Here is a 57,671-nt window from a genome sequence, read left to right on the forward strand (position 1 = left end):
TGCGGCACATGGTACTCACGACCGGCACGCCGGCCACGCCCGACCGCGGCGCAGCCATACTCTGCGAGAGCGCGCGTGCGATCAAGCGCGCGGTCAATCTGCCGATCCAGGCGCAGTGCGAGCCACCTGACGACGACGGCTGGTTCGGACGCATGCGGGAGGCGGGCATCGACACGCTCGGCATGCACCTGGAAGTGCTCGGCGAGGCGGAGCGCGCGCACATCATGCCCGGCAAGGCAACGGTGCCCGTGAGCCGCTACATGGAGGCGTTCGAAGCGGCCGTGAGCGTGTTCGGGCGCGGCCAGGTGAGCACCTACCTGCTCGCGGGCCTGGGCGACACGCCGCAACGCATTCTCGACACCGCGCAGCAACTCGTACGTATCGGCGTCTATCCGTTCGTGGTGCCGTTCGTCCCCATCGCGGGAACCCCCCTCGAAGACCTCGCGCCACCCACGCCCGAATTCATGCGCTCGATTCTCGCACCGCTGGGTGCGATGGTTCGCGAAGCCGGTTTGCGTGCCGACGACATCAAGGCGGGGTGCGGCAAGTGCGGCGCATGCTCGACGCTCTCGTCGTTCGAAAAGGTGACGCTATGAACGCAGTGAGCGACTTCGACGACGAAATCGTCGTGCGCTGGGCCGGTGAGCCGTGGGAGCGCGAAGGCGCGCTGGCGATCCGGCGTGCTGTGTTCTGCACGGAACAGGGCATTTTCGAGGGCGACGACCACGACGAGATCGACGCCGCGGCACAACTGCTCGTCGCCGTGCAAGGCATGCAGGGGGCTGCGTCCCGCGTGGTGGGTACCGTGCGCATCCATCGGGATCCCGTCGACGCTTCCACCTGGTATGGCTCGCGGCTTGCCGTGCGCGCGGACTACCGCCGGCACGGACGCATCGGTGCGACGCTTATTCGTCTTGCCGTGAGCAGTGCCCACGCGCTCGGCTGCACAAGATTCCTCGCATCCGTGCAGGCGCAGAACGCGCCGCTCTTTCGTCGCCTGCACTGGCGCACGCTTGAAGAGGTGATTGCGTTCGGACGTGCCCATCACGTTATGCAGGCCGAACTCGCACACTATCCACCGTGCGCGACGCCCTATGCCGGCTTCCCTGTCGATCAGCGGAGGGCCGCATGACGCTCGACGCAATCGTGGAGACGATCCGAACGAGTCGCGGTCTCGCGCACAAGACCGATATCGCGCCGATGCTCGCAGCGCTCGATGCGGGCCACGACGCGTCCGTGGTCATGGCCGCGGGAGACGACTGCGCCGCGATTCCCGATGGCGACGGCTATCTGCTCTTTGCCGCCGAAGGCATGGTGAGCGACCTGATCGAAGCGATGCCGTGGTTCGCGGGCTACTGCTCGGTGCTCGTGAACGTGAGCGATGTGTGCGCCATGGGCGGGCGCCCGATTGCGGTCGTCGACGTCATCTGGAGCCAGGGGATCGAGCCTGCGGCTCAGGTGCTCGAAGGCATGGCCGCAGCGTCGCGGCAGCTCGGCGTGCCCATTGTGGGCGGACACAGCAACGCGCGCAGCGAGCGCACGCAACTCGCGGTGGCGATTCTTGGCCGCGCGCAGCGCCTGCTGTCCAGTTTCGAGGCGCGCGCGGGCGACAGGCTGCTGATGGCGGTCGATTTGCGCGGTGCATTCGTCGAGCCGTATCCCTACTGGAATGCGGCCACCGAAGCGCCCGCCGAACGCCTGCGCGCCGACCTTGCGCTGCTCGCGCAGATTGCCGAGGACGGTCTGTGCGCGGCGGCGAAGGATATCAGCATGGCCGGCATCGTGGGCACCGCGATGATGCTGGCGGAGTGCTCGCGTGTGGGTGTCACGCTCGATCTGGCCCGCCTGCCGAAGCCCGAAGGCGTGCCGCTCGAGCGCTGGGTGGAGATCTTCCCCAGCTATGGCTACCTGCTGAGCGTGCGTGAGGAGCATGTTGCCGAGGTGATTGCGCGTTTCGAGGCGCGTGGCATCGCGTGCGCGGACATCGGGGAGATGCAGTCCGAGCCCTCGGTGGATGTGCGCTGGCATGGCGAGACGCGAAATGTCTGGCGGCTCGACGCACAGCCCTTCATCGTACCCGCCGACCGTCGCGCGACCCGGGCGTTCGCCCCGGCGGCGTGCGAGTCCGCTGAGTCCGCTGAATCCGCCGTATCCATTGACAAGCGCTTCTAGCACTCGACCAGGAGGTATCCATGCCAGTCACTTATTTCGTCGTGCGTTGGCCGGACGGCACCGAGGCGCGCTGCTATTCGCCATCGAGTGTCATTCGAGACTATCTGCGCCCCGGCGAGTATCCGCTCGACGCGTTTCTCGGTGCCGCGCGTGATGCGCTTGCGGCGGCATCCGAGCGCGTGCGCCAGAAGTTTGGCTACGCGTGTTCGTCCGCGCTCGACCAGTGGGACGCGATCGAGCGCACCGCTCAACCGTTCCGGTCGCAACCGGCCGCGCGCGTAACCGTCGTGAGCGTCGATTGAATCACAGCATCGCGGCAGTGTGCCCGCCGCGACCATCGCACAAGGAGATTTTCATGTCCATTCAGGCGCCCGCCGCCGAGGCCCATTTCAGCGTCGCCATCATTGGCGGCGGTCAGGCTGGTCTCTCAATGAGCTATTGCCTGAAGCAGTCCGGCATCGATCACGTCGTGCTCGAAAAGCGCACCGTCACACACACCTGGCGCGAACAGCGCTGGGACGCGTTTTGCCTCGTCACGCCGAACTGGCAGTGCGCGTTGCCGGATTATCCGTATCGCGGCGACGATCCGAACGGCTTCATGAAGAAGGACGAGATCATTGCCTGGCTCGACGGCTTCGCCCGGCACGTCGATGCGCCCGTTCGCGAAGGCGTGGCCGTCACGCGCGTTGCGCGCCGTCCGCAAGGCGGCTTTCTCGTGCAGACATCGGACGGCGTATTGAGCGCCGACCAGGTTGTCGTGGCGTCGGGCGGCTATCACACGCCGATCATGCCTCGCATGGCCGAACGGCTGCCTGCCCACATCGCCCAGATCCAGTCGTCGGAATACCGCAACCCGGCCGCGCTGCCCGAAGGTGCGGTGCTCGTGGTGGGTTCGGGACAGTCGGGCGCGCAGATCGCCGAGGACCTGCATCTGGCGGGTCGCAAGGTGGTGCTCGCGGTGGGCGAGGCCCCGCGCTGTGCGCGGTTCTATCGCGGCCGTGACGTGGTCGACTGGCTGGCGGACATGAAGTACTACGACATGCCGGTCGAGGAGCATCCCTTGCGCGAGGGCGTGCGCGACAACACCAATCACTATGTGACGGGGCGCGACGGCGGCCGTGATATCGACCTGCGCAAGTTCGCCCGCGAAGGGATGGCGCTTTACGGTGCGCTCGAAGATTACGCGGCCGGGATGCTGCGATTCGCGCCGAACCTGCGCGCAAATCTCGACAGCGCTGACGAGACCTACAACCGCATCAACGCGTCGATCGATCGTTTCATCGCGCAGGAGGGCATCCAGGCGCCGCCTGGCGAGGCGTACGAGCCGGTGTGGAAGCCGCACGCGGAGCGCGAGTTGCTCGATCTGGCGGCGAGCGGGATCGGCAGTATCGTCTGGTGCATCGGCTTCCGGCCGGACTTTGGCTGGATCGACCTCCCGGTGTTCAACGGGCGTGGATATCCGGGCCACACGCGCGGTGTCACGGCGCAGAGCGGCCTTTATTTTCTCGGGCTGCCGTGGTTGCATACCTGGGGTTCGGGGCGGTTCTCGGGCGTTGCACGCGACGCCTCGTATCTCGCGGAGCGGATCGTTGCGCAGGCGAGGCCCGATGCGCGCGCGGCGTGAGACCGCGCCCTCGCCCGGACGGACGCAGACGCCGGCCGGGTCGCGCACGCACTACGTTGCCGGCATGCCCGAGCTGGCCTTCGCGGGGCTCTCGGAGCAGTGGCTTTTGCGCACCTGCGGCCAGTTGCACTGGAACGCGCTGGCCGGCCAGGCGGGGTTCGCCACACCGGACTTCTTCGACGACGAAGGGCAGAAGTCGTATGCCGCGTTCACGGCGATCCGCGTGCGTGAGGCGCGGTTCGAAGAGGTGGGCGAGCATCAACGCTTCGCCATCGAAGCAGACGTGCAGCGCATCGCGCACGCGAGGCATTTCGGTGTCTTTCGCGTGTTCACACCCGAGAGCGCGATCGCCCGTGTCGAGATGATCTCCACTTTCGTGCGCCGTGAGCACAGTGGCGACAATCGTTCGGTATGCAGAGCGATGTTCGACAGTGCGCCACAGCGCGTGACGCCGCCCGGCGCAGGCGAACTCGCGGCCCAGGCGAAGCGCTTTCGCACGGGCGACTGGACGCGTCACGGACGGCTCGACCGGATGGAACACGCCACACAGCATGTCGTGGAGTACCTGCCATGTCCGTCACTCGATTTCAACGGCGCGCATCTGCTGTACTTTGCCAGCTTCCAGTCGATGGTCGAGCGCGCGGAATGGCACTGGCGCTCGGCGCCGCAGTCCGCGCCGCCGTGTCTCGTCGAGCGGGACATGGCTTTCTACGGCAACGCCAACGTGGGAGACCGTCTGACGCTTTCGTTTGGCGCGCGCCATGCAGGCCACGACGGTCTTTCGCACTGGTGCTCGATAGCGCGCGCGGGGGACGGCGTGCGCATTGCCGATGTCGTCACGCACAAAAGGTGGTCGCATGAATGACACGGCATCCTTGCCGCGCAAGCCGCTCTATACGCCCGCGGATCTCGAAGGCGTGCCGTGGCTCGACGCACGGCCGGGCGAGTTTCCTTATCTGCGTGGCGTGCATGCGAGCATGTACACCGGGCGGCCCTGGACGATCCGGCAATACGCGGGTTGTGCCGACGCCGCCGCGTCAAACCTCGCGTACCGGCGTGCGCTGGAGGCCGGGGCAACTGGGCTTTCCATCGCCTTTGATCTGCCGACCCATCGCGGCTACGACTCCGATCACGGTGACGTTGCCGCCGATGTGGGCCTGGCCGGAGTCGCCATCGACTCCGTCGAGGACATGGCTCGCCTGTTCGACGGCATCGCGCTCGACCGGGTTTCCGTTTCGATGACGATGAGCGGCGCTGTGCTGCCGGTGTTCGCGGCCTTCATCGTCGCGGCCGAGGAGGCGGGTATTGATGCGATGCGGTTACGCGGGACCATCCAGAACGATATTCTCAAGGAATTCATGGTGCGCAACACGTATATTTTCGCGCCTGAGCCTTCGATGCGGATCGCGACGGACGTGGTGCGCTACGTGCTCGATCACATGCCGCATTTCAATGCGATGTCGATTTCCGGCTATCACATTCACGAAGCGGGAGGGGACAGCGTGCTCGAACTCGCGCTCACGCTCGCGAATGCGCGCGAGTACGTGCGGCGGGTGGTCGAAGGCGGCGCCGAAGTGGATGGCGTATGCCGCCAGTTGAGCTTCTTCTTCGCGGCAGGGCGCGACTTCTTCGGCGAGATCGCGAAACTGCGTGCAGCCCGCGTACTGTGGGCGGAGCTGGCGCGGTCGCTGGGCGCACGCGAGCCGCGCGCGATGCAGTTGCGCATGCATTGCCAGACTGCCGGATCGACCTTGACGGCACGACGCGCGCCCAACAACATCGTGCGCACCACCGTCGAGGCCATGGCGGCAGTGTTCGGGGGCACGCAGTCCTTGCATACGAATGGTTGGGACGAGGCGCTGTCGCTGCCCGGCGAGGACGCAGCAACGCTCGCGCGCGATACACAACTGATCCTTCAGCACGAGATGGGTTTGTGCGAAGTGGTCGACCCATGGGCCGGTTCTTATCTGATGGAGGCGCTCACGGCACGCACTGCGGACGCCGTGCGCGCCCTGATTGCCGAAATCGATGCCCAGGGCGGTGTGATCGCCGCGATCGATTCGGGCTGGGTGCAAGCACGTGTGCATCGGGGCGCCGCGCGGATTCAGGCTCGGATCGACGCGGGCGAACATGTGGTGGTGGGTGTCAACCGTTTTCGCTCCAACGCAGATGAAGAGAGCGGCAGCCACGAAGTCGACGGACGAATGGTGCGCGCGCTTCAGTGCGATCGATTGCGCCGGTTGCGCGAGGGCCGCGACACGCAACGTGTGCGTGTCGCGCTGGAGCGGCTCACGCTGGTCGCGCGTACCGGTGAGGGAAATTTGCTGGCCGCGGCGATAGCGGCAATTCGTGCGCGCGCAACGGTCGGTGAATGCACGGCGGCGCTGGAACGTGTCTGGCCGCGCTGGACCGCGGCACTGAGCGGCGATGCCCGTGCGTATGGAGATAACCGCAGGGGAGACGAGGCGTGGGAGGCAGTGAAAGCTTCTGTTGCACGCTGGCGCCGCGAGAGCGGACGCGCGCCGTGCCTGGTGATGCTCAAGCTCGGCCAGGACGGTCACGACCGCGGAGCGCGCGTCGTGGCCGCGGCACTCGCGGATGCGGGCTTCGAAGTCGAAATCGGCCCGCATTTCATGACATCGGCTGTGGCTGCGGAGTGGGCCGCGCTGCGTTCGTCCGATATCGTCGGAGTTTCGACTCTCGCGGGCGGGCACTTGAGTCTTGTGCCGGCACTCATCGACGCGATGCGCGCGCGGGGCGTCGAAGCGCCTGTTGTCGTAGGCGGCATCGTTCCGCACGTGCATCGCGAAGCACTGAAAGCGCAGGGCGTAGCGGCGATATTCGGCGCGGACACGCCGCTCGATGAAATCGTTCGCGATCTGTTGTGCGTTGCGAGCCGAACGAAGACGCCTTTAGCGTGACGCGGGCCACCGCCCGGCAACCAGCAAGACGGCACTCAGGCAAACGCCAAGCGAGCCGACGCCGGACCTTGCGAGGGTGAAAATGTGCAGTGCACAGACTCGGCTACGGCTTTGATTTCATAAGGGAAATCCCCACGTTTTTTCAACAAAAAAGGTATAGAACAATACCCAAAAGATGTTGGACGCTAACGCGATCACTGTCTATTATCCGATCGAATCAAGGTGCACAAGTGTTTCTGTAGGGCCAGCACAAGGTCGACCATGCCAGGAGACAAACAGTGTTAGCAGAGGCCTACGCGGCTTCCCGCAGCGATTTCCAATGGGCTGAGGTCGGGTCTGGATGAATAAAGAAACGTTCTCCCTTCAATCAACGCGGTAGCTTGACCTCCATGCCGTCCTTCTATTTATCGCGCAAAAGCGCTGTGTTCGATGGAGCAGACCCTCGAGAAGTCTCCGATTACGTGAACCACGCGGTCGGCCGACATTCAATTCGAGTGTCGGCCAAGACGCAGCCTGGCGCACGTCTTCTGTTAAGGAAGGTATGCGAAATAGGACTGTGCAACATCAGTTACGGTGCCAGAGTCGAAATCTCGACAGAATCTCTTCGTGATTCCTATCAATTGCAGGTTCTATTGCGCGGAACCTCCATGTGGACAGGCGACCAGAATACCTACGAGTTCAACCCCGGTGAATTTCTCGTCATCAACCCCGCAGACCCTGCGCGTGTGCAATACTCAAGCGACTGCGAGAAGCTTATCGTCACGCTGCCGGTTGACGTGGTGGAGGCGATGTCTTGTGAAGCTAACGATAGCAGAGGCGATAAGCGCGTACGGTTCCTCCGCCCGGTTCAGACGCTTGCATGTGTCGACGGACTCGCCGGCTTGCTCGCCCTGATGTGCGAAGAAAGCGAAAACGCCACATGCAGCCCGGAGATCCAGCGTCAGTATTCGCAGATCCTGGTTCGCAAGTTGCTCACTCAGCTCGAAACGAACGTGCTTGAGCGACAGACACATGAACCCAGCGTGGCCTTCGAGAGGATAAAGAAGTACATACTGGATCATCTCTATGATGACCTCTCGCCTGAGACCGTGGCGTTTGCATCAAATGTCAGTTTAAGAAAAATGTATGCGTTGTTTAAATTACATGCAAAAGAGAGCCCTCGCAGTTTCATTCAACGCCTGAAGTTTGACCGCGTTCGCGCTGATCTTCTGAACGCACGCACTTCGGACAGCGTTACGGAAATTGCCACCCGCTACGGCTTCTCACACCTCAGCCGCTTCTCGGCGGCTTACCGCGCTCGCTACGGCGAATTGCCGTCCCATACCCTTAGCCGTTCCCGGTAGGATCTGCCAGTTATACATGATGACCGTTCTGGCGGTCATCGGCTATCGTGATGGCACGCTCTAGACTGCCGTGCACGATGATCGACTATTCCGTGGCAGAGCCGGAGCGTCGATGGTTTAAGTTCTCTTCTAGCCTTGCATGGATGACCGCTGCCCTGAAGCTCAGGTGACACGTCGCGCCACATCTTCCGGGGCAAGCGGCCGAGATCGATTCAGCAGGTTATCAACACGCGGTCAAACATGGTAAACGTCGATAACTTGATGAATCAAGTCGTTCTTCAATATGACTTTTTTGTTCAGAATGGAAAATCCAGATGAACCGATCTTCAATGTGTAGCAGGAGGTTCCGAAGAAGTGGTCGAGCGTTTTGTATCTGTAACTCATGGTGTGCCAGTTAAAGCGCACTTCGACGCTGTTCTCATCGCGCTGCACAATCTCGACGTTAGCGATGTTGTGGGTGGTGCGAGGCTCTGGACTACTTGCGCCGGAACGCTCAGTGTTAAGACGGAAGACCCGGTCCTCAAGACCAACACGATTTGGGTAGTAGATGAGTGAGATATGCTTGTTGGGATCGTCAACGAGCTGATCTGAGTCGTCCCAGCAGGGCATCCAGAATACCGCTTCCGGGTCGTAGCATTCCACCCACTCGTCGAATTTCCGATCGTCAAGCAAGCGTCCTTCTCGAAAGAGGAAGGCGCAGACGTCGAGATAAAGGTTCTCAAAGGCGCTCATTTCAGAACCTCGACGGGTTGTACGTTGATGATACTCTGCTCGGCGGAAAGGCTACGCAGCATCGTTTCGGACCAGTACCGGTGCTGTTGCACGAAGAGCCCCTCGTCTTCGATTCGAACTCCGCTGAGAATCGGATCATATCCGACGCGTGCAGCGTTCTCGTCGCGACCACTCACCCACCGGGTAGCACCTCGACTCAGGTCGTTCCATTGAGCTGCGGTGCCTTTAAATCCGCTTTGGCAGGCACGGAATTCCTCAAGGTCGTCCGGCGTTCCCATGCCGCTGACATTAAAAAAGTCCTCATATTGGCGAATTCGCGTGTGACGATCCTGTTCGCTCTCGTCGCGGGGGCCGAAGCAATAGATCGTGACTTCGGTCTTGTCCACCGAGATAGGCCGGACGACACGAATCTGTGTGGACACCTGGTCCATCACGTAAAGATTCGGGTAAATGCAGAGGTTGCGCGTGTGATTGACGATAGCGTCCGCTACCGCTTCGCCGAGTCGTGCCTTCAATTCCTCGCGGTGACCGTATACGGGACGGACCTCTGGATTGAGTAGTCGTGTCCACAAGAGGATATGGCCATGCTCGAAAGCGTAGAATCCGCCGACGCTTTTTGACCAGGCATTGGCGTCAACCGTACGGACATTATCGTCGGACCGGTCGCGGCGACCGACTGTAGCAACATAATTCCAGTGAACTGCGCTAACGTGATATCCGTCGGCCCCGTTCTCGATTTGCAACTTCCAGTTACCGTCGTAGACGTATGAGGAACTTCCGCGCAGGACTTCGAGTTCCCCTGGCGTCTGATTGATGATCTGGTCAAGAACGGCCTTGCTGCCTCCCAGGTGTTCTTCGATCGACCCGACGTTCGGGTTCATCGAGCCAAACAGGAAGCCCCGATAATTGGCGAAGGAGGGGACTCGCGTCAGGTCGTGCGAGCCGTCAACGTTGAAACCTTCCGGGTAGTTGTCCGCCTGCCCGTCCTTCACTTTCAGAAGCTTCCCGGTATTACTGAATGTCCAGCCGTGAAACGGGCAGGTGAAACTCCCCTTGTTCCCCTGCTTGCGCCGGCACAATTCGGCGCCACGATGCGCACACGCGTTGATCACGGCGCCCAGCTTACCGTTCTTGTCACGCGTGATGATAACGGGCTGGCGACCGATGTTGGACACGAAATAGTCGTTGGGATTTGCGATTTGGCTTTCGTGTGCCAGGAAGACCCAGTTTTGCTCGAACAGGTACTTCATTTCGTATTCGAACAGCGCGGCATCCGTGAAGATGTCGCGACGGCACCTGAAGCGACCGCTGGATGGATCGTCTTGTACCGAATCGGACACCAATTGGTGAATGGCGCCGACGCCCGCCGCTGAATTGAGTGAGGCATTCATTGGTTGCTCCTCCATGAGTTTTGATTGGAGTGATTTTCATGAAGGAGAGCGGTTGATCATATCCAGTCAGTGCAGATCTTCTATCCAATTTGTGCAAGCTTTTGAGGGCGGGAAATTCTAGCGGGTGCGATAAGGCGCCTGTGAGGGGAGTTCGCGCTACCGGGCCTCATAGCGCACAGAAAGGCGGCGTGAGTCGGCAAGCCGGTATCGGGCTGCAATCTCTGTGGTTGAGTAGTGCCTGATCTCATTCGACCCGAAACGTCTGCAATATCTCATCAATCATCGCCCGGATACGTGCGGTATGCCTCAGGTCCTGGCACGAATCGGGGAGGATTGCGCAGGCATCGATGCGTGCGCTCGCACTCGTGCGGTCGGCTTCGTGGTTGGCGGTGCAACCGGCGGCAGTTGCGAGGCAAGAATCGCATCAACATGCCGCGTGTCGACGAGCTCGGTGTCGCACACGGCGCACGCGTAGCGGATGGCCGTGCGCAACTGGCGCAGATTGCCTGGCCACGCATACATCGCGAGGCGCGCCGCGAGGGTAGCGTCGAGCGTGAGCGGTCTGTCCACGGCCTGGGCTTCGTCCGCGAATATCGTGTCGATGAGCGCGGCGATGTCGTGCCGCTCGCGCAGCGGCGGCAGCGTGAGCGCCGCGCCGCTCAGCCGATAGTAGAGATCGTCGCGAAAGGCGCCGGTGTGGGTCATATGCGCGAGGTCCCTCTGCGTCGCGCAGATCACGTTGACGTCGACATGCCTCGACGATTTGCCGTCAACCGTCACCATCACGCCATCCGCAAGCACGCGCAGCAGGCTCGCCTGCTGCGCCAGCGGCATATCGCCGATCTCGTCGAGAAAGAGCGTGCCGCCATCGGCCATCGCAATCGTGCCACGTATGTCGGCGCGGCGCGCGGCCTCGAATGGGCCAGGTCCATATTCGAACAGTTCACGCCTGATTCGCGATTCCGGTAGCGCGCAGCAACTGACAGCAATGAACGGGCGGTTGCGTCGCGCGCCGGCGTTGTGAATCGCGCGGGCAAACACCTCCTTGCCCACGCCCGTTTCGCCCTGAAGCAGGATTGGCAGCCGCTTGCCCGCCACCCGTTGCGCGATGCGTGCGTTCTCGACCACACGCGCATCCGTGCTGCGCAGGAAAGGGCCGAGCGCACTGCAATCGTGTTCTCGCGCTGGTGCGCCGCTTTCATGCGACAGCGGTATTGCTCCGTGCCTGGCGACTGGGCCGCGGCGGCCGACGTGTCCAAACGGCGCGCGAACGCGCGCGTAAAGCACTGTGCCGTTCGCACGCAGGCGCAGTTGCGCAATGGTCCCGGTGTGCCCGATGTCGCGCAGCTTCACGTGCAATGGATCGAAGATCTCGTCGATGTGATGCGGGCCGTTGGGACACGGCATCCATTCGCTCGCGCGTCGGTTCGCAGCGACCACGTTGCCGCTCTCGTCGAAGGCGATCAGCAAGTCAGGTCTAACTTCTACATGATTGCGGCTCTGATGGCCGAAGAGTATCCAGCACGACGCCATGCGTTGCAGGAAGCAGGCATTTTCTATGAGCGTGGCGCTATCGCGCACGAGCCGGTTGACGATGCGCTGGCTTTCGCGGTTGTCGGGCGACTGCACGGCCGAGGCGTCCAGCACGCCGATCAGATCGCCATCCGGCGCGAAGATCGGTGCTGCGCTACAGGTGAGGGTCGTGAACGCGGCGCGGAAGTGATCGGTCTTGTGTACCGTGACGGGTGCGAGGTCGGCGAGCACATTCGCTATGCCGCAGGTGCCTTCCTCATCTTCCGACCAGCACGATCCGATATGGAGTCCTGAGTGCCTGAATTCTTTGCGGCGATCGTGGGCGACGCGGTAGTCGATGGTCACGCCGCGTGCATCAGCAAGCATGACGCAATAGTTGTCGTCGCGCACCATATCGTGCAACCGCGTGAGGCATTCAGCCGAGGCCCGCATCAAAGCCTCTTCCCGATCGCGGATTTCGCGCACCTCAGTGGCGCTCAACACGCGTGGGCCGGTCACTGCGCCAGGGTCCAGTTGGTAAAGAGCGAACGAGCGCTGCCACGAGGCGGCGAGTTGAGGCGAACCGGACGGCGCAGGAAGACGGCCTTCCACAGCGCCACGCACGTGCTCGGCATGACGGGCAGCGGCCAGGACGTATGACATAAGCGGTTCCAGACGGTTGCAGACGGGAAGCGCCGGACCGGAGAGCGTTCGGCGGGATTCTTTGTAGCACATCCCTGGCTCGTGATCACACGGCGGCGAAGCAGGCAAGACCGCTGAGACGTTCGTCTCATCGTGCGACACTTCGCATGAAGTCGTGGGCTGGAACGTCGCTCAGGCGCGCCGTGCGGGGCCGCCGCGATTTCTGTCGTGCGAGCCCAGGGCGGTTCTTCTCGTGTCTTGCAGGGTACGAGACGGTGGCTGAGACGCTGCGAGCGATGCAAGCGTCGATGCTGCGAAGGCTGAAAAACGGCTAGGGCCCTTGCTGCGTGGTACGTTGCGCAGACGCACAGCGTTGTGAGTGTTATTGGCACGTCGCTTGCAAGGTCCACGGGAAAATGCGAAGCACGGTCTCGCACGGCGCGTCGCTATCAGGAAACACAATCTTGGGTCCGGCCTCGGACCGCGAGTCACTCTCTCTCGCGTGCATTCCAGGCGGAGGTGGTCGGTGTGACCGGCGAAGGGACGCACGACCGGTCTTGTCGTATTTGCACACGCTGTTCGGTGTGGCTCACACTAAGGCGAGACAGTCCTGGCGCGAAGATCGGAGAGGGGCAACCGGTGTGAGGTACCGGCCGCGCATGAGCCGACTCACGCACGCTTGCCTGGGCAGACGGTGATGCGTCGCCTCCAGGATCGTGCCGCGGTGATGGTACATTATCGGCCTAACTCGAAAACATCGGGTGTGCCTTGAAGCGCTGCCCGAGGCGTCCGGTTTGTGTGCCAGTACGATCGTGCCCGGCATCACACGTCGCGGACACAGGAGACGACAATGGACGTGCGGCAACGTGATCATATCGAAACCGTGGTCCTGACGACTGCCGGCCAGCCGCCGGTGGCCGCCCGGATGCACGACGCAATCATCCAGAGCTCCTGGCAACGTTGCGTGCATCAGTACGGCCTCGATCCAACGCGTATGCAGGAAGCGCGCATCCTGCCGCAGATGCGGCTGCGCGAGCATCAACAACGCATCGACGATTTTGCTCGCATTGCCCGCTATGGACTGGAAACCCTGTACAGCCAGGTGGCCGGGATGGGCTACGTCGTCTTGCTGACCGATGCGGACGGTGTCACAGTCGACTATCTTGGCGATGCCGGCACAGACGCGGGGTTGCGTCGAGCGGGTCTCTATCTGGGCGCCGAATGGAGCGAGAACGGTGCCGGCACGTGCGCTGTCGGCACCGCGCTGGCGACAGGCCAGGGCTTGACGGTGCATCAGGCCGATCATTTCGATGCCACGCACATTCCGCTGACCTGCACAGCCGTGCCGCTGTTTGATCCGCACGGCCGGCTCAATGCGATTCTGGACATTTCCGCGCTCAGTTCGCCGCTGGCCAAGGACAGCCAGACGCTCGCGCTGCACCTGGTGCGCACCTATGCCGGCCGGATCGAGGACGCTTATTTTCTGCGTCGGCATCGGCAGGACTGGATCCTGAAGCTGAGCCCGGCGTTTGAATTTCTCGATGTCAATCCGGAGTATCTGATAGCGCTCGATGCCAATGGCTGCATCGTCGGCCATAACCGTCGCGCACACCAGATGCTGACGGCCGAGCCCGGCGTCGGTGCGACGGGGACGTCTCTCCTCGGCGCACGATTCGACACACTCTTTGACGCGCGCGCGGAGGAATTGGGCCGCTTCGTCTATTCGCGGCCCAGCGAGCAACGTATCGTCCAGCTGAGCCGCAGCGCAAAGCGACTCTATCTGAGTGTCATGCCGCCGATGCTGCGTTTGCCTCCCCACACGCAAACGCCATTGCCGGCCGGTCTGGCGGCGCTGTGCGGCGGAGATGCGGCGCTGGAGCAGCAATTGCAGCGTGCCTCCAGGCTCATTGACGCGCCGATCAACCTGCTCATCAATGGCGAGACCGGCAGTGGCAAGGAATACTTTGCGCGAGCGATGCATCGGGCCAGTGCGCGTCGGGACGGTCCCTTCATCGCGGTCAATTGCGCGGCGATTCCGGAGACGTTGATCGAGAGCGAACTGTTCGGCCACCTGCCTAACAGCTTTTCGGGCGCGGGCTCGAAAGCCAAACGCGGTTTGATCCAGGAGGCCGACGGCGGCACGTTGTTTCTCGACGAGATCGGCGACATGCCGAGAGAACTCCAGTCGCGCCTGCTTCGAGTGCTCGCCGAGGGCGAAGTCCTGGCGATCGGCGCGTCACGTCCGGTACCCGTCAACGTGCGGGTGATTTCGGCGACTCACCATTCGCTTGATCAATTGGTCAGCGGGGGGCGCTTTCGCGAAGATCTGTATTACCGGCTCAACGGCGCGCGGCTTACCTTACCCCCGCTACGCGAGCGTAGCGATCTGGACTGGCTGGTCGAGAAGTTTCTCACGGTGCCGCAAGGACTGCCTGCCTACACGCTCTCTGAACCGGCCCGAGCCCAACTGCACCGCCATCGCTGGCCGGGCAATCTACGCGAACTGCGCAACGTGCTCGAATATGCACGCGCGGTGTGCAGCCACCGGCACATCGAAACGGACGACCTGCCCGAGGGCATCGGTGGGCAACACCTCGTGCCCACGCCCGAATGCCCGGCGCCTGACGCGGCAGCGCATTGCGCAGACGCGGAACCGCACACGCTATCCCCCGAAGGCATGCTGCTCATGCAGTATCTGCGCGCCTCCGGCTGGAACCTGAGTGCTGTCGCGCGCCAGATTGGCATCAGCCGCATGACGTTGTATCGCCGCATGGCCCGCCATGGCATCCAGTCGCCGAACCGCAACGATACCGCTTCTGGCCGCGCAGACGGGAGCGAGCACGCCGGGCACTGACGCGGTACGGAACGTCAAGGTGCACTGAGACACCTGTCAAACGCTAGACAACCGATGCTGTGACACCTGTCACACGCACCGCACGGAACAGCGTGTTTCACCGTCTGTTCTTCAGGGTAACCCCCTAATTTATCGCTTCTGCCAGCCAGCATTGGTGTTGGCACAACTGTTGCAATAAGTCCTGTCACTAAAACCTATCAGGAGACAGGCATGCACGAACCTTCCCCGGTTCGTCCGCCACGGGTCGGCATCATCGCCAACCCCGTATCGGCTCGCGACATCCGGCGCGTCGTCGCCAACGCCAACAGTCTGCAATTGTCCGACCGCGTGAATATCGTGCTTCGCGCGATGGCGGCGCTGGGCGCATGCGGCGTGACGCGGGTGCTGATGATGCCGGACCGTGAAGGCCTGAAGCCCATGCTGGAGCGGCACATGGCGCGCGAGCGCGCGGCAGCAGGCCATAGTCACGCATGGCCGCAACTGGATTGGCTCGCGATGCCGGCGACAGGTCGCGTGGACGATACTTTCCGCGCAGCGCACATGATGCGCGAAGCCGGAGTCGCGGCCATCATCGTGCTGGGCGGCGACGGCACACACCGCGCCGTGGTGCGCGAGTGCGGACAGATCCCGATCGCCGGATTGTCCACCGGCACCAACAACGCCTATCCCGAGCTGCGCGAGGCCACACTGGCCGGACTCGCGGTCGGGCTCCATACCGTGGGCCGCATTCCGTCCGATGCCGCGCTGGCTTTCAACAAGCGGCTGGACGTGACGCTGAACGCGGCCAATGGGGCCGTACGTCACGACATCGCGCTTGTGGATGCCGTCATCGCCCACGAGCACTACATCGGCGCCAAGGCGTTATGGCGGACCGACTCGCTTGCTGCCGTTTATCTGGCCTTTGCCGAACCTGAGGCGATCGGGCTGTCGTCCATCGGCGGCATGCTGGCGCCAGTGGGCCGGCGCGAACACGGTGGACTGTACGTGGAATTGACTCCGCCCGGGCCGGATGATCTCGCGACCGGCGCCGCTGACGAGCCGCTCTTTCATCTCCATGCCCCGATCGCACCCGGTCTGCTGCGGCCCATACCGATACACGGCTGGCGCCGGATGGTCGACGGTGAGCCGATGCGCGTGCGTCAGCGCGCCGGGGTGGTGGCCCTGGATGGCGAGCGCGAGTTCACGTTTAGCCAGAAGGACTGCTTAACGATCACGCTGCGCGAGCGGGCCTTTCGCTCGGTCGACGTGGCGCGTTGTCTGCACTATGCCGCAACGCAAGGTTTGCTTCGAGGAACGCCCGCAACAGCGCTCGCGGCTCAGGCGAACACCGCATACGAATCCACCGGGGCCGAGCCCCTCGCTTTTCCTTCGCTGCCGTAAAACACAACCTTTCAAAGGAGACACGCATGACTGCGAAACCTGCTGCCCTACCGCTGGGCCATGACGAACTACTCGAGTGCTATCGCAGGATGCGCACTATCCGCGATTTCGAGGAACGCCTGCACGTCGATTTCTCGCGCGGCGACATCCCTGGCTTCGTGCACCTCTACGCCGGCGAGGAGGCAACCGGGGTCGGGATTCTGCATCATCTCCATGACGGCGATCGCATCGCCAGCACCCACCGCGGGCACGGCCACTGTATCGCCAAGGGCGTGGACGTGATCGGCATGATGAAAGAGATCTACGGCAAGACCGGTGGCTCCTGCAATGGCAAGGGCGGTTCCATGCATATTGCCGACCTGTCCAAAGGCATGATGGGCGCCAACGGCATTCTTGGCGCCGGCGCGCCGCTGATCTGCGGTGCCGCGCTCGCCGCCAGGTTTCGCGGTAAGGGCGAAGTGGGGATCACCTTCGCGGGCGACGGCGCCTCCAATCAGGGCACCTTCCTCGAAAGCCTGAATCTGGCGGCGGTATGGAATCTGCCCGTCATTTTCGTCATCGAGAACAACGGCTATGCCGAGGCCACTTCGCGCGACTACGCCACCGCGGTCGATAGCTACGTGGACCGCGCGGCCGGATTCGGCATCCCTGGCGTCACGGTGGACGGCACCGACTTTTTCGCCGTGCACGAGGCAGCGGGCGAAGTCATTCGCCGGGCGCGTGAAGGGGGCGGTCCCTCGCTGCTGGAATGCAAGATGGTGCGCTTCTACGGCCACTTCGAAGGCGATGCACAAACCTATCGCGCACCGGGCGAACTGGACGACATCCGCGCCAATCACGACTGCCTGAAGATTTTTTCGGCCCGGGTCATCGAGTCCGAATTGATCACACGCGCCGAACTGGATGCGATCGACCGCGACGTGGCCGCCCTTATCGAGCGCGCCGTGGAGGAAGCGAAGGAAGCTCCGCAGCCCAGGCCTGCCGATCTGCTCACTGACGTCTACGTGAAGTACTGAACAGCGAACCCGACGAATCAAAGGAAATACGTATCATGGCCCGCAAACTCAGCATGAAACTGGCGATCAACGAAGCGATCGACCAGGAAATGACCCGCGACCCGAGTGTGATCATGCTCGGCGAAGATATTGTCGGCGGCGCCGGCGCGGAAGGGGAAAAAGACGCATGGGGCGGGGTGCTCGGCGTCACCAAGGGACTCTATGCGAAGCACGGCGACCGCCTGCTCGACACGCCGCTGAGCGAAAGCGCCTATGTGGGTGCTGCGATCGGCGCCGCGGCTTGCGGCATGCGGCCCATCGCGGAACTGATGTTCATCGATTTCATGGGTGTGTGCTTCGACCAGATCTTCAATCAGGCCGCCAAGTTCCGCTACATGTTCGGCGGCAAGGCCGAGACGCCCGTGGTCATCCGCTGCATGGTCGGCGCGGGCTTCCGCGCGGCCGCACAGCACTCGCAGATGCTCACGCCACTGTTCACGCATATCCCGGGGCTGAAGGTGGTATGTCCGAGCACGCCGTATGACACCAAGGGGTTGCTGATCCAGTCGATTCGCGACAACGATCCGGTGATTTTCTGCGAGCACAAGAACCTGTACGGGTTCGAAGGCGAGGTGCCGGAGAACTCGTACGCCATCCCGTTCGGCGAGGCGAACGTCGTGCGCGACGGGAAACATGTCTCGATCGTCACCTACGGGCTCATGGTGCACCGCGCGCTCGAGGCCGCCGCCCAGCTTGCGCGGGAAGGCATCGAGGCCGAAGTGATTGACTTGCGCACGTTGTCACCGCTCGACATGGACACGGTGCTCGAATCCGTGGAGAACACCGGCCACCTGGTCGTGGTGGACGAGGCCAGCCCGCGCTGCAACATCGCGACTGACATTTCGGCGCAGGTGGCGCAACAGATATTCAAGGCACTCAAGGGACCGATTGAAATGGTCGCCCCGCCGCATGTTCCGGTGCCTTTCTCGCCCACGCTTGAGGATCTCTACCTCCCTGGCAGCGCGCAGATTGCAGCGGCGGCCCGTCGTACCCTGGGCAAGGGAGGAAAGCACTGATGGCCGTCAACATCACCCCTATCGTCATGCCGAAGTGGGGCCTGGAAATGCGCGAAGGCACCGTGCAGGACTGGCTCGTGGCCGAGGGCGAGCGCATTCAGGTCGGCCAGGCACTGGTGGACGTGGACACCGACAAGATATCCAACGCCGTCGAGGCGACCGATGCCGGCCTGCTGCGCCGCATCGTCGCGCAGAGCGGCGAGACGCTGCCGGTCAAGGCGCTGCTCGGCGTGCTTGCCGAGACGGAGGTGAGCGATGCCGAGGTCGAAGCCTACATCGCCGCGTTCGAGGTGCCGGCCGCCGACAGTGACGACGCAGACACCGGTCCGGCGTTCGACTACGCAGAGGTGGACGGCATTCGGGTGCGCTATGCGCGTCGTGGTCCGGAATCGGGCACGCCGGTGCTCTTCATCCATGGCTTTGGCGGCGACCTGAACAACTGGCTGTTCAACCTCGATGCGGTGGCGGAGAAGCACCCGGTGATCGCGCTGGACCTGCCGGCGCACGGGCAATCGACTGTCAAGCTGGCCGGTACCACGCTCAAGGCGCAGGCGGCTTTCGTCGGCCAGTTCATGGATGTGATCGGCGTGCCATCGGCGCACCTGGTCGGTCACTCGATGGGGGGTGGCGTTGCCGCGCAGATCGCGGTGGACGCGCCGGACAAGGCGGCCTCGCTGGCATTGATCGACAGCGCCGGCTTCGGCGACGAGGTCAACGCCGACTACACGGACGGCTTTGTGCGTGCCGATTCGCGCCGCGAACTCAAACCCGTGGCCGAGCTGCTGTTCGCCGACACCGCGCTGGTGAGTCGCCAGCTGCTGGACGATCTGCTCAAGTACAAACGCCTGGACGGTGTGAGTGAAGCGCTCGGCGCGCTAGGCACACAACTGTTCGGTGGCGGCAGGCAGAGCGAACAACCCGGCCGTGCGCTGGGCAGCTTCGGCAAGCCGGTGCTGGTGATCTGGGGCAGCGACGATCAGGTCATTCCGGGCAGCCATGCCAAGGCCGCGCCGGCCGAAGCAAAGGTGGAACTGCTCGACGGTGCAGGCCATATGCCGCAGATGGAGAGGGCCAACGAAGTGAATGCACTGCTGCGTCAGCATTTGAACCCGTGAAGCAAGCGGGTCCGCCTTGGTGATGACCTTCTGAATACCGGGCTGACCGCCGCGCCTCACCGTGAGTCAGCCGATCTCCAGGACGCCTCGCCGCATTGCGCAGCAGGGGCGAGGGGTTCTGGATCACCTCATTCGAAACAGATCAAGGAGTTTGAACCATGAAGGCAGCACGTTTTTATGATCGTGGAGATATCCGGATCGAAGACATACCCGAGCCCGTCGTGGCGCCGGGCACCGTCGGCATCGACGTGGCGTGGTGCGGCATCTGTGGCACGGATTTGCACGAATTCATGGAGGGGCCGATTTTTATTCCGCCCTGCGGCCATCCGCATCCGATCTCCAGGGAGTCCGCTCCCATCACCATGGGCCATGAATTTTCTGGCGTGGTGTATGCCGTGGGTGAGGGCGTGAACGATATCGAAGTCGGCCAGCATGTGGTGGTGGAGCCCTACATCGTGGCCGACGACGTCCCTACCGGGCCGGGCGACAAATATCACCTGTCCAGGAACATGAATTTTATCGGCCTGGGTGGCCGTGGCGGCGGCCTGTCCGAAAAGATCGCGGTCAAACGCCGTTGGGTGCACCCGATCTCGAAGGCCATTCCACTGGATCAGGCCGCCCTCATCGAGCCCCTGTCGGTGGGTCACCATGCCTTCACCCGCAGCGGCGCCAAGGCCGGCGATGTGGCCCTGGTCGGCGGCGCCGGACCCATCGGCCTGTTGCTGTCAGCGATTCTGAAAGCCAAGGGCCTGCGCGTCATCATCACGGAGCTGAGCGCCGCGCGCAAGGAAAAAGCCCGGGAATCCGGCGTCGCCGATTACATCCTGGACCCGACCGCAGTGGATGTGGTCGCCGAAGTGATGAAAATCACCGGTGGCGAAGGGGTGGATGTGGCGTTTGAATGCTCCAGCGTGAACAAGGTGCTGGACACGCTGGTGGCCGCGACAAGATCGACCGGCGTGGTGGTGATCGTGTCCATCTGGAGCCACCCGGCCAGCGTCAATGTACACAGCGTGGTCATGAAGGAACTGGACGTGCGCGGGACGATCGCGTACTGCAATGATCATCAGGAAACCATCAAGCTGGTGGAGGAGGGGAAGATCAATCTGGAACCGTTCATCACCCAGCGCATTCAACTGGATGACCTGATTTCGCAGGGATTTGACACCCTGATTCACAACAATGAATCAGCCGTAAAAATCATCGTTCAGCCCAGAATGAAGTGAGCATGGGCTCCTCCGCAAGAGGGGCACTCTGCCTGTCCAGGCCTCCGGCTGCCGCATCGCAGCCGGATGAGGCGAAGCCAGGACACCCATACCAAGGAGACATTCATGCAGCAAGCTTCTCTTCCTCTGGCCGGCAGATCGGCCGTCGTGACCGGTGGCGCGCGCGGCATCGGCCGCGGCATCGTGATGGCGCTGGCCGAGGCGGGCGCCGATATCCTCATCGCCGACCTGCTGGAGGACGACATGCGCGCCACCCAGGAGGCCGTGCGCAGTCTGGGCCGCAAGGCGCTGGTGCGGCGTGTGGACGTGACCGACGCTGCGCAGGTGCAAGCCATGGTCGATCAGGCCGTGACCGAACTGGGCGGGCTGGACGTGCTCGTCAACTGCGCGGGCGTCATCAGCATCCACCCGGTCGCGGATCTTGCCGAGAAAGACTGGGACTTCGTCATGGACGTCAACGCCAAAGGAACCTTCCTGGGCTGCAAGGCCGCATTGGGGCCGATGCGTGCACGACAGTCGGGGCGCATCATCAACGTGGCATCGATCGCCGGCAAGGAAGGTTTTCCGAACCTTGCGCACTACAGCGCCTCGAAGTTCGCAGTGGTGGGTTTCACCAACGCGCTGGCCAAGGAAGTGGCCCAGGAAGGCATCACGGTTAACGCCATTTGTCCCGGCATCGTGCGAACCTACATGTGGGACCGCCTCGCCGATGAGTGGAAGAATGAGGGTGAATCGGTAGAGGACTCCTGGGCCCGCCACCAGCTTTCACTGATTCCGCAGGGCCGTGCGCAAACACCGCAGGACATGGGGCGCCTGGCGCTGTTCTTTGCCACGATGGACAACGTCACCGGCCAGTCGGTCAACGTTGACGGCGGCTTCACCTTTCACTAGGCACGAGTGTCGCCCCGGTCGAGCGGGGTTGGCGTCACGTTCCTCACGCACACGCAAATGCCATTCGACATTATCGATCTTGATGTTGGCACCGCCGATCCGCTCGTCGCGGAGCAAGACCTGCTGTCGCTGGCGGTGTCGGGCCGGTGTGTCGCGCATCTTTGGCAGGCACCGCAGTCGCTGGTGGTGCCGCGCAGCTACCAGCGCTTCGCCGCGCTGGAGCGTGCGCGCGCCGAGTTCGCGGCGCGAGGTTGTCCGGTCTTTCTGCGCATGTCTGGCGGTGGTCTGGTGCCGCAGGGACCGGGCATTCTCAATCTTAGTCTGGCCTACCCGCTGCGCGGCACGGTGGGCGGACTTTCCGAAGCCGTCTATCGACATCTGTGCACGATTCTGGGCGAAGCGCTCGCCGTGCTGGGGGTGCGGACGCATTGGCAGACGGTGAACGGCTCGTTTTGCGATGGCCGCTTCAATCTGGCCTGGGGGCCACCCGGCGACGCACGCAAGATCGCCGGTACCGCGCAATACTGGCGCCGCATCGAGGCGGCGTCGCAAGCGTCGTCATCGCCGTTGCACGTGGTACTGGCGCATGCCGTGTTGCTGGTCAGCGCCGATCCAGAGGAAATCAATCAACGTGCCAATGCCTTCGAGGACGCCATCGGGAGTGGGAGACGCTATCTCCCCGAGCGTGTGGTCACGGTACAGCAGGCGCTTTCCGGCACGGGCGACACGCCGGCTGACCGGCTTGACGAGCGCGTCGTGACAGCACTTCGTGCCTGTGTGGCCGCAGCAACGCCTCCCGCGGCGATAGACGGTTGAACGCAGTCAATCAGGGTAGTACCGACAAGCGACGATAGTCGGGCACGCGATCCGCGCTTGCGGGCTTCGCGTCCGGCTCCCCGTGGCAATAAGCAAATGGAGACGAGATACATGGAACCGATCCAAACCGGTGCCAATACGGCACCAAGCATCGCGACCGGAAGTGGGAGAGCCACACTCGGTCCGTTCGTATTTCCAATCGCAGTATTTCTGATCGTGCAGGTCGTCAGTCTCGGTGTGTGGCGTCTGTTCGTTGACCCCGTAAAGGCGGTCTGGCGGTACTATCCTCAACCGTTTGGTATGTACCTCTTCTGGGGCATCCTGGTTCTCGTCTTTATCGGCTTCAATTTCGGCATGGCCGGCTTCTCCACCTTGAAGCAGCCACTGCGAGGCTGTGCCGCCACTGGTTTGACGCTCCTGCTTGGATTCGCGATTCCCGCTGCCTTCGTGTATGGCTATGGACGGCTGGATCCCACATTTGCCGGGAGTGCCGGACAGGGCGCAACCGGCCTTATTGTTCTGATTGGTTTCTACGGTTTCGGAATACTTGCCACGGGAATGGCCGGATGGCCCTGGACAGACAGTGGGCTAAGCCAGGCCAAGGCAGGCTTGGCGCAATTAATGAGTGGTGTGTGCCTGACAACGCTCGGCTATTTCCTTCTTGTCTATCCCAATCTCTCGTCTACCAGCGCGTCACACAAAGCCCTGTTGAGCTTGCCCGTTACGATTGGCTGGTTTTATTCCGTTATCGTCGCATGGTTGACGACATTCCTCATTTTTGATAACTGGCCATGGAGTATGCTGAAGCGCAGAGGCCTTGTCGCGCTTGCAGCGTTTTTCGGCAACTTCTTGATGGGGACCGCAATCTATTTCGGCTTTATCGCACTGATCAAAGCGTATCTTGTTCCCGATGAAGCGCTTTCGAAAATCGGCGAGGCACTCCCGATATGGGCTGCGCAACTCGGTGTATGGATCGTCTTCTGGTTGATATTCTGGGCGAATGTCATGGGAAATTTTCCCCAGAGATTCGGTTCCTTCTGGAATCGAATGACTCGATTTCTCCTGTGCTGGGGACTCGGAATCGTCTCCTTTCAATTCTACACACGATGGTTTGCGGAGAGAATTCTGCATGAGGCACCGATTACCTCAAGCTTCAGTGGCGACCCGCTGACATGGGTGGATCTGCTGAATTTTGTCATGTTGATTTACATAGTTTATTTCGATTTTTTTGGCATTTCAAAAATAAGGAATGCGAATAATTAAGATTGGAATTTTTCCAGAATTGTATGAGGGCATCTGCACGGATCTGCCACAGCAGCGCAAGAAGTATGTCTGAAGTGCCTGCGTGCCTGGCAAGCCGGATCAGCCACCGCCTGGATCATCTTGAGTCGGTCAAGCTCTCGCCTCGTCACGGCGGAGCGGGACAGTACGTTCAACGACGTCACCGATCCGGATGATCGTCTTCTTTCAGATACCGCAGCAAGATCTGCACGGCGGGTGACGGTGTGCGCGATTTGCGCGTGACGATGCCGAGATTGGCCATTGAGAGTGGCAATGCCACGGGCAGTATCGTGACCATTCCGTATTTGGCGTAATGCTGCGCAACATCGTTTGGCACGACGGAAATCATGTCCGATGCTTCGATCATCGCGGTCGTGGCGAGGATCGAGGCCGTCTCAACAATGTCGAGATCGGCTGTCAGCCGGGCTTCCTGAAGCGCACCCTCGACCCGCCGGCGCATGGGACTGCCGAGGGGGTGGAGAATCCATGTTGCGTTGACCAAAGTCGCCAGACGAAGCTTGTCGCAGCCAGCGAGCGGGTGATCCGGTCGCGCGATCACGCGCATCTGTTCGCCCTTCTCGAACGGCTCGATATTCAGGTCTTGCTCGTTGAACTGGTCGGGCAAACGGCCGAGCACGACGTCCAGATCCCCGCGTAGCAAGGCCGGCAGCAAGGTATCGCTCGTGCCCACCTCGATGCTTAGCCGCACGCGCTGATTCGCCTGCTTGAACGCCGCCAGCGCGCGCGTCAGGAGCGTGGGTACGGGGCCCATGACGGTGCCGACGCGCACGAGGCCCGCCGCCCCTTTTGCCAACTCGGCAATTTCCGCCTCGGCATGTTCGAAATCGTGCAACACGCTTTGCGCATATCGAATCATGACTTCGCCATAAGCGGTCGGCTCCATGCCTCGTGAAAGACGCTCGAACAACTTCACGCCCAGCCGCTCTTCCAGTTGTTGAAGCAACAGGCTGGCGGCAGGCTGGGTGGTGTGCATCGCGTCCGCCGCGCGGCGCATGTTGCGAAATTCGTTGAGCGCGTAAAGCAACGCGACGTGCCGGCTCGAGATGCGCAGGCTGGTATGGGGCTTCGATGCCTTGGGCGATTCGTCCGTTGACATCGCCTGCGTCGCGGGCTTGGGACTCATATCAAATTTGAAATCGATATATACAGAAACACAATTATACGGGTATCGCGCGGATTCGTAGAATCGCTCCATCGTTTCCTCGTCCGATCCACGATTTCGATATGACCACTCGCATCACTCATCTGACCGTACGCGATATCCGCTTCCCGACCTCCCGCTCACTCGACGGCTCCGACGCCATGAACAGTGCGCCCGACTACTCGGCCGCCTATGTGGTGTTGCATACCGACTCGGCGGCCGGTCTCGAAGGGCATGGCCTGACGTTCACCATCGGCCGGGGCAACGAGCTGTGTGTCGCCGCCGTGAATTCCTTGGCGCCGATGGTGGTTGGCCTGACGCTTGAAGAGATCGTCGCCGACATGGGCGCCTTCTGGCATCGGATTACCACCGGCGACAGCCAGCTGCGCTGGCTCGGCCCCGACAAAGGTGCGATCCACCTCGCCACGGCCGCGCTCGTCAACGGCGTGTGGGACCTGTGGGCGAAGGCGCAAGGCAAGCCGGTGTGGAAGCTGCTGGCCGACATGACGCCGGAAGAACTGGTGCGATGCCTCGACTTCTCGTATGTGACGGACGCATTGACCCCGGCGGAGGCAATCACGCTGCTGCGCCGCAAGGCGCCGACCAAGGCGCTGCGCGAGGCCGAGATGCTGGAGCACGGCTTCCCCGGCTACACCACGGCCGCCGGCTGGCTCGGCTATTCGGAAGAGAAGCTGCGTCGCCTTGCACGCGAAGCCGTCGAGGCAGGCTGGACCCACTTCAAGCAGAAGGTCGGCGGCAATCTGGAAGACGATATCCGCCGCGCGACGATTCTGCGCGAAGAGATCGGTTGGGAGCGCACCCTGATGATGGATGCGAATCAGGTTTGGGGCGTCGATGAGTCGATCGAGAAGATGCGGCGCCTCGCCGAGTTCGATCCCTGGTGGATCGAGGAGCCGACGAGTCCGGACGACATCCTCGGTCACGCCGCCATTCGCCGCCGCATCGCGCCGATCGGCGTGGCCACTGGCGAGCACTGTCACAACCGCGTGATGTTCAAGCAGATGTTCCAGGCGGGCGCCCTCGACTTTTGCCAGCTGGACGCGGCGCGGCTCGGCGGCTTGAACGAAGTGCTGATCGTGCTGCTGATGGCGGCAAAGTATGGGGTTCCCGTTTGTCCGCACGGTGGCGGGGTGGGGCTCTGCGAGTACGTGCAGAACATCTGCCTGTTCGACTACATCGCGGTGTCCGGCTCGCTGGAAGGGCGCGTGCTCGAGTACGTGGACCACCTGCACGAACATTTTCTCGAACCCGTGGTGATCCGCCGCGGCCGCTACATGCCTCCCCGGCGCCCCGGCTACAGCATCGAGATGCATCCGCAGACGCTCGTCAACTACGAATATCCCAATGGCAGCGCCTGGTCGTAGTCCGGGGACGATCCGCCAGATTCGGCGTTGACAGACTCAACGTTCGAGCATGGCCGGGCGGCATCGAGCGATGCCGCCCACGCGGGGAACCGCATCATCCTAAAAAAAGAAAAGCACGGAAGAGACACATGAACCCATTTCCCGAACAGACCCTGTCCGCGCCGGTCGAGCGTGCGACTGAGCGCGCGCTGGACAAGCTGTTGTTCCGAAAGCTGATGCCGCTGCTGATCATTGTCTATGTGATCAGTTTCCTGGACCGGACCAACATCGCACTCGCCAAGGCGAGCATTGCCGTCGACCTGGGCATTTCCTCGGCGGCCTATGGTCTCGGCGCGGGCTTGTTCTTCCTGACCTACGCTGCGCTTGAGGTGCCGAGCAACCTCATCATGTACAAATGCGGCGCCAAGTTCTGGATCGCCCGCATCATGGTCACCTGGGGGCTGCTGTCGGCTGGCATGGCGTTCGTCCAGGGCGAAACGTCGTTCTACGTCATGCGCTTGCTGCTTGGCGCGGCCGAGGCCGGCCTGTTTCCCGGCGTGATGCTGTACCTGACGTACTGGTTCGACCGCAAGCAGCGGGTGCGCGCCACGGGATATTTTCTGCTCGGCGTGTGTGTCGCCAATATTCTCAGCGGACCGCTGGGTGGTGCGCTGCTGCAAATGCAGGGCGTGCTGGGCATGCATGGCTGGCAATGGCTGTTCATCTGTGAGGGCCTGCCCGCGGCCGCGTTGGCGATCGTTGTGTGGAGGCATCTGCCGAACGGCCCGGCGTCGGCTTCGTGGCTGACGAGCGACGAAGTCCGGGAAATCGAGCGTCGGCTGGCCGCCGACCAGCGCGAGGAAGAAGCCGCCGGCGTCAACAATCACCGGCAGCGTCAGATGCTTGCCGATCGCCAGATCTGGCTTGCCATCGCTGTTTATTTCTGTCACCAGATCAGCATCTACACGCTGATCTTCTTCCTGCCGAGCGTGATTGGCACCTATGGCAAGCTTTCGCCGCTCCAGGTCGGCACCCTTAATTCCGTGCCCTGGATCGCCGCGGCCATCGGCGCCGCAACCTTGCCACGGCTCGCGACGACGGCGGCGCGCTGCCGTCGGCTGCTCGTTGCCGGATTGCTCATCATGGCCGCCGGCCTCGTGATCGGCACGTCGTCCAATCCGGTCTTTGGCATGGCGGGCTTCTCGCTGACCGCACTCATGATCTTCGTGGTCCAGTCGACGCTGTTTCTGTTCCCGTCGTCACGCCTGAAGGGCCAGGCACTGGCTGGCGGCCTCGCGTTCGTCACCACCTGTGGGTTGTTCGGCGGATTCTTCGGACCGTCGCTCATGGGCATGGTCGAACAGGCGACCGGGTCGATTCAAAACGGGCTGTGGATGATTGCCGCCTTGCTCGTTGCCGCCGCCCTGGCTGGCACGGCGCTGCGCCAGGGCCAGGAGGGCCGTGGCTGAGGCAGCGCCTTTCCGTACACCGTTGACTCGAGAATGGATATGTCATCTATCGAAGTATCGGCACAGCCCCCTACGCAGGGGGTGACGCCAACGATCCGGCTCAGCGACGTCGACGACGTCGTCATCGCCAGAACCCAATTGATGTCCGGCACGGTGATCGAAGCCGAAAACTTGACCGTCGCCGGTTTGATTCCACCGGGTCACAAGGTCGCGGTACGCGATATCGCCGCGGGCAGTTCGGTGCGCCGCTACGGCCAGGTTATCGGATTCGCGTCGCAAGCGATCCGGCGCGGGCAACATGTGCATGTGCACAACCTGGCCATGGGGGACTTCCACAAGGACTATGCCTTTGCCAGTGCGCGGCGCGAACTGCCACCTTGCCAGGCAAGCTTCGATGGCATTGTCCGCGCCGACGGGCGGGTGGCCACGCGCAACTACATAGGCATCCTCACCACGGTCAATTGCTCGGCTACGGTCGCGCGGGCGGTGGCGGACCATTTTCGCCGTGACATCAATCCCGCCGCGCTGGCCGGATTCCCCCAGGTCGACGGCGTGGTGGCGCTTACCCACGGCGCGGGCTGCGCGGTTGATCCGAAGGGCGAGTCCCTGACGGTGCTGCGCAGGACGCTGGCGGGTTACGCCTTGCACGCCAACTTCGCGGCCGTGTTGGTGATCGGCCTGGGCTGTGAAACCAATCAGATCGACGAATGGATGAGCCACGAGGGCCTGGCTGCCGGCAGCGCCCTCCAGGTATTCACCATCCAGGCCCAGGGCGGCACGTTGAAGTCGATCGCCGCGGGAGTCGAACGCGTCAAGGCATTACTGCCGGCGGCCAACGCAGTGACCCGCCAGCCGGTGTCGGCACGGCACCTTGTTGTCGGCCTGCAATGCGGCGGCTCGGATGGCTATTCCGGGATCACCGCCAACCCGGCGTTGGGCAACGCGGTGGATCGCCTGGTCGCGGCCGGCGGCACGGCGATTCTCTCGGAAACCCCGGAGATCTATGGCGCCGAGCACTTGCTGACTCGCCGGGCGCTCAATCGCGAAGTCGGTGAACAACTGGTGGCCCGTGTCCGTTGGTGGGAGACGTACTGCGATCGTATGGATGCCGAACTGAACAACAATCCGTCTGCCGGCAACAAGGCCGGCGGCCTGACCACCATCCTCGAAAAGTCTCTCGGCGCCGTGGCCAAGGCGGGTTCCTCGACCCTGACGGCCGTCTACCAGTACGCGCAGCGGGTCACCGCGCAAGGGCTCGTGTTCATGGACACCCCCGGTTATGACCCGGTGTCGGCTACCGGCCAGGTGGCGGGCGGCGCCAACCTGATCGCCTTCACCACCGGCCGCGGCTCCGCCTACGGCTGCGCGCCCGCGCCGTCGCTGAAGCTGGCCACCAACCAGCGGGTGTTCGAACAGCAGGGCGACGACATGGACATCAACTGCGGCGGCATCGCCGACGGCAGCACCAGCATCGAGGAGCGCGGTGCCCATATTTTCGATCGCATGCTTGCGACTGCCTCGGGCGAGCGCAGCAAGAGCGAGTTGCACGGCTATGGGCAAAACGAATTCGTGCCCTGGCAGTTCGGCGCCGTGATGTGACGCCCACCCCAGACCCAGATGTGAACACCACCATGAATCAATCCGTTTGCAACCGCATGCGCGACGGTCTGCGCAGCTACGAGGAGATCGGTGCATGAACGCGCACGCCCAGTTCCGAATCGACGTGAAGCGCCTGCTGACGCTCGCCGGGCAGTTGTTCCTGAACGCGGGCGCCGATGCCCCGGTGGCCGAGTCGGTGGCCCGGGTGCTGGTGGAAGGCGAATTGCTGGGACACCGTACTCACGGCGTCAATCTGGTTGGCCGTTACCTCGACCAGTTGCAGCAGGGCCAGGCGCTGGGCCGTTCCAGCGAATTTGAAGTGCTGCGCGAGGGCGGCGTGGCCGGTTTGTTCGACGGCCATTACGTGCTCGGTCCGTACTGCGTCGAACGCGCCCTGGCTTTCGCCAGCGCAGCCGCCCGCCAGCACGGCGTGGGCGTTGGCACGGTGCGGCGCAGCGCGCATATCGGCTGCCTCGCGGCCTACCTCAAGCCGCTCACTGACCAGGGCCTGTTGGCGCTCGTGCTCTCGTCCGATCCGTCGGCGGCGTTGGTCAGTGCCGCGGGCGGCTGTACTCCCGTGCTCACCCCCAATCCCATCGCCGCGGGCATTCCTGGACGCGAGGCGCCGATCCTGCTGGACGTGAGCATGTCGAGCGTCACGCTGGGGCTGGTGAATCAATACCGGCTGGCGGGCAGGAAGCTGCCTCATCCGGTGCTGGTCAGCGGGACGGGGCAGGTGAGCGACGATCCGGGCGTCATGCAGGAAGACCCCCGGGGCGCGATTCTGCCTTTGGGCGGCGTGGCCTTCGGCCACAAGGGCTTTGCCCTCGGTCTGCTGGTCGAGGCCCTGACTGGCGCGCTGGCCGGCCACGGTCGCAAGGATCGTCCGGAGCAATGGGGCGCCGGGGTCACGGTGCTGGTCCTCGACCCCGATCACTTCGCGGGCATCGAGGCCTTCATCGAGGAGATGGCGGTCATCGCCGATGCGGTCCTGGCCAGCCGTCCCCTCGACCCCAAACGGCCGGTGCGGCTGCCCGGCCAGGCCGGACTGGGCCTGCGCCGCGCGGCGCTGGAAGAGGGGGTGGCGCTGGCGCCGGAGGTGCACGCGGATCTCGCGCGCCGGGCTCGCGACGCCGGTCTTGAAGCGCTATGAAGTGCAGGAGGCCGTGGTCCGCGCCGACAGGTGCTGGCGACCGAATACGAGGCGCCGGGCTGGCACGGGACGGCCACGACTTGCTCCGGCACCTTCCATAACAACGACATTGAGACAATGAGTATGAAAGCACTGAAGAAGTACCAGACCATCACCGTGGTCTTCTTGCTGCTCATCGGCATCATCAACTACCTCGACCGTAGCGCACTGTCGATCGCCAACACCTCGATCCAGAAGGGCATGCACATCAGCCCCGCGCAGATGGGCATCCTGCTCTCTGCGTTCTCTCTGGCCTATGCGTTCGCGCAGTTGCCGCTGGGCATGGTCATCGACAGGCTGGGCAGCAAGGTCGCCCTGGGCGCCTCGCTGCTGATCTGGTCCGTGGCTCAGGCGGCCACGGGTCTTGCCAACGGCTTCGCCAGCTTCATGGGCCTGCGCGTCGTCCTGGGGCTGGGCGAAGCGCCGATGTTTCCCTCCGCGGCCAAGTCGCTGTCGGAATGGTTCGATGCCAGGGAGCGCGGCACGCCCACTGGCATCGTCTGGTCTTCGACTTGCCTCGGGCCTTGTCTGGCGCCGCCTTTGCTGACCTTGTTCATGGTGCATTTCGGCTGGCGCGGGATGTTCGTCATCACCGGGGCCATGGGCCTCCTGATCGCGCTGTGCTGGTTCGCTTTCTACAAGAGCCACGCACAATACCTCGCCATGCAGCCGAAGGCCGAGGCGCGGATGGTCGAGGCGCCGCCGCCAGTGGTCCCGGTTCGCGGCGGCTTTTTCGCTGGATGGCTTGATCTGTTCCGCCACCGTAGCACCTGGGGCGCCATGCTGGGGTTCATGGGCGTGATCTATATGCTCTGGCTGCACCTGACCTGGCTGCCCGGTTACTTTGAGCGCGAGCACGGTCTGAGCCTGTACAAGACCGCGTGGGTGGTGTCGCTCGCCTATGTGTTCGGGGCGCTGGGAACCTTGCTTGCCGGGCGCATCTGCGACTGGCTGGTCAAGCGCGGCATGGGCGTGCTCGCCAGCCGCAAGTGCACGGTGATTGCCGGCCTGCTGATGGCGGCCCTGGTGACCTTGCCGCTGACCGTCATCACTGACCTGACCAGTTGCGTGGTGCTGTTGTGCCTCGCGCTTTTCAGTATCAACCTGGCCAGCGCGACTGCGTGGATGATCGTCAACACCATCGTCGATAGCAGCCGGGTTGCGTCGTTCGGCTCGATCCAGAATTTCGGCGGCTACATCGCCGGCTCCGTGGCGCCGATCGTCACCGGCTTCAGCATTCAATACTCGGGCTCGTTCTCGAGTGCGTTCCTGATCAGCGCGGTCGTGGCGACGCTGTCCGCGCTGGCCTACTTCGTCCTCCTCAGGAGCTCGATCGAAACACCTGTACCGGCTCTGGCCGTTGAGGGTTGAGGCCCGCGCGGGTGACGCGGACCGGGACTTGGGATATCGATGCACGTTTTGTCCGGGTGAACGTCGTCTCTGTCCATTGAGGGGAACGCGGCTTAGGCTCTAAATTGGCGGCATTAAACCCACCGGGCGCTTGCGAGAAGCATGGTCACCTCGCGCGCCGACCCGCCCGAACATGCACCCAGCGGAGCACGATGTCCGGGCGGCCATCGAGGAGACACCGCCATGGCCCATCAGATAACACTCCGTTTCGAGGACGGCGTGACCCGCTTCATCGACTGCGACGACACAGAGCGCATCACCGATGCTGCCATTCGCGCGAAGATCAATATTCCGCTCGATTGCCGTGATGGTGTGTGCGGCACGTGCAAGGCGGTTTGCGAGTCCGGTGAGTATGTTCTGGGCGACTGCGTGGAAGACGCGCTTAGCCCGCAAGAGGCGAGCGAGCGCAAGGTTCTCACCTGCCAGATGAGCCCGCGCTCCGACTGCGTGATCCAGATCGCCACGAACGCCGACGTTTCCGGCACTGGCCCGTCCTCCTTCAGTGGACGGATCATGGCCTGCCAACGCGCATCTGAGAGCACGATCGCTTTCTCGGTCGAACTGGCGAACCGCGCCGATCTCAGCTTCCTTCCGGGACAGTACGTCAACATCCGCGTGCCCGGAACCGATCAGACCCGTTCGTACTCCTTCAGTTCGGGGCCGTCCGAGCCGCACGTGTCCTTCCTTGTGCGCAATGTGCGTCAAGGCGCGATGTCGACCTGGCTCTGCGAAAGCGCGAAAGCCGGCGACACAATCGAATTTCGCGGTCCGATGGGAAGCTTCTACCTGCGCCCCATCGAGCGCCCAGTGCTGTTTCTGGCGGGTGGCACGGGCCTCGCACCGTTCCTCTCGATGCTGGACAAGATCGTCGAGGACGGCGGCAGCCCGTATCCGATCCACATGATCCTGGGTGTGAACACGGATGAGGACCTGGTTGGCATCGAGCGGCTCGAAACCTATGCGCAGCGCCTGCCGGACTTCACCTATGCCTGCACCGTCGCCAGCCCCGACAGCGCCCATCCCAACAAGGGCTATGTCACGCACCACATCATCCCCTCCCAGCTCAACGACGGAGATGCCGATGTCTACCTCTGCGGCCCGCCGCCGATGGTCGATGCGGTGCGCAATTACCTTTCGTCCGAAGGCCTGACGCCGCGCAACTTCTACTATGAGAAGTTCGCCGGCACCGGCCTGGTGGTGCAGACCGGCGAGGAGCACATCGCGCCTGTTGATGTCGACGAAGCCTTCGACATACGTATGGCCCTTGAACTGGGCGCGGCCCAACTGACCATGGGCCGGCTGTCGAGCGCGCAGCTGATCCGCTTCCGCCAACTCGCCGAGGCGACGGCGCCGTTCGTGTCCGGGCAGCGCTTTACAGATGTGGCGCGCTACATCGAGGCAAACCACGCCTTCCACCTGTTCACGATCGAAGCGTCCGGGAACGCCCAGCTGATCGCGCTATACCGGCAACTGGCCGTGCAGGACTTCATCGCTCGCGCGCTGTCCGACCAGATCGAGATCGTCGGCGACATCGTCCAGCAGCACCGGGACATTGTCGGCGCCTTCGAACTGGGCGACCTGAACAAGGCGCGAGACGTGATTGCACTGCATGCGCTCCATTCCAAGGCCACGATGAGCCGGGCGCTGGAGCGTATGGCGCTGGGCAAGACAGCACCTCAGGTGGCCGCCGCCCCCGTGCTCCCGATCCCTGTGCCGCAGAGCGCGCCGCAGGTCTGCCCGTTCACGGCCAGAATGCTTCCGGCTTATTCACACGAACTGGACTGGCCCGAGGGGCTGGCGCCATTCAAGGTGGTTGACGACGGCTCGCAAGGCGACCCTTACGAGCACTACCGCTGGATGCGTGAGCATGCGCCGGTGCTGCGTTGCCAGTCGGCGACGTCGGACGTGTGGTTCCTCTCGCGCTATGACGACGTCTACCAGGCAATCCGTAATCCTAAGCTGTTTTCCTCGGAGGTCGTCAGCCCGCCGCCGCTGACGTTCCTGACGCTGTTCGATGCGCCCGACCATTCGCGCTTGCGCAAGGTCGTCCAGCCATCCTTCCTGCCGCTGGCGCTCGATCCCTTTATCGAGCAGATCGCGCAAAGGGCCGAGGACCTGCTCGACGCGATGATCGCCAAAGGCGGCGGCGATGTCGTTCAAGATTTCGCCATCCCGCTCAGCATCTCGACCATCTCCGCGATGATTGACGTGCCGAATGAGGATGAGGAGAAGATGAAGTTCTGGTCGGACGAGACCTTTAGCTACTTCGGGCGGCTCGCCCGCAATGCGCCGGGGACCGGCACCGACGAGCAGAGCGCGCAGGCTTTCTTCGCATACCTGAAGGAAGCGATGGAGCGGCTCGCGCTCACCGACAGCCAGTCGATTGGCGGGCATATCGCGCGCATGTGGAAAGACGGATTGCTTTCGGAAAAGGAAGCGAAGGAGCTGTGCGCCTTTGTCTTCATTGCCGGGCACGACACCACGACCATCCTTGTCGCCAACGCCTTTCGCATGCTCGCCGAACAGCCGCATTTGCTGGGACGTCTGCGCGAAAGTCCCGCCGACGCTGAGCGTTTTGTCGAGGAGGTGGCGCGCTACCGCGGCACCGTCCAGCGCGTGAGCCGCATCACCACCGAGGCGACCACGGTCGCGGGCGTTGATCTGCCCAAGGGCGCAGTAGTGCGACTGTTGCTGTCGGCTGCGAACCGCGACAGCCGCAAGTTTGCCGACGGCGAGACGTTCGACATCGACCGTGATTCGAGCGGCCACCTCGGTTTCGGCAACGGCATGCACAAATGTCTTGGTGCGCCGCTCGCCAAGCTGGAGACGCTGATCGCGACGAAAGCGCTGGCCCGCAAGATTGGCGCGATTGCGCTCGATCCGGCACAACCGATTCAGTATGTGCGGGGCAACAATCTGACCAATTCCGGGCCGGAGCACCTGTTCGTCAAGCTGGGCGGGTTATCGGTCTGAACGGGAGCAGGGCGCGGTCAAGTCAGTCCGCGCCCCTTTTTTCAGGCGGCAAGGATCGATCGTGGGCCGCAGAGCGATATTCGGTTGGCCGGAGTCCCGTCTGCTTGCGGAAGAAGCGGCCGAAATAGGCTTCGTCCTGAAAACCCAGTTCGCTGGCGATCTGCTTCACACTGAGGTTCGAATAGCCGAGCAGGCGCTTGGCCTCGTGGATCGAGCGTGCGTCGATTGCCTCGATTGCCGAGACCCCGAAGGTGGCGCGGCAGATGCGGGAGAGCTGGCCGGTGGTGACGCCCATCTCGTCGGCATAGCTCGCCACTGGCCGTCGCGCACGGCAATGGCGGTCGAGCAGCGCGCGGAAGCGTTCGATCCGCGCCGCCATTGTCCGCTGCTCGGAACTGGTTGAAAGCCGGGCGCTCTCGCTGAGGCGCCCAATCTTGACGAAGAGGGTGATCGCCAGTGCCGCGCCCGCGGTGAACTGCCAGCGCTCGTGGCTCTGCGCCTCGTGCGCGATCGACTGAAAAAGCGTGTCCAGCGGTGTACCGCGCTCGACGTCGCGATCGACCGATAGCACCGTTGGTGTGCGCATGAATTCCAGCAGGTCGGGCGCGGCCGTCATCGCCAGCGATTCCAATGCAGGTTGCGCGGCGGTGATGACGTGACCGTCGATGTCGCTGCGGAAGTGAAAGCCGTGAACCGAGTGCGCCGGCACGACGATCAGGCAGGGTGCAACGACCTCCCACGTCTTGCCGTCAATAAAGGTCTCGCCGCCTCCGCGGGTGACGTAGAGCACCTGGATCAGCGCGTCGTGGACGTGCGGCTTGATGTCGAAGTCGAAACGGCCGGCACGCAGAGGAATGGGCTCGTAATGCACCATGTCGACCCAGGATTGGCCGGCTTCCGCCCCATAGAGCGCGAAGTGCAGAACCGTCCGGCGGCGCTGTTGGTCATCGGCCATGATGCACGGTATGTCCTGTTATATGTCGTCTCTGTCCATTGTTCCACAGGCGCTTGAGGCGTTCAATGGCGATACGAAATGCACCACGTGTAATGGCGTGGAAAATCTTGGGGAAAGCAACAGCATGGAACAGGAACTTGAACATCGCGTGGCTGCATCGACCGCATACGGGCTGAACCTGGGCGGCAAGGTCTGCGTGATCACGGGCGCAGGCAGCGGAATTGGCGCCGGCATCGCGCGGGCCTTCGCTAGTGTTAGAGCCCATGTGGCGCTCGTCGACCGTAATCTTGCGGGCGCTGAGGCTGTCGCCGCCGAACTTCGGGAGGCAGGTGCCATGGCGCAGGCGTTCGGCTGCGACGTGTCGGACGAAGCCTCCGTTGCCGCCGCCGCCGCCGAGGTTCGCGCGGCGCTCGGTCCGGTCAGCGTGCTCGTCAACAATGCAGGACTACTACGCGCTGGATCGCTCGAAACGGTCTCGATCGCAGACTGGAACCAGGCCATCGCCGTGAACCTCACCGGCTACCTTCTGTGTGCCCGCGCGTTCGGTCGCGACATGCTGGCGGCGGGCAAGGGCAGTATCGTCCACGTTGCCTCGATTGCGGCGCTCAATCCGCAGACCAATAGCGGTTCCTACAGCCCGAGCAAGGCGGGCGTGCTGCTGCTCTCGCGGCAGTTGGCGGCGGAGTGGGGCCCGCGCGGCGTGCGCAGCAACTGCGTGTTGCCCGGCATGATCCGCACCGCGCTGTCCGCGAAATTCTATGAGGAACCCGGCTTCGAGACTCGCCGCGCCGCCGCCACTGCGAGCCGCCGCATCGGCGAGCCAGAGGACCTCGCAGGCCCGGCCATGTTCCTCGCCTCCGACCTGGCGGCTTACGTCAATGGCGCCGAGGTGCTCGTCGACGGCGGGCTCGATTGCATGCTGATGGATATGGTTCCGCGCCCTGGTTTTAACGCCACCCCGGCCGCGTGAGCGCCATTAACACCATAACGAAAAGGAGACTGGATATGGCCAAGGAGATCACTTGCGATCTGGTCGTGGTCGGATCGGGTGCTGCGGGCCTCGCCACTGCGATTACGGCAAAGAAGCGCGGCCTCGATGTGGTCGTGCTCGAAAAAGAGCCGGTGTTCGGAGGTACGACCGCGCTGTCGGGCGGGGTCTTGTGGATTCCGCTGAGCCAATATGGCCGGCAGCAGAACCCGGCGGACTCCGTCGAGCGCGTGCGCGAATACATGATGAGCGAGACGGGAAGCAATTACGACGCCGCCGCAGTCCAATGCTTTATCGAGAACGGGCCGAAAATGGTCGAGTTCTTTGAGCGCGAGACTGAGATGAAGTTCGTACCCACGCTCTACCCGGACTATCACCCGGATGCACCGGGTGGCGTGGATATCGGGCGCTCGATCCTCGCGGCGCCCTATGATATTCGCGGGCTGGGCAAGGACATGCAACGCCTCAAGCCGCCGCTCGAAACGATCACCTTCATGGGGATGATGTTCAATTCCTCGAACGCGGACCTCAAGCACTTCTTCCGCGCGACCAAATCTATTGTTTCGTTCTGCTATGTTGCTCGCCGTCTGGCTACGCACATCAAGGAACTGGCGCTTTATCGCCGGGGGATCAACGTAACGAGTGGCAACGCGCTCGCGGCGAGGCTCGCAAAGTCGGCGCTGGCGATCGGCATCCCGATCTACACGTCGACGCCCGTGAAGGAAGTGCTGAGCAAGCAGGGCAAGGTGGTCGGTGTGCTCGCGAGCGCAGCGGACGGTGAGCTTCGCGTCGCTGCCCGGCAAGGCGTCGTGCTGGCCTGCGGCGGCTTCCCTCACGATCTCAAGCGCATTGCGCAGGTCTATCCGCATGTGAGGAGCGGGGGTGAGCATCTCTCGCCCACGCCCGTCGGCAATACGGGCGACGGGCTGACCATGGCGGAGAAGGTGGGGGGCGCCGTCCAGCTTGGTTTCCCCGACGCGTCGGCCTGGATGCCTGTGTCGAAGGTGCCTTTCGGCAAGGGCCGCACGGGCGTGTTCCCGCATTTGCTCGACCGCTACAAGCCAGGCGTGATCGGCGTGCTGCGCAGCGGGCAGCGCTTCACCAATGAATCGAACTCCTACCACGACGTTGGCTCGGCGCTGATCCGTGCGTGCGAGGGTGAGCGGGAGACGGCGATGTGGCTGATCTGCGATAAGGTCGCGCTGGGCAAGTATGGTCTGGGCTATGCCAAGCCAGCGCCGATGCCGGTCGGGCCGCTGCTGCGCAAAGGCTACCTCGTCAAGGGCGAGACGATCGGCGAGCTGGCGCGCAATTGCGGGATTGTTCCTGATGCGCTCGAGAAGACGATCCGTGCCTACAACGTCGATGCCGGGCGCGGCGAAGACCCGGCGTTCCATCGCGGAAGCACATCGTTCAACCGTTATCTCGCCGATCCGGACAACAAGCCCAACCCTTGCGTTGCGCCGATCTCGACCGGCCCTTTCTATGCGGTGAAGGTGGTGATGGGCGATCTCGGCACGTTCGATGGCCTCAGGACCGGTGTCACCGGCGAGGTGCTGCGCGCGGACGGCAGTGAGATCGAGGGCCTTTACGCGGTCGGTAATGACCGGCGCAGCGTGATGGGCGGTAACTATCCTGGCGCTGGTATCACCCATGGGCCCAATATGACGTTCGGCTATGTCACGGGTAACGCCATCGCCGACAAAGCCACGACCAGCCAAGAGAAGGTACACGCATGAGCCCGCAACCCATGTATCTGGCAAAGCCCATCGTGGATTTTCGCGTCTACACTATCGCGCTGCGCAAGATGCCCGAGTTCATCGACGTGTTTGACCGGCTCGCCATGCCGATCCTGCTCGAGACACTTGGGCATCCACTCGGATTCTGGACAAGTCTGGTGGGGCAGCAGAACCAGTTCACCCATCTGTGGGGATATGACAATCTTACGGACTACGAACGACGGTGCCTCGCACGCGACACGCATCCGGATTTCCCGGCCTATCTCAAGGCATCGGGCCATCTGATCACGGCACAGGAAACACGGCTCATCCGTGCCGCCGCGCTGGGTAGTGTCGGGAAGTAAGCCAACACACCTTCGGTGTCTTCTTCGCGTTTCGCACTACGGCGTCCCCAATGCCAGATCGCGATGAGCAGAGCTCTGGAATTCGCGGGGCGTCGCACCTGTCTGTTTGCGGAAGTAGCGGCTGAAATAGGCGCTGTCCTCGAATCCGAGGCTGTGCGCGATCTGCTTGACGGTCATGCCCGAGTAGACCAGGTCCCGCTGCGCTTCGCGAATCAGATGGTCGTTGATCAGCGCGGTGGGTGACGAACCGAGCTCTTCGCGGCAGATTCGCCCGAGTTGCGGCGGCGTGACATCGAGCGCGTCCGCATAGAACTCGACCGGGCGATGCTCCCGGAAGTGCTGGGCAATCAGCTCGCGAAAGCGCCTGATTTGCAGGCTGCGCCGCGCGGCGAGCGCGGCCACCGGCACATTGGCATGGTCGATAAGCCGCGCCGCCTGTACGAAAAGTGCCATTAAGAGCGACATGCCCGCTGCCGTATAGCCGGCCGCGCCTCGGCGAAATTCATTCTCAAGCATATGAAAGAGCGGCATCAGCGTTTCGTCGCTCGCTGATGGCCCGCTCACCGGAATCACGGCGGGACGCTGGAGAACCGCGACGAGTGTCGAAGAAACGGACTTCGCGATGGACTCCAGCGCGCGCTGCGCGGCCGTGACGACAAGGCCGTCGATCTCCGGTGAAAACGCGAAACCGTGCACCACCTGCGCAGGAAGGATCACGAGGCAGGGCGGGTTAAACGGCGTTTTTTCGCTCTCGATGATGACGTGACCCTGGCCGCTGCGGATGTAGAGAAACTGAAGCAGCGCGTCGTGACGGTGCGCCGGAATGTTCCAGTCGTTCGGCCGGCTGCGCTCAGGAATCCACTCGAAATTGAATGCATCGTGCCACGGCGGGCGCGCGGTCGATGCTTCTCCGTAGAGTTCGTAACTAGGGATTTTCCTCATGTCGTCTTCCCTCACATGTGCAGATTGTCCTGTTTTTTCACAGTTTTGTCCATGATCGCCCGGCGCCGTCTGCCTATACTTCAGGCAGGCGGAATCGATACAGATTTTTCGTCGGAGACACAGGACACGCTTTTGCGTATGCCTTTCATGGGAGAGATTCGGATGACTAACGAAACAGGAATGCGCAGCGCAAACCGGCTGAATCTGCCGAGCCAGGTGAGCTGGGCGGCGGGCGGCATAGGCGTCGCGCACACGCTGCACTAGCACTGAAACAAACCTCACACGCAACGGCGTTGCGGCGCGCCGTGGCAGATATCGGCCGTCCCGCGCCCGCGGGTACGGCGCCGCAATAGAACGACATCAATCTCAGGAGACATCGCAATGGAAACGCTCGATCGCGTCGGCCCCGCCGGCGCGTTGCCCTCGCTCGTCTGTCACGTGGCTGGAGGGCTGCAATGAAGACCTCCGAACGCGTCGTCGATACCCAGGCCTTCATTGACGGCCAACGGTTCTCCCCCTTTCAGTGGGGCATTCTCGTGCTGTGCTTTCTCGTTGTCGCCGCCGACGGTTACGACACGGCAGCCATCGGCTTCATCGCGCCTTCGCTCGTGCAGCAGTGGGGCATTGCGCGCGTCGCGCTCGGTCCGGTGATGAGCACGGCGCTAGTCGGGCTTGGCATCGGTGCGGTGCTCGCCGGCCCGCTCGCAGACCGTCTCGGACGCAAGACCGTGCTGGTGCTTTCCGTAGCGTTCTTTGGACTGTGGAGCCTTGCGGCGGCATTCGCCGGTACGGTCGAGTCGCTGACCGTGCTGCGCTTCTGCACGGGTCTTGGCCTTGGCGCTGCCATGCCGAATGCCGTCACGCTGATGTCCGAATATGCGCCAACGCGCGTACGCGCCGTCGTTGTCAATACGATGTTCTGTGGCTTTTCCACCGGCCTCGCGCTCGGCGGATTCGCGTCTGCGTGGCTGATTCCGCATTTTGGCTGGCAAGGCGTGCTGGTTGCGGGCGGTGTCGGGCCGATCGTGCTGACGGTTCTGTTGATCCTGTTCTTGCCGGAGTCCGTTCAGTTCATGGCGGTACGTCGGCGTGCCGACGCAGGAATCGCACGCATCCTCGGCCGTATTGCACCCGGCACGACGTTCGATGGCTGCCGCTTCGCAGCGCCTGAGAGCGGCGCGAGCGCGAAACGCGAATCGGCGATTCGCGTCGTCATGTCGAGACAGTACCGTTTCGGGACGTTGATGTTGTGGCTCGCGTACTTCATGGGCCTGCTGATCTATTACCTGCTCACCAACTGGCTGCCCACGCTGTTTCGCGACACGGGCTTCTCCGGCGCGCGTGCGGCCCTGATGACGTCGCTTTTCCCGCTTGGTGGCGTGCTGGGCAACCTGTGCGTCGGCTGGTTCATGGACCGCCTCAACGCCAATCGCGTGATCGCGGCCACGTATGTGCTCGCCGCGGTGATGGTTCTGCTGGTAGGGCGCGGTGTCGGCCACCAGTTGTGGCTCGGCACGCTCATCTTCTTGACCGGAACGTTGGTCACGAGCGCAGTCACATCGATGTCCGCACTGGCCGCCGCGTTTTATCCGACGCACGGGCGGGCGACTGGCGTTGCCTGGATGCTCGGCGTGGGGCGCATAGGGGGCGTGGCAGGGGCACTCGTCGGCGCGGCTCTGATGGGCTTTGGCTGGCAGATCGGTTCGGTGTTCAGTCTGCTTGCCGTGCCTGCGCTGGTGTCCGCGTGCGCGCTGTTCGTGATGATCGGGCGTGGCGCAACTGCTTCGCAAACGCGCGTACAGCAAGGCGTGTCGATGCACTAGGGAGGGTCGCGAGTCTTATTTTCGCAGATTCTCGTTCAAATAATTAGTTATGCAAATAAATAATCAAGGTTTGGAGAACCGCAAATGAAAAAGAAACTTCTCGCATTAGCCCCGCTTTGCCTGTGCGGTGCATCGGCCTGGGCACAAAGCAGTCTCACGCTGTATGGTGTGCTGGACGAAGGCATCATGTTCAACAGCAACGTGGCCACCGGCCCGTCGACAGGCGGACGGAAATGGTATCTGGATTCGCTGAACGGCATGTACGGCAGCCGTTGGGGCATGAAGGGTGCCGAGGACCTGGGTGGCGGCACGCGTGCGATCTTCACGCTTGAATCCGGCGTGAACCTGAATTCGGGTGCCGCAGGGCAAGGGGGGCTCCAGTTCGGCCGCCAGGCAGCCGTCGGCTTGAGCAACCGGAGTTTCGGCGACGTCACACTGGGGCGGCAGTACGATTCGGTCGTCAACTATGCGCAAGCTGTCACGGTTCAGGGTTATCTGGCGAGCGAAGTTTTCCAGCATCCAGGCGACTTTGACAACACCGCGAACTCGCTGCGCACGAACAACGCGATTCGCTATGCGAGCCCCAATATAAATGGACTGACGTTTGGCGCTACCTGGAGCGTGGGCGGTCAGCCAGGCAATTTCAGCGGCAACGGTGGCTATTCGGCCGGTGCGGCGTACTCCAACGGCGTGGTGACCGTGGCGGCCGCTTATCTCTACTTCAAGAATCCGACCGCGGCCACCGCGGGCCAGGGTTTTTTCACGAGCAATGGCAGCGGAACGCAGTTGACCGGCATCCTCAACAAGGCTTATGCCAGCGCGAATTCGTATCAGGTGGCGATAGCGGGTGGGCTGTACACGATCGGGCCGGTGCAGATCGGCGCGTCATGGTCGAACATCGAGTACGGCAATATCGTGGCGCTGGGCGGTGCGAGTGCGCGGTTCAATAACGTGGATGCGGGCGTGAAGTGGTCGGTTACGCCTGCCTTCAGTCTCGGTGCGGCCTACGATTACGCGAAGGGCAACAATGTCCGCACATCGGATGGTGCAAACGTCGGCAATCAGCATTTCAACCAGGTTAGCGTGATGGCCGATTACTTTCTTTCGAAGCGAACCGATCTCTACGCCGAGGCCGCGTATCAGATCGTGGCGGGTACGTCGTCTACAGGTGCCGCTGCGGTGGCCAATATCGGCAATGCCGGCGACTCGTCGAACGACCATCAGGCGCTCGCGCGCGTCGCGCTTCGTCACAGGTTCTGAGTCATCGCTTCACGCACCGGCGGCTCTTGCCTCACACGAATGGCCACGCGCTCGCAGGGGTGTGTGGCCTTGCGTCGGGACGCACGCTCGCATTCATCTCTTCGAAGATCGGTAGCCCGAAGCTCGAAGCAGTGAAATCATTTTCGCTTGCGAAAGGCGTTTGGCGTCATGCCGGTGAATCGCTTGAAGAACCGCGTGAAATACGCGGGCTCCGTGAAGCCCAAAAAATCGGAGACCTGATTGATATTGAGTGCGGTGTAGGTGAGACTGCGCTTGGCCTCTAGCAGCAATCTCTGGTGAACGAGGGCGAGCGCGCTTTTGCCCGCTATTCGCTGACAAACCATATTCAAATACGCCGGCGTCACGCCCAGGCGTTCGGCGTAGCGGCTGATCGGAAAATGTTCACGGTAGTGTTTTTCGATCAGGCTGGAGAACGCTTTCAGGTGGGCCTGGCCTCGATCCTGGGTTTCGCCCCTTTCCTCACCTTGTTGGTCCTGGCGACTGACCCATACGACGAGCGCGCTCACGAGCGACCGGAGCATCAGGTCCCTTGAAGGTGCGGGAAGGCCGTATTCCTGATTCAACCGGGTGCACAGCGTGTTCAGGTATGGCCGGTCGTTGCCGACCGGGTAACAGCCCGGGTGTTCAAGTACGCGGCGCGGCGCATCGATTTGCTGCTGAAGCCAGTTCATCAGCGGCGCGGCGATCGTAATCACATATCCGTCGACTTCCGGAGAGAACTGGAAGCCATGCACGCACATTGGCGGGACGACCTGCACCGATGGCGTGCTTATCCGTGTCTTCTCGCCCTCAATCTCGAGCTGTGCCACGCCTTTCTGGACATACAGGATCTGCGCGAGGTCAGCGTGCCGGTGTCGCCGGATTTCCCAGTCGTGCAAACTGCTTCGCTCGGGTATCGACTCGCAGTGCAGCAAATCGAGCGTGCTCCAGTCAGGCCCTTCGCCGTATAACTTGAAGACGGGGATGTCGTGCTGCGCCGGATGCTTCATGAGTTCATCAGCGGGTTATCGGTTCGCGTTGGACTTTCTAAAAGTCCAATTTTAATCGAAAAAATTGCCTTATCAGCGCTGCAAATTTCTAGAAAAATGCAATTCAACCGCGGTGCTAATTATTGGTGCTCGAAGAGCAGAGTTGAAGTCGCGGTGTAGAGAAATACAGGAGACATCGGTCATGAAGACCAAGGTAGCGATCATCGGCGCCGGGCCGTCCGGCCTGCTTTTGGGACAGTTGTTGCACAAGGCGGGCATCGACAACGTCATTCTTGAACGTCAAAGCGGTGAATACGTGCTCGGCCGGATCCGTGCGGGCGTGCTGGAGCAGGGCATGGTCGACCTGATGCGCGAAGCGGGCGTGAGCGAGCGTATGGATGCGGAAGGGTTGGTTCACGACGGTATCGAACTCGTATTCGGTGGGCGGCGTGACCGGATTGACCTGAAGCAGCTCACGGGCGGCTCGTCGGTGCTGGTGTACGGCCAGACCGAAGTGACGCGAGATTTGATGGCGGCACGCGAGATAAGCGGCGCGACCACGATCTACGAAGCGGCCAATGTTCAGTTGCACGATGTGAAAGGCGAGGCGCCGCACGTCACATTCGAAAAGAACGGCGAGACATATCGTCTGGATTGCGATTACATCGCGGGCTGCGATGGCTTTCATGGCGTATCGCGCAAGACGATCCCTGCGGAAGTGCTCACGCATTACGAGCGCGTTTATCCGTTCGGCTGGCTCGGCATGCTGTCCGATACCCCGCCTGTCAATCACGAACTGATTTACGCGCATCACGAGCGTGGCTTTGTGCTGTGCAGTCAGCGTTCGACGACTCGCAGCCGCTATTACCTGCAAGTGCCGTTGACCGAGAAAGTCGAAGACTGGTCGGACGGACGCTTCTGGGAAGAGTTGAAAACGCGCCTGCCGCAGGACGTGGCGGAGAAGGTCATTACCGGTCCGTCGCTCGAAAAGAGCATCGCGCCGCTGCGCAGCTATGTGGTTGAGCCAATGCAGTACGGCAAGCTGTTTCTCGTTGGCGACGCGGCGCATATCGTGCCGCCGACCGGCGCGAAGGGCTTGAATCTCGCCGCAAGCGACGTGAGCACGTTGTATCGGATCTTGAATCGCGTCTACCGCGACGGCCGTACCGACCTGCTGGAAAAGTATTCGCAGATCGCGCTGCGCCGCGTGTGGAAAGCAGAACGTTTCTCGTGGTTCATGACGAACCTCCTGCACGAATTCTCGGAGCGCGACGCCTTCGACAAGCGCATGCAGCGTACCGACTACGATTACTACACGACTTCCGATGCCGGCCTCAAGACGATCGCGGAAAATTACGTTGGTTTGCCATACGAACCGATCGAATGAAGCGGCAATGATGTTCGCTTGATTGGCATGCGCCAGTCATGAGGATGTTATGGCTTGATGAACCGCAGCGTCATGCGATCCGATTCGCCGATCGCGGCATAACGCGCGCGGTCCAGGTCGCCGCCCTTGTAAGTGGGCGGCAGCGACCAGACGCCGTGCGGATAATCCTTGGTGTCCTTCGGATTTGCGTTGATCTCGCTGCGTGCAGCCAGCACGAAGCCCGCGCCCTGCGCATGCTCGATTACGTACTCTTCGGTCACATAGCCGGTATCGATCATCTGCTGTACGGTCGTGCCTCGCCGCGCGCGATGCTCCTCAATGCCAAGCACGCCGCCGGGTTTCAGCGCGGAATAGAATGCGCGCAGGTTGTCGTCGATCTGGCCATCCTTGATCCAGTTGTGGATGTTGCGGAATGTGAGCACCACGTCGAACTGGCCGTGCGCGTCGAAGCCCTCGAATTCGCCTGCGCGCAAGGTGCCGACCTTGACGTTGCCATAAAGCGCCGGGGCCGCCGCGAGCTTGCGCAAAAAGGCGGCGTCGGTGTCGCGGTCTTCGGCGGCCAGTTCCGCTGATGTGCTGACGTATTGGGCCTCGTAAAGATGGCCGCCATCGTGCAGCGATGGTGCCAGGATATCCGTGTACCAGCCGCCGCCCGGTGCGATTTCGAGCACCGTTTGTGTGGGCTCGACGCCGAAGAATTGCAGCGTCTCCTTCGGATGCCGATAGACGTCGCGCGCTTTGGCCCGCTCGCTACGCTGAGGACCGGCGATCGCGGCATCGAGAGAAGAGGCGGCCGCAGGTTGCGTCAGCGCGCTGTGCCCTGGCTGCTGTGTGGGTGTCGCGCATCCAGCCGCGAAGAGCGCGAGAGACGCCGTGCCGATGGCGGCAGTCAGTGTCAGTGCAAGACGTGCGAAGACGCGATGAGGTTGGGCCGGATTCATGGGCGAGGGTGCAGGTTCTGGAGAGCCTACACGATACCCGGTTATGCGCTCTCGCGCTGGTCAGCCGGTTGAGCGGTTCTCGAGGTAACAGACTTCGTTCGTCTGCGCCGTTGTCCGCGGGTGGGGACGGGGGGGGGCAAAAACTACTTCAGACGGTGGCGTACGCCGCAGCCTGGGGACGGGGAAGTCCCTTCCATTCTCTGGCTGTCCGACCCAGATCGACCCGGAGCCGTCGTGGGGATCAGCGCCGATGGAAGGACTGCTTTCGAGGCGTTAGCTGCCGTCCTGCGCTGGATGGCCACTCTACTGTTCGGACTGTGCTGCGCGGTTGGCACTTGCTCCGTCTCGCCGGTTGAATTAAGCTTTGCGACATGAACCAATTTAATATCAACTCGATTATTAGCGCCGCGAAAGTCTCGGCGGGATAGCTATTGAGTTGACAATATGCGATCACAACCCGCCCAGAAGGCGGGTTTTTGCTTTCTGGGCTCTAGACGGAGCGCCTGGAAATGACACCTGTGAGTCGAGTAGTCGACGCAGTTGGCCGTCGTGAGACGGCTGTTTTACATATGGTTTGCGGAAAAATCGCATCGGGCAAGTCCACGTTGACGGCTCGCCTGGCGGATGCCGCCAGGACGGTCCTGGTTAGCGAGGACAAGTGGATTGCATGTCTATACCCGCACGAGATTCATACGCTGACCGACTATGCAAGCCGCGCAGCACGCATGAGAACGCTCCTCACTGAGCACATCCAGGTGCTTCTCGCGGCGGGTATATCCGTGGTACTGGACTTTCCATTCAATACGGCCAGCACACGTGCGTGGGGCCACTCACTATTCCAGGCTGTCGGCTGCGAGCATCGGCTTCACTATCTGGATGTGAACGATGAGATCTGCAAAGCTCGTTTAATGGCGAGGAACGTGTCAGGCGAGCATCCTTTCCAGACATCGGAGGAGCAGTACGATCAGATCACCCGCTACTTTGTTCCGCCCGCACTCGGCGAAGGATTCAACATCATTGTCTATGATGAGACAGGAAAGGTCCGTTTCCGGACTGGGTCATGACATTCGAGTATCCGGCTGAAGGCGAAACGCGATGCCTGCTTCTGGCCGCATCCGGAAGTAGAGGAGGCCGCATCGAACTCCCGAGCAGTTGGAGTTTCGAACTTCCGGACTCGACCCACTTCTGCCAGTTGGCCTTCTACATAGGAGACATTCGCGGAGCGATTCCTGCGCGGTCTCGCGTCTGACGCTCGATAGTCGTGTTCATTCCGACTTCTTACGGCTTCACTATGCCGTGAATAGTGAATCGCGTCCGATGCGGCCAGACCCCGGGCGACCTATGTTAGCAAGACGGCCTTCGCGCCATCGAGCGATTCGTAAGCCATGGCTAGTTCGATCTGGTCGAGATCGAACTCCTTGCCAATTCTGGTCCTGAACGTTCGATCGTCAATCACACCTTCAAGGGTTTTCAGAGCGGAGACGAGTTCGTCGTGATCCTTCACCGTCCGGCTCGCGAAATTGCTGAATCGTCTCAAGGTCAGGTTCTTCATCATGAAGAGCCCGGACTGAATAGACACCGGAATGGCGCCGCCCAAAAGCCCGTAGATATAGATCGTCGAATTCATCGGCAGGCCGGGCGCTATTCCCGTTAGCAAGTCGCCGCCGACGCCGTCGAATACCGCCGTCGTTCCCAGTTCGGCGGACAATACGCCGAGCTTATCGGTGAAGCCTTCGCTGGTGACAATGACGTGCTCCGCCCCCAAACGGCACAGCGCCTCCCGTGCCCACTCGGTGCGCACCAAGAAAATCGCGGGCAACTTTCTGCGGCGAGCGAGGGCAGCAAGAGCATAACCGGTGGCCGAATTCCCGGCCGTGACAATGACGCCCTTATGGCCCGCTGCGGTGATCTCGTCGAGAAAGGCGTAGGCCGTCATCACGTTCACGAGTGAGCCACAGTAGTCCCGGGCACGAACATGGTCGGGCAGGATCAAGCAAGTCGAATAAGGCACCTGCGCCCGTTCGCACCAAAGCCCAATACTCTCCGGACTTCTGCCGAGCGACCGGTAGACCGCCACTTGCTTGCCCGTATATTCCGCCGGGACGCCTGCTCCCACTGCGACGACCTTGCCTGCTCCCGACGCGCCCCAGACGTTATGCCGGTCGAGCGCGAGTGCGTTGCCGGCGGCTGTAGGCATCCGCAGGAAAGTCTTGTCGCCATGGTTGATCGCCGATGCATCCATGTCGAGCAGCACATGGCCCGGCGCTGGCGCGGTCGGTGTCGGGATGTCGCGAACCTCTAGTTCCCGGCCAGGTGTTACACAAATCGCTTTCATTGGTCAGTTCCTTCTGTTTCGGTGTCGTTGATTGCATAGCCCGTAACATAAGCAACTTTATCCATTGCCGGAACGCTGCATCCGGGCATACCATCGATTCCATTCTGGAATTGATGAAGGTAGTCTGTATGGATAGAGTGAACGCGATTCGTCTGTTTGTGCGTCTTGTCGAATGCGGGAGTTTCTCCGCCGTCGGGCGTGAGGAAGGGATCGGACAACCGGCGGTCAGCAAACAGATCGGCGCGCTGGAACGGCATCTTGGCGCACAACTTGTTTTGCGGACTTCCCGCCAGGTCGTGATCACGGAAGCAGGACAAACATTCTACGAATCCGCGAGGCAACTGGTGGACGACTTCGATGCGCTCGAATCGTCCGTAGGCGATCGCCAGCAGTCGCCACGAGGCGTGGTCAGGGTCAATACCGCACCGGCTCACGGTCGGCTCTGCATTACCCCGCTACTTCCCAACTTTTTTCGACGATATCCCGACGTCGCGATCGAATTGTCGGTATCGGAGCGGTACGTTGACCTGGTGGGTGACGGCATCGACTTGGCGGTGCGTCATGGGCGGCTCGTAGACTCTTCGCTCACTGCCAGAAAGCTGTCCGAGACAGATTTCGTGCTCGTGGCGAGCCCTGCCTATCTGGCCGCGAAGGGAGTCCCGATCCGGCTTCCGGACCTCGATCAGCACACCTGCATCGTCTTTGCGAAAGGCCGTGAGCGTTACCCCTGGTCACTCAAAGTCGGGCAGGAGGTCGTCTCCTACATTCCGCACGGCTCGCTGCTGACCGGCGATGCCGAACACATTCGCGCGGCTGTGCTTTGCGGCCTTGGCATTGCTCAGGCGCCATTCTGGCTATTGGCGGAAGAGATCCGCTCCGGCCAAGTCCAGGTGCTTCTGCCAGAGTTGCAGCCCGAGCGCGTGCCCATCCATCTTGTTTATCCAGCTGGCCGTCGAGTCCCGATGAGGGTACGGATCTTCATCGAGTATCTTGTGTCAGCATTCGCGAGTCCCGAACTTTGACACACTGCTGATCCGCTGAGTCCAAAAGACGGTCGACAGCGAGAATTGTTGGCAATCTACGCGCCGATTTGAATGTCTCAAAGTGGCCGACCCGTGTCCGACGACCGAGCGCGAGGATGGTCGCCGGCGAGCGCTCTATGCGACAGGCATAACCGACCCACTTCTGCCGTTCCTACCCGCGCCACCGCAGCGTCCGGTTCCAAGGCATTTCGGTCAATGCTGCATCTGCAACGCGGCAAATTTTTACTCAGCCGAAGTGCTCAGGAGTGGCCGTGCACAGACCTGCACGCGTTCATATCGCGTTGAAAGCAGGCCACCTTTTCTTTCCCGAGAAAGCGTGCCCGTTCGGCTCTTACAGAGGAATGTGCTCTAACGCACAGACTGCCGACTAACCCTCGTGGTCTGGTTGAGGTTTGAATTCGCCGGCCTTCCAGGGAGTGGGTAATGAGCAGAATACCTTGGGCGCGCCACTCAATTCATGAGCATCAGAGCCACCTCGGTTGGGACCAGACGCTAAAGCCCGTGTTGACCGTGGCTCCTGGTGAAACCGTCGAGTTCTTTCCCGTCGACGCATCGGGAGGGCAGCTCACTGCCAATTCAACCGTCGACGACATTGCACAGCTAGACTTTGCGAGAGTGAACCCGGTTGTTGGCCCGATGTATATCGATGGCGCTAAACCGGGCGACGCCGTCAAGGTCACACTGTTGTCATTCGCACCTTCGGGGTGGGGGTGGACGGCAAACATTCCAGGCTTTGGCTTGCTCGCAGACCAGTTTCCCGACCCGGCCCTGCACATCTGGAAATACGAGGCGGATCTGAAGATCCCGGCCATGTACGGCCCTGGTGGACGTGTTCCCTTAAAGCCCTTTTGCGGGACGATCGGCCTCGCGCCGGGAGAACCGGGTTTGCACAGCGTGATTCCACCACGTCGTGTTGGCGGCAACATGGATATCCGCGACATCGGCGCAGGCACAGAACTCTATCTCCCTGTGGAGGTGGAGGGCGCGCTATTCTCTGTGGGTGACACGCACGCCGCACAAGGTGACGGCGAGGTATGCGGGACGGCCATCGAGAGCCCCGTAGCACTGACGGCGAAATTCGAATTGGTCAAAAAGGCGAACCTCGCGTTTCCCCGCTTTACAACGCCGGGCCCTGTCAGCCGTCATCTCGATACGAAAGGCTACGAAGTCACTACTGGCATCGGTCCCGATCTGATGGAGGGTGCTCGGACTGCCGTCTCTGGAATGATCGACATTCTCACGCGACAACATCACATCAGCGCAATCGATGCTTACCTGTTGTGCAGCGTTTGCGCCGACCTGCGCATCAGCGAGATCGTCGACCGGCCTAACTGGATTGTCTCGCTCTACTTCCCGCGAACCGTATTCGAGTGAGTTCTCAAAGGCGGTTCTCCGGCTCTAGCCCGCCGTGTCGATTACCACGGGGGCGGTACGAGCGGTGCTCGGCCGATTCGTTTGGCTGGACTCGACCCCAGCGGCCCCTCGACCAAGGAGATTGAACGTCTGAAGTTCTACTCGAAGCGGTCCTCCGCCAGTGCGTCGGGGTAGCTCGCGAACATCTGCTTGCGGATTTGTTCGCCGTGTACCGCATCCAGATGCGTATCGTGCCCGGAAATCGACACCTGCGCCGTCTGCATGTCCGCGCCCGCAACGGGCGTAGCGAACCCGGTAGCGGCATGAGCATTGCCGATTACCGCAATGGGCACGCTTCGCCGTGCCAACACGATTTTCCTGATCCCCAGCCCACTCCACACGAGCCAAAGCACCTGGCTAACCGCAGCCGCCAGATTGAAGTGAAACAACAGCGAATAAAGCAGACAGCAGGGACCGAAAAGATTGAGGACGAGATACCGGCGATCCTCGCGGTGCAGAAAACCGAGTTGCAAGCCAGCATAGGCGATCTGATAGCAGATAACGCCGAAAATACCGATAAAATCAGCGGTGGTCATTATGTTGTCGATGGACGAAGGTTCTTGATTGCGAAGTCGTGCACGAATCAGCCAAGTAGCCTGTCCTCGAACGGGTAGCGCGTCAGCACCTCATGACCGGTTTCGGTGATCAACACCTGTTCCTCGAGTTTCACGCCTGGACCGCCTTCTACGCGACCAACGTAACTCTCTACGCACATCACCATGCCCGGCTCGATCATGCCGTCGTAACCCCACGTCGCCCACGCTTCGGGGAAGTAGATATTCGGCGCTTCATCGCACAAGCCCACGCCGTGATACAGGCACGAGTAATGGCGAAACTCCGCGGGCGAATAAACCAACGCGCGATGACTCAAATCGTGATGCGTCAAACCGGGCCGCAGCAGATCGATATTCGCCTGCACCTGGTCATACGCGAGCCGGTAAATCTCGCGTTGCGCAGCGCTCGGAATAACGTCATCACACAACCACGTACGCGACGTATCCACACAAAAACCAAAACTGCCGACCAGATCCGTATCGAAGGCCACTAGATCGCCTGCTTCGATCACGCGGCTGCTGCATTCCTGATACCACGGGTTGCAGCGCGGCCCTGAAGCCAGCAGTCGCGTTTCGATCCATTCGCCGCCGCGCGCGATGTTTTCGGCATGCAGATAGCTCCACAGGCGCTGTTCGGTGACGCCGGGCTTCAAATGCGAGCGCATGACGTCGATACCCGCTTCGCACGCGTGAATCGCGCAACGCATGGCGCGAATTTCGTCCTCGCATTTAATGCGCCGCGCTTCTTCCATCAAAGCTTCGCCGCTGTGGATTTCGACGCCGATCCGCTCCAGCGCGGCCACGCCTTCGGTATCGCAGTGATCGAGCGCAAGACGCCGATTACCGCCGCCGTGCTTGCGTACCACGGAGGCGATTTCATCGGCCCAGCGCGCGACCTGCTCGTGCACGCGCTCGCCCGCACAGAAATGAAACCACGGCACGCAGGGGCGAACCTCATCGACGGAATCGGTGTGATCGCTCAGAAAATCGCAGTGATCGAACTCCCACAGGATGACTGGGCCTTCGGCAGGAACGAACGCGTAACGGCAGGCGTTGTGCAGCGTCCAGACCTGCATGTTGCTGGTGTCGGTGGCGTAACGGACATTCACGGGATCGTAGAGCACGATGCCCGCGTAATCGTGCGCAATCAGTTGCTGGCGCACGCGCGCGAGCCGGTAACGGCGCATCGCGGGTAGATCCGGCAGCGTTAGGCCGGCTGCTTTCCAGGCGTCGAGCGTTTCCTTGTCCGGCCCGAGCGCGGCCATGCTCATCAAACCGGCCTGCTCAACCGGCGAGCGGCCCGAAGCGATGGCAGGGCCAATCTTGCGCGGGGCGATTTCTTGCAGAGACGCGAGGCTCATTGCTTCGTCATCCTGATTGAGTGTTGGAATTGAAAAAATGACGACGATGCCAACGTATCAACGCATCGTCGTCACCAATACACGCTTACCGCGCGGATTTCAGTTCGCCCGGCGTTGCGAGCGAATTCGTCTTGCGAGCGGGCGCAGACGCTTCGCTAAGCATCTTGCCGCGCGTTTCCGGCGCCAGCACATAGGAGACGAGACCGCCAAAGAGGCTGATGCCCGCAGCGATCATCATCGCCGTGCCCACGCCATACGAGCCGACGATGAGCGGCAGCAGGAAGGTGCCCGCCGCCGCGCCGATGCGGGAGAACGCCGTGGCGAAGCCCACGCCAATGCCGCGAATTTCCGTGGGGAACACTTCGCCCGGATACACACCGCACAGCGTCGTCGAGATCGCATTGAAAAACGAGAACGTGAAGAAGCACACCAGAATCAGCGTCGACGAAGCATGCGAGAACAACGCCACGCACATGAGCGCCAGCGCCGAGATAAAGAACGGCGGCACGCCCAGCTTGCGACGGCCCACACGCTCGATCAGCACGACGGCAATCAAGGTGCCGAGCACCGCGACGCTGTTGAGCACCAGACCGCCCGTCAAGCCTTCCTTCAACCCGAGTTTTTGCAGCACGACCGGAGCAAACGCGCCGATGGCGAAATAGGGCGTCACGTTGCATACCCAGAAAATCGATACGAACATCGTCGTCTTGATGTAGTCGGCGGAGAACAGGCGTCCGAAGCCCTGTGAGCCGACCGTGGCCGTGCCCTGTGCGTGCAGATCGAGTTGCTCTTCGTGGCCCATGTGTTCGGCGGCGAGCGCCCTGGCTTCTTCGCGGCGGCCACGGCTCATGAGCCAGCGCGGCGATTCGGGCGTGCCCAGCCGCATCAGGAAGACGATTACGGTGGGAATCGTGCTCAGGCCCAGAATGACGTGCCAGCCTGCTGCGTTCGATTCGGTCAGCATCCAGCCCAGCGCATACGAGACGAGATAACCCACGTACCACGCGAGTTCGAGCAGCGCGAGCAGCTTGCCGCGCAGGCGCGCCGGGGCGAATTCGGCGAGCAGCGGCCAGCCGATCGAGTAGTCCGCGCCGATCGCAATCCCCATCAGGATCCGTACGACGAAAAGCTGCCACGGTTCGTTGACGAAGAACTGCGCCACGGAGCCAACCAGAAAGATCGCAAGGTCGATGGTGAACATCGGCTTGCGGCCCACGCGGTCGGCGAGCCAGCCGCCCAGCGGGCCGCCGATAAAGATGCCGACCAGCGCCGACGCGCCAATCAGCCCTTGCCACGCGAGCGAAAGATGCAGGTCGGCGGTAATGGCCGGCATGACGATGCCGATACTGCCGAGAATAAAGCCGTCGATAAACATACCGCCGCCAATCAGCAGCGTGAGGCGGGCGATGAAGCGGCGATGCTTGCCGGAGAGCGCGGGCGGTTTCTGGCCTGCGCGCGAGGAAGTATGAGGAATGCTGTTGGGCACGATGCTGTCTCCTGATGTTTTGTGGGAAGTCAGGCCGGTCCGCTTATGGTCTGTTAGCCGGTTCTTCTAGCCTTCATCCGCGTGAACTCCATGAGCAGTGTGTGGAAGTCGGCGCGCCTGGACAAACGATATTTCGTGCGTGCATTCATCAATTTTTGTCATAGAAAGACGCGTTGTACAGGCGTGCGCAAGCGCGCCCGCAATGCGGGCGTCCAGCACTGAAAAATTGGAGAACAGTGCCTTAAATCAAATGCTTTTGTAATCGCTTAACGTAGCGAAAGCAGCCAGTCGCGAAAGCTCCCCACGCTCTTGCGCCGCTCATGCGGGCCAGTGGGTTCAAGCACGAGAAACTGTCCTTCCGTTTGCAGCGTTTCGGGGATCGGGCGCACGAGCGTGCCGTCTTTCAGATAGGGATCGATGAGATTGCGCCAGCCCAGCGCCACGCCCTGGCCGCTAAGCGCGGCCTGAATCACCATCGAATAGTTATTGAGGTTGATCTTGTTGCGCGGCGTGACGGGCGGCAGGCCGCTGCGGCGGAACCACTCGCCCCATGTGACCCAGTCGCGTTCGGAATCGTCGAGCCAGAGCCAGGTGCACGATCCGAGATCTTCGGGGCGACTCAGGGCGCCATGGCGCGCCAGATAGGCGGGGCTACACACGGGGAAGATTTCCTCGTTGCAGATGGGCGTGTATTTGATGTATTCGGGCGGGCTTTTGCAGTAGTACACCGCCAGATCGCATTCGAGCTTGCGGTAATCCTTGACGTGATCGTAAGCGACGATGCGCAGGTCGATGCCTTCGTGGCTTTCGTTGAATTCGGGAATCCGTGGCAGCAGCCACATCGACGCAAGCGCGGTGCTGGTCGCCACCGTCACCTGCTGATCGCCATGCCAGCGCTTGATGAGTTGCGTGGCGTCGGCAAGCGAGAGCAAGGCTTCGCGGCACGACTGGAAATATTGCTCGCCCGTGGGCGTGAGGCGCACCGAGCGCGTCGTGCGGTCGAGCAGGTGAGCGCCAAGTAAATCTTCGAGCAGGCCAATCTGCCGGCTGATCGCGCCCTGGGTGACATTGAGCTCGTCGGCGGCGCGGGTAAAACTGCCAAGGCGGGCGGTCGCTTCGAACGCGACCAGCGCCTTGAACGGTGGCAGTGGCTGGATCCTCATGGGAAGGGTGTGTCTCCGGGGACTGCTTTATATATATGCGCGATTGAACGCGATTTCAGGTCTGGGCCACACTGCCGGGCGTGTCCTCAGACCTGAAATTTTGCCTTAACGCCGTACGGCGTCAAGCCAGCTCCGGGCGGCGAGCGCCCGTGTTTCTACCGTGCCCAGCGGGGCTGGGCGCAGTCCGCCGGCTGGTCGGGACAGGCTTCGTCACAGTGCTTTTTCCAGTCGCCGGGATAGACCACATAGCCGAACAGCGCGAAGCCCGAGTACACCAGCGCCGTACATTTCGGGATCCACAACACCTGGCCCGGCTTTACGCGGTGCAGCACGCCGTTCGCGGTGACTTCCAGGCAGCCTTCGATCGCGAAGATCACCTCTTCGTAGAGCGTCGTCCAGCTCACTTGTGCACCTTCCCAGCGCGCGAAGCCGACGCCCAGATTCGGCGAAATTTCGTCGCTTAGCGCCCGCGCGACGTATGCGGCGCCGGGCGGCCCGCCGCGCACGACGAAGCCCAGATCGGCATGATCGACGAGTTTCACGCCCGTTGCTGCTTCCACGTCTGGCTCGCTCATACTTCCGCCCGGCTGTTCCATGCCGCGAGGCGAATCCGCGTGCGCACGCCTATGCCCAGGAACGGCTCGGGCGGATTGAGCGAAGGCATGCCGGTGACGGAATGAATGTCGTCGAGCAACGACGATGTTGCGCCTACCGCCTTATCGGCGAGCAAGGTGCCGGAAATCGTGCCCCATGCCGCGCCCACGCCGTTATCGCACGCCGAGGCGAACACGCCGTCTTCCAGTTGCCCGAAGAAGTTGGTGAAGTTGCGCGAGATCGCGTAGACGCCGCCCCAGGTGTGCGTGAACGGCACGTCGGTGAGATCGGGGAAGCGCGCGAGAAACGCCTTGCGATGATCGGCGCGGATGCTTTCGCGCGTGCTGTCATCAATGCTGCGGCCGTACTTCGGCACATGCTTGTAGGTGTTGCGGATGATGATGCGGCGATCCTGGGTCATGCGTACCGTGGTGCCCGCGTGATCGGCAGGCGTCAAACCCCAGTCGAAGGTGCCGCTATAGCGCTTGCACTGCGCGGCGTCGAGCGGCGCGGTCCAGCTTGCGAACGTCATCACCGGCAAGAGGCGATTGTGCAGATAGCCGAATTCGCGCGTGAAAATGCTCGTGCCCAGCAGCAGGCGCGGTGTGCGGATTTCGCCGTCCATGCCATGCAGCACGTAGCCGCCCACGCCGTCGCGCTCCACGCGCTGGATCGCCGAATTTTCCAGCAGTTCGACGTTCTCCGGCAGCGAGCGCGCGAGGCCGCGCACCAGCGCCGCGGGCTGCATCAGATAGCAGCCGGGCGTAAATACCGCGCGGCTGTAGTGCGTGCTGCCCAGCACCTTCGCCAGTTCCTTGCCTTCGACCGCATGAAAGGGCTCGCCAAGCGCCGACATCAATTTCTCGAAGTGCGCGAGATAAGCGAGGCCGCGCTCGCCCACCGCGCCCTGGTACTTGCCCGCGTGCGACCACTGGCACGCAATGCCGTGTTCGTCGACGAGCGACTGGAGTTGCGCGATGGCGGTGCGGTTCAGGCGCAGCAAACGCTGCTTGAATTGCGGATCGGGATTTTCGAGTGCGAACTTGTGCGGCAGGTCGATTACGAAACCCGAGTTGCGGCCCGACGCGCCTTCGCCGACGCGCTGCGCGTCCACCAGCACGATGCGCGCCTCGGGTTCGTGTTCGGCCAGACGCCGCGCGGCGGCGAGTCCGGCGAAGCCCGCGCCGATCACGGCGTAGTCGGCCTGCTGGCGG

Annotated in this window: 47 protein-coding genes (2 of these 47 only partly in view); 32 read left to right on the forward strand and 15 right to left on the reverse strand. The window is 62.2% G+C overall.

Annotated elements, in window-relative coordinates; translation table 11 throughout:
* The 8 genes from C7402_RS31400 to C7402_RS31435 all read left to right on the forward strand — a co-directional run.
* Nucleotides 1-596, forward strand: the 3' portion of a protein-coding gene (locus C7402_RS31400) for an MSMEG_0568 family radical SAM protein (protein ID WP_116613406.1). 526 nt of this gene lie to the left of the window's left edge; 596 of the gene's 1,122 nt are visible here — the last part of the coding sequence; its start codon lies off the left edge, out of view; it ends in the stop codon at nucleotides 594-596.
* Nucleotides 593-1,132 (forward strand): MSMEG_0567/Sll0786 family nitrogen starvation N-acetyltransferase, encoded by a 540-nt coding sequence (locus C7402_RS31405; RefSeq protein WP_116613407.1) that lies wholly within the window; start codon nucleotides 593-595, stop codon nucleotides 1,130-1,132. The genes C7402_RS31400 and C7402_RS31405 overlap by 4 nt, the downstream gene beginning before the upstream one ends.
* On the forward strand, nucleotides 1,129-2,172 hold the full coding sequence (locus tag C7402_RS31410) for a sll0787 family AIR synthase-like protein (RefSeq protein ID WP_116613408.1): 1,044 nt from the start codon (nucleotides 1,129-1,131) through the stop codon (nucleotides 2,170-2,172). Before C7402_RS31405 ends, C7402_RS31410 begins: the two co-directional genes overlap by 4 nt.
* A gap of 20 nt (nucleotides 2,173-2,192) precedes the next feature.
* On the forward strand, nucleotides 2,193-2,474 hold the full coding sequence (locus tag C7402_RS31415) for an MSMEG_0570 family nitrogen starvation response protein (protein WP_116613409.1): 282 nt from the start codon (nucleotides 2,193-2,195) through the stop codon (nucleotides 2,472-2,474).
* A 53-nt stretch (nucleotides 2,475-2,527) separates the two neighbouring features.
* The gene (locus C7402_RS31420; protein ID WP_116613410.1) at nucleotides 2,528-3,796 is read left to right on the forward strand and encodes an MSMEG_0569 family flavin-dependent oxidoreductase; all 1,269 of its coding nucleotides are present in this window, start codon (nucleotides 2,528-2,530) and stop codon (nucleotides 3,794-3,796) included.
* The gene (locus C7402_RS31425) at nucleotides 3,780-4,661 is read left to right on the forward strand and encodes a Pnap_2097 family protein (protein ID WP_224041560.1); all 882 of its coding nucleotides are present in this window, start codon (nucleotides 3,780-3,782) and stop codon (nucleotides 4,659-4,661) included. The genes C7402_RS31420 and C7402_RS31425 overlap by 17 nt, the downstream gene beginning before the upstream one ends.
* On the forward strand, nucleotides 4,654-6,717 hold the full coding sequence (gene scpA, locus C7402_RS31430) for a methylmalonyl-CoA mutase (RefSeq protein WP_208949037.1): 2,064 nt from the start codon (nucleotides 4,654-4,656) through the stop codon (nucleotides 6,715-6,717). Before C7402_RS31425 ends, scpA begins: the two co-directional genes overlap by 8 nt.
* A 389-nt stretch (nucleotides 6,718-7,106) precedes the next feature.
* Entirely contained in the window at nucleotides 7,107-8,060 is a 954-nt protein-coding gene (locus tag C7402_RS31435; RefSeq protein WP_116613412.1) for an AraC family transcriptional regulator, read from the forward strand.
* A 234-nt stretch (nucleotides 8,061-8,294) separates the two neighbouring features.
* Here C7402_RS31435 and benB read toward each other — a convergent pair whose 3' ends face one another.
* The 3 genes from benB to C7402_RS31450 all read right to left on the reverse strand — a co-directional run bounded on the left by benB (nucleotide 8,295) and on the right by C7402_RS31450 (nucleotide 12,358).
* A complete protein-coding gene (gene benB / locus C7402_RS31440) occupies nucleotides 8,295-8,792 on the reverse strand; it encodes a benzoate 1,2-dioxygenase small subunit (protein ID WP_116613413.1) in 498 nt (165 codons plus the stop codon).
* The gene (locus C7402_RS31445) at nucleotides 8,789-10,183 is read right to left on the reverse strand and encodes a Rieske 2Fe-2S domain-containing protein (RefSeq protein WP_116613414.1); all 1,395 of its coding nucleotides are present in this window, start codon (nucleotides 10,181-10,183) and stop codon (nucleotides 8,789-8,791) included. The genes benB and C7402_RS31445 overlap by 4 nt, the downstream gene beginning before the upstream one ends.
* A gap of 306 nt (nucleotides 10,184-10,489) precedes the next feature.
* Nucleotides 10,490-12,358 (reverse strand): sigma-54-dependent Fis family transcriptional regulator, encoded by a 1,869-nt coding sequence (locus C7402_RS31450; RefSeq protein WP_116613415.1) that lies wholly within the window; start codon nucleotides 12,356-12,358, stop codon nucleotides 10,490-10,492.
* An 829-nt stretch (nucleotides 12,359-13,187) separates the two neighbouring features.
* Between C7402_RS31450 and C7402_RS31455 the strand changes: the two genes are divergently transcribed.
* From C7402_RS31455 to C7402_RS31495, 9 genes are all read left to right on the forward strand, one after another.
* Entirely contained in the window at nucleotides 13,188-15,191 is a 2,004-nt protein-coding gene (locus C7402_RS31455; protein ID WP_116613416.1) for a sigma-54-dependent Fis family transcriptional regulator, read from the forward strand.
* A gap of 210 nt (nucleotides 15,192-15,401) precedes the next feature.
* Nucleotides 15,402-16,571 carry an ATP-NAD kinase family protein gene (locus C7402_RS31460; RefSeq protein ID WP_116613417.1) on the forward strand — a complete coding sequence of 390 codons (1,170 nt, stop codon included), beginning with the start codon at nucleotides 15,402-15,404 and terminating at the stop codon, nucleotides 16,569-16,571.
* Between the two features lie 26 nt (nucleotides 16,572-16,597).
* Complete coding sequence (locus tag C7402_RS31465) at nucleotides 16,598-17,587, forward strand: thiamine pyrophosphate-dependent dehydrogenase E1 component subunit alpha (protein ID WP_116613418.1); 990 nt, start codon at nucleotides 16,598-16,600, stop codon at nucleotides 17,585-17,587.
* Between the two features lie 35 nt (nucleotides 17,588-17,622).
* A complete protein-coding gene (locus C7402_RS31470) occupies nucleotides 17,623-18,642 on the forward strand; it encodes an alpha-ketoacid dehydrogenase subunit beta (protein ID WP_112173813.1) in 1,020 nt (339 codons plus the stop codon).
* Nucleotides 18,642-19,757 carry an acetoin dehydrogenase dihydrolipoyllysine-residue acetyltransferase subunit gene (locus tag C7402_RS31475; RefSeq protein WP_116613419.1) on the forward strand — a complete coding sequence of 372 codons (1,116 nt, stop codon included), beginning with the start codon at nucleotides 18,642-18,644 and terminating at the stop codon, nucleotides 19,755-19,757. Before C7402_RS31470 ends, C7402_RS31475 begins: the two co-directional genes overlap by 1 nt.
* A 158-nt stretch (nucleotides 19,758-19,915) precedes the next feature.
* The gene (locus C7402_RS31480; RefSeq protein WP_116613420.1) at nucleotides 19,916-20,983 is read left to right on the forward strand and encodes a 2,3-butanediol dehydrogenase; all 1,068 of its coding nucleotides are present in this window, start codon (nucleotides 19,916-19,918) and stop codon (nucleotides 20,981-20,983) included.
* A 105-nt stretch (nucleotides 20,984-21,088) separates the two neighbouring features.
* The gene (locus tag C7402_RS31485; protein ID WP_112173816.1) at nucleotides 21,089-21,874 is read left to right on the forward strand and encodes an SDR family NAD(P)-dependent oxidoreductase; all 786 of its coding nucleotides are present in this window, start codon (nucleotides 21,089-21,091) and stop codon (nucleotides 21,872-21,874) included.
* A 57-nt stretch (nucleotides 21,875-21,931) separates the two neighbouring features.
* Entirely contained in the window at nucleotides 21,932-22,690 is a 759-nt protein-coding gene (locus C7402_RS31490; RefSeq protein WP_116613421.1) for a lipoate--protein ligase family protein, read from the forward strand.
* A 111-nt stretch (nucleotides 22,691-22,801) separates the two neighbouring features.
* Entirely contained in the window at nucleotides 22,802-23,953 is a 1,152-nt protein-coding gene (locus C7402_RS31495; protein WP_244314984.1) for a hypothetical protein, read from the forward strand.
* Nucleotides 23,954-24,131: 178 nt separating this feature from the next.
* Here C7402_RS31495 and C7402_RS31500 read toward each other — a convergent pair whose 3' ends face one another.
* Nucleotides 24,132-25,187, reverse strand: a complete 1,056-nt coding sequence (locus C7402_RS31500; protein WP_181565666.1) for a LysR family transcriptional regulator — start codon at nucleotides 25,185-25,187, stop codon at nucleotides 24,132-24,134.
* Between the two features lie 29 nt (nucleotides 25,188-25,216).
* Between C7402_RS31500 and C7402_RS31505 the strand changes: the two genes are divergently transcribed.
* From C7402_RS31505 to benC, 6 genes are all read left to right on the forward strand, one after another.
* Nucleotides 25,217-26,518, forward strand: a complete 1,302-nt coding sequence (locus C7402_RS31505; protein ID WP_116613422.1) for an L-fuconate dehydratase — start codon at nucleotides 25,217-25,219, stop codon at nucleotides 26,516-26,518.
* A gap of 128 nt (nucleotides 26,519-26,646) precedes the next feature.
* Entirely contained in the window at nucleotides 26,647-27,966 is a 1,320-nt protein-coding gene (locus tag C7402_RS31510) for an MFS transporter (RefSeq protein ID WP_116613423.1), read from the forward strand.
* 33 nt (nucleotides 27,967-27,999) lie between these two features.
* Nucleotides 28,000-29,565 carry a UxaA family hydrolase gene (locus C7402_RS31515; protein WP_425273815.1) on the forward strand — a complete coding sequence of 522 codons (1,566 nt, stop codon included), beginning with the start codon at nucleotides 28,000-28,002 and terminating at the stop codon, nucleotides 29,563-29,565.
* Between the two features lie 94 nt (nucleotides 29,566-29,659).
* Nucleotides 29,660-30,718: an Ldh family oxidoreductase gene (locus C7402_RS31520; protein WP_116613425.1), complete on the forward strand. Its 1,059-nt coding sequence runs from the start codon at nucleotides 29,660-29,662 to the stop codon at nucleotides 30,716-30,718.
* Between the two features lie 123 nt (nucleotides 30,719-30,841).
* Entirely contained in the window at nucleotides 30,842-32,128 is a 1,287-nt protein-coding gene (locus tag C7402_RS31525; RefSeq protein WP_112173822.1) for an MFS transporter, read from the forward strand.
* Nucleotides 32,129-32,350: 222 nt separating this feature from the next.
* Entirely contained in the window at nucleotides 32,351-35,140 is a 2,790-nt protein-coding gene (gene benC / locus C7402_RS31530) for a benzoate 1,2-dioxygenase electron transfer component BenC (protein ID WP_116613426.1), read from the forward strand.
* A 22-nt stretch (nucleotides 35,141-35,162) separates the two neighbouring features.
* Here benC and C7402_RS31535 read toward each other — a convergent pair whose 3' ends face one another.
* Nucleotides 35,163-36,095 carry a helix-turn-helix domain-containing protein gene (locus C7402_RS31535; RefSeq protein ID WP_112173824.1) on the reverse strand — a complete coding sequence of 311 codons (933 nt, stop codon included), beginning with the start codon at nucleotides 36,093-36,095 and terminating at the stop codon, nucleotides 35,163-35,165.
* A 124-nt stretch (nucleotides 36,096-36,219) separates the two neighbouring features.
* Here C7402_RS31535 and C7402_RS31540 point away from each other — a divergent pair, with 124 nt between their 5' ends.
* From C7402_RS31540 to C7402_RS31550, 3 genes are read left to right on the forward strand one after another with little or no spacing between them, the layout of a single operon-like run.
* Nucleotides 36,220-37,065 carry an SDR family NAD(P)-dependent oxidoreductase gene (locus tag C7402_RS31540; protein ID WP_116613427.1) on the forward strand — a complete coding sequence of 282 codons (846 nt, stop codon included), beginning with the start codon at nucleotides 36,220-36,222 and terminating at the stop codon, nucleotides 37,063-37,065.
* Nucleotides 37,066-37,100: 35 nt separating this feature from the next.
* A complete protein-coding gene (locus tag C7402_RS31545; RefSeq protein ID WP_116613428.1) occupies nucleotides 37,101-38,822 on the forward strand; it encodes an FAD-dependent oxidoreductase in 1,722 nt (573 codons plus the stop codon).
* Nucleotides 38,819-39,166: an NIPSNAP family protein gene (locus C7402_RS31550; RefSeq protein ID WP_116613429.1), complete on the forward strand. Its 348-nt coding sequence runs from the start codon at nucleotides 38,819-38,821 to the stop codon at nucleotides 39,164-39,166. The genes C7402_RS31545 and C7402_RS31550 overlap by 4 nt, the downstream gene beginning before the upstream one ends.
* Nucleotides 39,167-39,202: 36 nt before the next feature.
* On the opposite strand, the gene C7402_RS31555 is transcribed toward C7402_RS31550, so the two are convergent.
* Nucleotides 39,203-40,108 carry a helix-turn-helix domain-containing protein gene (locus C7402_RS31555; RefSeq protein ID WP_112173828.1) on the reverse strand — a complete coding sequence of 302 codons (906 nt, stop codon included), beginning with the start codon at nucleotides 40,106-40,108 and terminating at the stop codon, nucleotides 39,203-39,205.
* A 455-nt stretch (nucleotides 40,109-40,563) separates the two neighbouring features.
* Between C7402_RS31555 and C7402_RS31560 the strand changes: the two genes are divergently transcribed.
* Both C7402_RS31560 and C7402_RS31565 read left to right on the forward strand, forming a co-directional pair.
* Entirely contained in the window at nucleotides 40,564-41,931 is a 1,368-nt protein-coding gene (locus C7402_RS31560; RefSeq protein WP_116613430.1) for an MFS transporter, read from the forward strand.
* 84 nt (nucleotides 41,932-42,015) lie between these two features.
* Nucleotides 42,016-43,191 (forward strand): porin, encoded by a 1,176-nt coding sequence (locus tag C7402_RS31565; protein WP_116613431.1) that lies wholly within the window; start codon nucleotides 42,016-42,018, stop codon nucleotides 43,189-43,191.
* 137 nt (nucleotides 43,192-43,328) lie between these two features.
* On the opposite strand, the gene C7402_RS31570 is transcribed toward C7402_RS31565, so the two are convergent.
* Complete coding sequence (locus tag C7402_RS31570) at nucleotides 43,329-44,201, reverse strand: helix-turn-helix domain-containing protein (protein ID WP_116613432.1); 873 nt, start codon at nucleotides 44,199-44,201, stop codon at nucleotides 43,329-43,331.
* A 181-nt stretch (nucleotides 44,202-44,382) separates the two neighbouring features.
* On the opposite strand from C7402_RS31570, the gene pobA reads away from it, so the two are divergent.
* Nucleotides 44,383-45,567, forward strand: a complete 1,185-nt coding sequence (pobA, locus tag C7402_RS31575) for a 4-hydroxybenzoate 3-monooxygenase (protein WP_116613433.1) — start codon at nucleotides 44,383-44,385, stop codon at nucleotides 45,565-45,567.
* A 47-nt stretch (nucleotides 45,568-45,614) separates the two neighbouring features.
* Here the strand turns inward: pobA and C7402_RS31580 are convergent, their stop codons facing one another.
* The gene (locus C7402_RS31580; protein ID WP_116613434.1) at nucleotides 45,615-46,508 is read right to left on the reverse strand and encodes a class I SAM-dependent methyltransferase; all 894 of its coding nucleotides are present in this window, start codon (nucleotides 46,506-46,508) and stop codon (nucleotides 45,615-45,617) included.
* 509 nt (nucleotides 46,509-47,017) lie between these two features.
* On the opposite strand from C7402_RS31580, the gene C7402_RS31585 reads away from it, so the two are divergent.
* Nucleotides 47,018-47,572 carry a P-loop nucleotide/nucleoside kinase family protein gene (locus C7402_RS31585; protein WP_116613435.1) on the forward strand — a complete coding sequence of 185 codons (555 nt, stop codon included), beginning with the start codon at nucleotides 47,018-47,020 and terminating at the stop codon, nucleotides 47,570-47,572.
* 275 nt (nucleotides 47,573-47,847) lie between these two features.
* Here C7402_RS31585 and C7402_RS31590 read toward each other — a convergent pair whose 3' ends face one another.
* Nucleotides 47,848-48,843, reverse strand: coding sequence for an alcohol dehydrogenase catalytic domain-containing protein (locus C7402_RS31590; protein ID WP_112178257.1), 996 nt, complete (start codon nucleotides 48,841-48,843; stop codon nucleotides 47,848-47,850).
* A gap of 128 nt (nucleotides 48,844-48,971) precedes the next feature.
* Between C7402_RS31590 and C7402_RS31595 the strand changes: the two genes are divergently transcribed.
* Together C7402_RS31595 and C7402_RS31600 are read left to right on the forward strand one after the other, a co-directional pair.
* Nucleotides 48,972-49,865, forward strand: a complete 894-nt coding sequence (locus C7402_RS31595; protein WP_116613472.1) for a LysR family transcriptional regulator — start codon at nucleotides 48,972-48,974, stop codon at nucleotides 49,863-49,865.
* A gap of 444 nt (nucleotides 49,866-50,309) precedes the next feature.
* Entirely contained in the window at nucleotides 50,310-51,260 is a 951-nt protein-coding gene (locus C7402_RS31600) for an acetamidase/formamidase family protein (protein WP_116613436.1), read from the forward strand.
* 137 nt (nucleotides 51,261-51,397) lie between these two features.
* On the opposite strand, the gene C7402_RS47485 is transcribed toward C7402_RS31600, so the two are convergent.
* From C7402_RS47485 to C7402_RS31630, 6 genes are all read right to left on the reverse strand, one after another.
* Entirely contained in the window at nucleotides 51,398-51,835 is a 438-nt protein-coding gene (locus tag C7402_RS47485; RefSeq protein ID WP_208949038.1) for a CBU_0592 family membrane protein, read from the reverse strand.
* 47 nt (nucleotides 51,836-51,882) lie between these two features.
* Nucleotides 51,883-53,214 (reverse strand): M24 family metallopeptidase, encoded by a 1,332-nt coding sequence (locus C7402_RS31610; protein WP_244314985.1) that lies wholly within the window; start codon nucleotides 53,212-53,214, stop codon nucleotides 51,883-51,885.
* A gap of 85 nt (nucleotides 53,215-53,299) precedes the next feature.
* Nucleotides 53,300-54,700 (reverse strand): MFS transporter, encoded by a 1,401-nt coding sequence (locus C7402_RS31615; RefSeq protein WP_224041621.1) that lies wholly within the window; start codon nucleotides 54,698-54,700, stop codon nucleotides 53,300-53,302.
* A gap of 266 nt (nucleotides 54,701-54,966) precedes the next feature.
* On the reverse strand, nucleotides 54,967-55,863 hold the full coding sequence (locus C7402_RS31620) for a LysR substrate-binding domain-containing protein (RefSeq protein WP_116613437.1): 897 nt from the start codon (nucleotides 55,861-55,863) through the stop codon (nucleotides 54,967-54,969).
* A gap of 155 nt (nucleotides 55,864-56,018) precedes the next feature.
* A complete protein-coding gene (locus C7402_RS31625) occupies nucleotides 56,019-56,405 on the reverse strand; it encodes an ethanolamine utilization protein EutQ (RefSeq protein ID WP_244314986.1) in 387 nt (128 codons plus the stop codon).
* 29 nt (nucleotides 56,406-56,434) lie between these two features.
* A protein-coding gene (locus C7402_RS31630; protein ID WP_116613439.1) for an NAD(P)/FAD-dependent oxidoreductase crosses the window boundary here: on the reverse strand, nucleotides 56,435-57,671 show its 3' portion. It continues 80 nt past the right edge of the window; the window shows 1,237 of its 1,317 coding nt (coding positions 81-1,317); its start codon lies off the right edge, out of view — the gene reads right to left on this strand; its stop codon occupies nucleotides 56,435-56,437.

It is taken from the genome of Paraburkholderia unamae (assembly GCF_003096875.1).
GTDB lineage: Bacteria > Pseudomonadota > Gammaproteobacteria > Burkholderiales > Burkholderiaceae > Paraburkholderia > Paraburkholderia unamae.

Excerpts from the sequence above, each read along its gene's own strand:
- C7402_RS31405 (WP_116613407.1), top strand. The coding sequence starts at position 593 with ATGAACGCAGTGAGCGACTTCGACGACGAAATCGTCGTGCGCTGGGCC.
- C7402_RS31410 (WP_116613408.1), top strand. The coding sequence starts at position 1,129 with ATGACGCTCGACGCAATCGTGGAGACGATCCGAACGAGTCGCGGTCTC.
- C7402_RS31415 (WP_116613409.1), top strand. The coding sequence starts at position 2,193 with ATGCCAGTCACTTATTTCGTCGTGCGTTGGCCGGACGGCACCGAGGCG.
- C7402_RS31420 (WP_116613410.1), top strand. The coding sequence starts at position 2,528 with ATGTCCATTCAGGCGCCCGCCGCCGAGGCCCATTTCAGCGTCGCCATC.
- C7402_RS31425 (WP_224041560.1), top strand. The coding sequence starts at position 3,780 with ATGCGCGCGCGGCGTGAGACCGCGCCCTCGCCCGGACGGACGCAGACG.
- scpA (WP_208949037.1), top strand. The coding sequence starts at position 4,654 with ATGAATGACACGGCATCCTTGCCGCGCAAGCCGCTCTATACGCCCGCG.
- C7402_RS31435 (WP_116613412.1), top strand. The coding sequence starts at position 7,107 with ATGCCGTCCTTCTATTTATCGCGCAAAAGCGCTGTGTTCGATGGAGCA.
- benB (WP_116613413.1), bottom strand. The coding sequence starts at position 8,792 with ATGAGCGCCTTTGAGAACCTTTATCTCGACGTCTGCGCCTTCCTCTTT.
- C7402_RS31445 (WP_116613414.1), bottom strand. The coding sequence starts at position 10,183 with ATGAATGCCTCACTCAATTCAGCGGCGGGCGTCGGCGCCATTCACCAA.
- C7402_RS31450 (WP_116613415.1), bottom strand. The coding sequence starts at position 12,358 with ATGTCATACGTCCTGGCCGCTGCCCGTCATGCCGAGCACGTGCGTGGC.
- C7402_RS31455 (WP_116613416.1), top strand. The coding sequence starts at position 13,188 with ATGGACGTGCGGCAACGTGATCATATCGAAACCGTGGTCCTGACGACT.
- C7402_RS31460 (WP_116613417.1), top strand. The coding sequence starts at position 15,402 with ATGCACGAACCTTCCCCGGTTCGTCCGCCACGGGTCGGCATCATCGCC.
- C7402_RS31465 (WP_116613418.1), top strand. The coding sequence starts at position 16,598 with ATGACTGCGAAACCTGCTGCCCTACCGCTGGGCCATGACGAACTACTC.
- C7402_RS31470 (WP_112173813.1), top strand. The coding sequence starts at position 17,623 with ATGGCCCGCAAACTCAGCATGAAACTGGCGATCAACGAAGCGATCGAC.
- C7402_RS31475 (WP_116613419.1), top strand. The coding sequence starts at position 18,642 with ATGGCCGTCAACATCACCCCTATCGTCATGCCGAAGTGGGGCCTGGAA.
- C7402_RS31480 (WP_116613420.1), top strand. The coding sequence starts at position 19,916 with ATGAAGGCAGCACGTTTTTATGATCGTGGAGATATCCGGATCGAAGAC.
- C7402_RS31485 (WP_112173816.1), top strand. The coding sequence starts at position 21,089 with ATGCAGCAAGCTTCTCTTCCTCTGGCCGGCAGATCGGCCGTCGTGACC.
- C7402_RS31490 (WP_116613421.1), top strand. The coding sequence starts at position 21,932 with ATGCCATTCGACATTATCGATCTTGATGTTGGCACCGCCGATCCGCTC.
- C7402_RS31495 (WP_244314984.1), top strand. The coding sequence starts at position 22,802 with ATGGAACCGATCCAAACCGGTGCCAATACGGCACCAAGCATCGCGACC.
- C7402_RS31500 (WP_181565666.1), bottom strand. The coding sequence starts at position 25,187 with ATGGAGCGATTCTACGAATCCGCGCGATACCCGTATAATTGTGTTTCT.
- C7402_RS31505 (WP_116613422.1), top strand. The coding sequence starts at position 25,217 with ATGACCACTCGCATCACTCATCTGACCGTACGCGATATCCGCTTCCCG.
- C7402_RS31510 (WP_116613423.1), top strand. The coding sequence starts at position 26,647 with ATGAACCCATTTCCCGAACAGACCCTGTCCGCGCCGGTCGAGCGTGCG.
- C7402_RS31515 (WP_425273815.1), top strand. The coding sequence starts at position 28,000 with ATGGATATGTCATCTATCGAAGTATCGGCACAGCCCCCTACGCAGGGG.
- C7402_RS31520 (WP_116613425.1), top strand. The coding sequence starts at position 29,660 with ATGAACGCGCACGCCCAGTTCCGAATCGACGTGAAGCGCCTGCTGACG.
- C7402_RS31525 (WP_112173822.1), top strand. The coding sequence starts at position 30,842 with ATGAAAGCACTGAAGAAGTACCAGACCATCACCGTGGTCTTCTTGCTG.
- benC (WP_116613426.1), top strand. The coding sequence starts at position 32,351 with ATGGCCCATCAGATAACACTCCGTTTCGAGGACGGCGTGACCCGCTTC.
- C7402_RS31535 (WP_112173824.1), bottom strand. The coding sequence starts at position 36,095 with ATGGCCGATGACCAACAGCGCCGCCGGACGGTTCTGCACTTCGCGCTC.
- C7402_RS31540 (WP_116613427.1), top strand. The coding sequence starts at position 36,220 with ATGGAACAGGAACTTGAACATCGCGTGGCTGCATCGACCGCATACGGG.
- C7402_RS31545 (WP_116613428.1), top strand. The coding sequence starts at position 37,101 with ATGGCCAAGGAGATCACTTGCGATCTGGTCGTGGTCGGATCGGGTGCT.
- C7402_RS31550 (WP_116613429.1), top strand. The coding sequence starts at position 38,819 with ATGAGCCCGCAACCCATGTATCTGGCAAAGCCCATCGTGGATTTTCGC.
- C7402_RS31555 (WP_112173828.1), bottom strand. The coding sequence starts at position 40,108 with ATGAGGAAAATCCCTAGTTACGAACTCTACGGAGAAGCATCGACCGCG.
- C7402_RS31560 (WP_116613430.1), top strand. The coding sequence starts at position 40,564 with ATGAAGACCTCCGAACGCGTCGTCGATACCCAGGCCTTCATTGACGGC.
- C7402_RS31565 (WP_116613431.1), top strand. The coding sequence starts at position 42,016 with ATGAAAAAGAAACTTCTCGCATTAGCCCCGCTTTGCCTGTGCGGTGCA.
- C7402_RS31570 (WP_116613432.1), bottom strand. The coding sequence starts at position 44,201 with ATGAAGCATCCGGCGCAGCACGACATCCCCGTCTTCAAGTTATACGGC.
- pobA (WP_116613433.1), top strand. The coding sequence starts at position 44,383 with ATGAAGACCAAGGTAGCGATCATCGGCGCCGGGCCGTCCGGCCTGCTT.
- C7402_RS31580 (WP_116613434.1), bottom strand. The coding sequence starts at position 46,508 with ATGAATCCGGCCCAACCTCATCGCGTCTTCGCACGTCTTGCACTGACA.
- C7402_RS31585 (WP_116613435.1), top strand. The coding sequence starts at position 47,018 with ATGACACCTGTGAGTCGAGTAGTCGACGCAGTTGGCCGTCGTGAGACG.
- C7402_RS31590 (WP_112178257.1), bottom strand. The coding sequence starts at position 48,843 with ATGAAAGCGATTTGTGTAACACCTGGCCGGGAACTAGAGGTTCGCGAC.
- C7402_RS31595 (WP_116613472.1), top strand. The coding sequence starts at position 48,972 with ATGGATAGAGTGAACGCGATTCGTCTGTTTGTGCGTCTTGTCGAATGC.
- C7402_RS31600 (WP_116613436.1), top strand. The coding sequence starts at position 50,310 with ATGAGCAGAATACCTTGGGCGCGCCACTCAATTCATGAGCATCAGAGC.
- C7402_RS47485 (WP_208949038.1), bottom strand. The coding sequence starts at position 51,835 with ATGACCACCGCTGATTTTATCGGTATTTTCGGCGTTATCTGCTATCAG.
- C7402_RS31610 (WP_244314985.1), bottom strand. The coding sequence starts at position 53,214 with ATGAGCCTCGCGTCTCTGCAAGAAATCGCCCCGCGCAAGATTGGCCCT.
- C7402_RS31620 (WP_116613437.1), bottom strand. The coding sequence starts at position 55,863 with ATGAGGATCCAGCCACTGCCACCGTTCAAGGCGCTGGTCGCGTTCGAA.